Origin of the sequence: Pantoea sp. Fr+CA_20, from assembly GCF_024520835.1 — a bacterium.
Lineage (GTDB): Bacteria > Pseudomonadota > Gammaproteobacteria > Enterobacterales > Enterobacteriaceae > Pantoea > Pantoea allii.
This window is the reverse complement of the sequence record NZ_JALNPN010000007.1, coordinates 115,344-171,751: the sequence shown is the minus strand read 5'-3', so window position 1 is coordinate 171,751 and position 56,408 is coordinate 115,344. Positions and strand designations below refer to the sequence as shown.

At 53.6% G+C, this 56,408-nt stretch carries 56 protein-coding genes, 1 other RNA gene and 1 other annotated feature (2 of these 58 cut by a window edge); of the genes, 25 read left to right on the top strand and 32 right to left on the bottom strand.

Going from position 1 to position 56,408, the window contains the following annotated elements; genetic code table 11:
* The 5 genes from tesA to NR177_RS11715 all read left to right on the top strand — a co-directional run.
* A protein-coding gene (gene tesA, locus NR177_RS11735; RefSeq protein WP_172823889.1) for a multifunctional acyl-CoA thioesterase I/protease I/lysophospholipase L1 crosses the window boundary here: on the top strand, positions 1–401 show its 3' portion. It extends 223 nt beyond the left edge of the window; 401 of the gene's 624 nt are visible here — the last part of the coding sequence; its start codon lies off the left edge, out of view; its stop codon occupies positions 399–401.
* Between the two features lie 20 nt (positions 402–421).
* The gene (locus NR177_RS11730) at positions 422–1,195 is read left to right on the top strand and encodes an SDR family oxidoreductase (protein ID WP_256852945.1); all 774 of its coding nucleotides are present in this window, start codon (positions 422–424) and stop codon (positions 1,193–1,195) included.
* Between the two features lie 79 nt (positions 1,196–1,274).
* Positions 1,275–2,132: a co-chaperone YbbN gene (locus tag NR177_RS11725; protein WP_063878690.1), complete on the top strand. Its 858-nt coding sequence runs from the start codon at positions 1,275–1,277 to the stop codon at positions 2,130–2,132.
* Positions 2,133–2,190: 58 nt separating this feature from the next.
* A complete protein-coding gene (locus NR177_RS11720; protein WP_063878689.1) occupies positions 2,191–3,105 on the top strand; it encodes an SPFH domain-containing protein in 915 nt (304 codons plus the stop codon).
* Complete coding sequence (locus NR177_RS11715) at positions 3,105–3,563, top strand: NfeD family protein (RefSeq protein ID WP_096011979.1); 459 nt, start codon at positions 3,105–3,107, stop codon at positions 3,561–3,563. The genes NR177_RS11720 and NR177_RS11715 overlap by 1 nt, the downstream gene beginning before the upstream one ends.
* Here the strand turns inward: NR177_RS11715 and cueR are convergent.
* Positions 3,539–3,955, bottom strand: coding sequence for a Cu(I)-responsive transcriptional regulator (gene cueR, locus NR177_RS11710; protein WP_063878687.1), 417 nt, complete (start codon positions 3,953–3,955; stop codon positions 3,539–3,541). The two genes, NR177_RS11715 and cueR, sit on opposite strands and share 25 nt — an antisense overlap.
* A gap of 96 nt (positions 3,956–4,051) precedes the next feature.
* On the opposite strand from cueR, the gene copA reads away from it, so the two are divergent.
* From copA to ybaK, 3 genes are all read left to right on the top strand, one after another.
* Positions 4,052–6,562 carry a copper-exporting P-type ATPase CopA gene (gene copA / locus NR177_RS11705; RefSeq protein ID WP_256852944.1) on the top strand — a complete coding sequence of 837 codons (2,511 nt, stop codon included), beginning with the start codon at positions 4,052–4,054 and terminating at the stop codon, positions 6,560–6,562.
* A gap of 75 nt (positions 6,563–6,637) precedes the next feature.
* Entirely contained in the window at positions 6,638–7,441 is an 804-nt protein-coding gene (locus NR177_RS11700; protein ID WP_256852943.1) for a TraB/GumN family protein, read from the top strand.
* Between the two features lie 181 nt (positions 7,442–7,622).
* Positions 7,623–8,102, top strand: coding sequence for a Cys-tRNA(Pro)/Cys-tRNA(Cys) deacylase YbaK (ybaK, locus tag NR177_RS11695; protein WP_063878684.1), 480 nt, complete (start codon positions 7,623–7,625; stop codon positions 8,100–8,102).
* Here the strand turns inward: ybaK and NR177_RS11690 are convergent.
* Positions 8,099–8,968, bottom strand: a complete 870-nt coding sequence (locus NR177_RS11690) for a LysR family transcriptional regulator (RefSeq protein ID WP_063878683.1) — start codon at positions 8,966–8,968, stop codon at positions 8,099–8,101. The two genes, ybaK and NR177_RS11690, sit on opposite strands and share 4 nt — an antisense overlap.
* An 87-nt stretch (positions 8,969–9,055) precedes the next feature.
* Between NR177_RS11690 and NR177_RS11685 the strand changes: the two genes are divergently transcribed.
* Positions 9,056–9,487, top strand: coding sequence for a multidrug/biocide efflux PACE transporter (locus NR177_RS11685; protein ID WP_063878682.1), 432 nt, complete (start codon positions 9,056–9,058; stop codon positions 9,485–9,487).
* A 33-nt stretch (positions 9,488–9,520) separates the two neighbouring features.
* On the opposite strand, the gene ushA is transcribed toward NR177_RS11685, so the two are convergent.
* Positions 9,521–11,242 (bottom strand): bifunctional UDP-sugar hydrolase/5'-nucleotidase UshA, encoded by a 1,722-nt coding sequence (ushA, locus tag NR177_RS11680; protein ID WP_306278024.1) that lies wholly within the window; start codon positions 11,240–11,242, stop codon positions 9,521–9,523.
* Positions 11,243–12,031: 789 nt separating this feature from the next.
* On the opposite strand from ushA, the gene ybaL reads away from it, so the two are divergent.
* Entirely contained in the window at positions 12,032–13,726 is a 1,695-nt protein-coding gene (ybaL, locus tag NR177_RS11675; protein WP_256852941.1) for a YbaL family putative K(+) efflux transporter, read from the top strand.
* Between the two features lie 66 nt (positions 13,727–13,792).
* On the opposite strand, the gene NR177_RS11670 is transcribed toward ybaL, so the two are convergent.
* The 9 genes from NR177_RS11670 to NR177_RS11630 all read right to left on the bottom strand — a co-directional run bounded on the left by NR177_RS11670 (position 13,793) and on the right by NR177_RS11630 (position 22,576).
* The gene (locus NR177_RS11670) at positions 13,793–15,094 is read right to left on the bottom strand and encodes an inosine/guanosine kinase (protein WP_256852940.1); all 1,302 of its coding nucleotides are present in this window, start codon (positions 15,092–15,094) and stop codon (positions 13,793–13,795) included.
* A gap of 57 nt (positions 15,095–15,151) precedes the next feature.
* Positions 15,152–15,301 carry a hypothetical protein gene (locus tag NR177_RS11665; RefSeq protein WP_181377128.1) on the bottom strand — a complete coding sequence of 50 codons (150 nt, stop codon included), beginning with the start codon at positions 15,299–15,301 and terminating at the stop codon, positions 15,152–15,154.
* Between the two features lie 165 nt (positions 15,302–15,466).
* Positions 15,467–16,111: an adenylate kinase gene (adk, locus tag NR177_RS11660; RefSeq protein WP_063878679.1), complete on the bottom strand. Its 645-nt coding sequence runs from the start codon at positions 16,109–16,111 to the stop codon at positions 15,467–15,469.
* A gap of 277 nt (positions 16,112–16,388) precedes the next feature.
* Entirely contained in the window at positions 16,389–18,263 is a 1,875-nt protein-coding gene (htpG, locus tag NR177_RS11655; protein WP_256852939.1) for a molecular chaperone HtpG, read from the bottom strand.
* A 98-nt stretch (positions 18,264–18,361) separates the two neighbouring features.
* Positions 18,362–18,967 carry a recombination mediator RecR gene (gene recR, locus NR177_RS11650; protein WP_063878677.1) on the bottom strand — a complete coding sequence of 202 codons (606 nt, stop codon included), beginning with the start codon at positions 18,965–18,967 and terminating at the stop codon, positions 18,362–18,364.
* Complete coding sequence (locus tag NR177_RS11645) at positions 18,967–19,296, bottom strand: YbaB/EbfC family nucleoid-associated protein (RefSeq protein WP_013024920.1); 330 nt, start codon at positions 19,294–19,296, stop codon at positions 18,967–18,969. Before NR177_RS11645 ends, recR begins: the two co-directional genes overlap by 1 nt.
* Before the next feature lie 56 nt (positions 19,297–19,352).
* Positions 19,353–21,326 (bottom strand): DNA polymerase III subunit gamma/tau, encoded by a 1,974-nt coding sequence (dnaX, locus tag NR177_RS11640; RefSeq protein ID WP_256852938.1) that lies wholly within the window; start codon positions 21,324–21,326, stop codon positions 19,353–19,355.
* Positions 19,953–20,014, bottom strand: a sequence feature (DnaX frameshifting element). It overlaps the preceding gene by 62 nt.
* Before the next feature lie 158 nt (positions 21,327–21,484).
* On the bottom strand, positions 21,485–22,036 hold the full coding sequence (gene apt, locus NR177_RS11635; protein ID WP_063878675.1) for an adenine phosphoribosyltransferase: 552 nt from the start codon (positions 22,034–22,036) through the stop codon (positions 21,485–21,487).
* Positions 22,037–22,186: 150 nt separating this feature from the next.
* Positions 22,187–22,576 carry a DUF454 family protein gene (locus tag NR177_RS11630; RefSeq protein ID WP_063878674.1) on the bottom strand — a complete coding sequence of 130 codons (390 nt, stop codon included), beginning with the start codon at positions 22,574–22,576 and terminating at the stop codon, positions 22,187–22,189.
* A gap of 57 nt (positions 22,577–22,633) precedes the next feature.
* Between NR177_RS11630 and priC the strand changes: the two genes are divergently transcribed.
* The gene (gene priC / locus NR177_RS11625; RefSeq protein WP_256852937.1) at positions 22,634–23,164 is read left to right on the top strand and encodes a primosomal replication protein PriC; all 531 of its coding nucleotides are present in this window, start codon (positions 22,634–22,636) and stop codon (positions 23,162–23,164) included.
* A 75-nt stretch (positions 23,165–23,239) separates the two neighbouring features.
* A complete protein-coding gene (rsmS, locus tag NR177_RS11620) occupies positions 23,240–23,395 on the top strand; it encodes a pleiotropic regulatory protein RsmS (protein WP_256852936.1) in 156 nt (51 codons plus the stop codon).
* Here the strand turns inward: rsmS and acrR are convergent.
* Complete coding sequence (gene acrR / locus NR177_RS11615) at positions 23,392–24,030, bottom strand: multidrug efflux transporter transcriptional repressor AcrR (protein ID WP_109717113.1); 639 nt, start codon at positions 24,028–24,030, stop codon at positions 23,392–23,394. The two genes, rsmS and acrR, sit on opposite strands and share 4 nt — an antisense overlap.
* Positions 24,031–24,172: 142 nt before the next feature.
* On the opposite strand from acrR, the gene NR177_RS11610 reads away from it, so the two are divergent.
* From NR177_RS11610 to ykgO, 4 genes are all read left to right on the top strand, one after another.
* Positions 24,173–25,378 carry an efflux RND transporter periplasmic adaptor subunit gene (locus NR177_RS11610; RefSeq protein ID WP_145393747.1) on the top strand — a complete coding sequence of 402 codons (1,206 nt, stop codon included), beginning with the start codon at positions 24,173–24,175 and terminating at the stop codon, positions 25,376–25,378.
* A gap of 16 nt (positions 25,379–25,394) precedes the next feature.
* Positions 25,395–28,547 (top strand): multidrug efflux RND transporter permease subunit AcrB, encoded by a 3,153-nt coding sequence (locus NR177_RS11605; RefSeq protein ID WP_096011989.1) that lies wholly within the window; start codon positions 25,395–25,397, stop codon positions 28,545–28,547.
* A 310-nt stretch (positions 28,548–28,857) separates the two neighbouring features.
* Positions 28,858–29,112, top strand: a complete 255-nt coding sequence (locus NR177_RS11600; protein ID WP_256852935.1) for a type B 50S ribosomal protein L31 — start codon at positions 28,858–28,860, stop codon at positions 29,110–29,112.
* A gap of 11 nt (positions 29,113–29,123) precedes the next feature.
* The gene (gene ykgO, locus NR177_RS11595; protein ID WP_063878669.1) at positions 29,124–29,264 is read left to right on the top strand and encodes a type B 50S ribosomal protein L36; all 141 of its coding nucleotides are present in this window, start codon (positions 29,124–29,126) and stop codon (positions 29,262–29,264) included.
* A gap of 57 nt (positions 29,265–29,321) precedes the next feature.
* Here ykgO and NR177_RS11590 read toward each other — a convergent pair whose 3' ends face one another.
* From NR177_RS11590 to NR177_RS11580, 3 genes are read right to left on the bottom strand one after another with little or no spacing between them, the layout of a single operon-like run.
* A complete protein-coding gene (locus NR177_RS11590; protein WP_109717111.1) occupies positions 29,322–30,200 on the bottom strand; it encodes a metal ABC transporter substrate-binding protein in 879 nt (292 codons plus the stop codon).
* 12 nt (positions 30,201–30,212) lie between these two features.
* Positions 30,213–31,052 (bottom strand): metal ABC transporter permease, encoded by an 840-nt coding sequence (locus NR177_RS11585; protein ID WP_063878667.1) that lies wholly within the window; start codon positions 31,050–31,052, stop codon positions 30,213–30,215.
* The gene (locus tag NR177_RS11580; protein ID WP_096011991.1) at positions 31,049–31,717 is read right to left on the bottom strand and encodes a metal ABC transporter ATP-binding protein; all 669 of its coding nucleotides are present in this window, start codon (positions 31,715–31,717) and stop codon (positions 31,049–31,051) included. The genes NR177_RS11585 and NR177_RS11580 overlap by 4 nt, the downstream gene beginning before the upstream one ends.
* Before the next feature lie 353 nt (positions 31,718–32,070).
* Between NR177_RS11580 and NR177_RS11575 the strand changes: the two genes are divergently transcribed.
* The 3 genes from NR177_RS11575 to NR177_RS11565 all read left to right on the top strand — a co-directional run bounded on the left by NR177_RS11575 (position 32,071) and on the right by NR177_RS11565 (position 33,188).
* Positions 32,071–32,424, top strand: coding sequence for a hypothetical protein (locus tag NR177_RS11575; protein WP_256852934.1), 354 nt, complete (start codon positions 32,071–32,073; stop codon positions 32,422–32,424).
* A 146-nt stretch (positions 32,425–32,570) separates the two neighbouring features.
* A complete protein-coding gene (gene tomB, locus NR177_RS11570; RefSeq protein WP_063878665.1) occupies positions 32,571–32,948 on the top strand; it encodes an Hha toxicity modulator TomB in 378 nt (125 codons plus the stop codon).
* A 24-nt stretch (positions 32,949–32,972) separates the two neighbouring features.
* Positions 32,973–33,188, top strand: a complete 216-nt coding sequence (locus NR177_RS11565) for an HHA domain-containing protein (protein WP_063878664.1) — start codon at positions 32,973–32,975, stop codon at positions 33,186–33,188.
* Between the two features lie 139 nt (positions 33,189–33,327).
* Here the strand turns inward: NR177_RS11565 and ffs are convergent.
* An RNA gene (gene ffs, locus NR177_RS11560) (signal recognition particle sRNA small type) lies at positions 33,328–33,424 on the bottom strand.
* Between the two features lie 163 nt (positions 33,425–33,587).
* Between ffs and NR177_RS11555 the strand changes: the two genes are divergently transcribed.
* The gene (locus NR177_RS11555) at positions 33,588–33,899 is read left to right on the top strand and encodes an MGMT family protein (protein WP_256852933.1); all 312 of its coding nucleotides are present in this window, start codon (positions 33,588–33,590) and stop codon (positions 33,897–33,899) included.
* 48 nt (positions 33,900–33,947) lie between these two features.
* Here the strand turns inward: NR177_RS11555 and NR177_RS11550 are convergent, their stop codons facing one another.
* On the bottom strand, positions 33,948–34,505 hold the full coding sequence (locus tag NR177_RS11550; protein ID WP_063878662.1) for a YbaY family lipoprotein: 558 nt from the start codon (positions 34,503–34,505) through the stop codon (positions 33,948–33,950).
* Between the two features lie 191 nt (positions 34,506–34,696).
* Between NR177_RS11550 and tesB the strand changes: the two genes are divergently transcribed.
* On the top strand, positions 34,697–35,560 hold the full coding sequence (tesB, locus tag NR177_RS11545; RefSeq protein WP_256852932.1) for an acyl-CoA thioesterase II: 864 nt from the start codon (positions 34,697–34,699) through the stop codon (positions 35,558–35,560).
* A 53-nt stretch (positions 35,561–35,613) separates the two neighbouring features.
* Here the strand turns inward: tesB and amtB are convergent, their stop codons facing one another.
* The 5 genes from amtB to NR177_RS11520 form a co-directional block, all read right to left on the bottom strand.
* Entirely contained in the window at positions 35,614–36,903 is a 1,290-nt protein-coding gene (gene amtB / locus NR177_RS11540; protein WP_063878660.1) for an ammonium transporter AmtB, read from the bottom strand.
* 34 nt (positions 36,904–36,937) lie between these two features.
* On the bottom strand, positions 36,938–37,276 hold the full coding sequence (glnK, locus tag NR177_RS11535; RefSeq protein WP_013024898.1) for a P-II family nitrogen regulator: 339 nt from the start codon (positions 37,274–37,276) through the stop codon (positions 36,938–36,940).
* 257 nt (positions 37,277–37,533) lie between these two features.
* Entirely contained in the window at positions 37,534–39,309 is a 1,776-nt protein-coding gene (locus NR177_RS11530) for a SmdB family multidrug efflux ABC transporter permease/ATP-binding protein (protein ID WP_145393742.1), read from the bottom strand.
* A complete protein-coding gene (locus tag NR177_RS11525; RefSeq protein ID WP_256852931.1) occupies positions 39,302–41,071 on the bottom strand; it encodes a SmdA family multidrug ABC transporter permease/ATP-binding protein in 1,770 nt (589 codons plus the stop codon). Before NR177_RS11525 ends, NR177_RS11530 begins: the two co-directional genes overlap by 8 nt.
* Positions 41,072–41,095: 24 nt before the next feature.
* On the bottom strand, positions 41,096–41,557 hold the full coding sequence (locus NR177_RS11520) for an Lrp/AsnC family transcriptional regulator (protein WP_015700832.1): 462 nt from the start codon (positions 41,555–41,557) through the stop codon (positions 41,096–41,098).
* Positions 41,558–41,674: 117 nt separating this feature from the next.
* Here NR177_RS11520 and NR177_RS11515 point away from each other — a divergent pair, with 117 nt between their 5' ends.
* Together NR177_RS11515 and queC are read left to right on the top strand one after the other, a co-directional pair.
* Positions 41,675–42,709 carry a PLP-dependent cysteine synthase family protein gene (locus NR177_RS11515; RefSeq protein ID WP_063878657.1) on the top strand — a complete coding sequence of 345 codons (1,035 nt, stop codon included), beginning with the start codon at positions 41,675–41,677 and terminating at the stop codon, positions 42,707–42,709.
* A 396-nt stretch (positions 42,710–43,105) separates the two neighbouring features.
* A complete protein-coding gene (gene queC / locus NR177_RS11510; protein ID WP_256852930.1) occupies positions 43,106–43,801 on the top strand; it encodes a 7-cyano-7-deazaguanine synthase QueC in 696 nt (231 codons plus the stop codon).
* 46 nt (positions 43,802–43,847) lie between these two features.
* Here queC and NR177_RS11505 read toward each other — a convergent pair whose 3' ends face one another.
* The 9 genes from NR177_RS11505 to bolA all read right to left on the bottom strand — a co-directional run bounded on the left by NR177_RS11505 (position 43,848) and on the right by bolA (position 54,231).
* The gene (locus tag NR177_RS11505; protein ID WP_063878655.1) at positions 43,848–44,246 is read right to left on the bottom strand and encodes a thioesterase family protein; all 399 of its coding nucleotides are present in this window, start codon (positions 44,244–44,246) and stop codon (positions 43,848–43,850) included.
* Between the two features lie 98 nt (positions 44,247–44,344).
* On the bottom strand, positions 44,345–44,668 hold the full coding sequence (locus NR177_RS11500; protein WP_063878654.1) for a helix-hairpin-helix domain-containing protein: 324 nt from the start codon (positions 44,666–44,668) through the stop codon (positions 44,345–44,347).
* Between the two features lie 139 nt (positions 44,669–44,807).
* On the bottom strand, positions 44,808–46,676 hold the full coding sequence (ppiD, locus tag NR177_RS11495) for a peptidylprolyl isomerase (RefSeq protein ID WP_256852929.1): 1,869 nt from the start codon (positions 46,674–46,676) through the stop codon (positions 44,808–44,810).
* Positions 46,677–46,925: 249 nt separating this feature from the next.
* The gene (gene hupB / locus NR177_RS11490) at positions 46,926–47,198 is read right to left on the bottom strand and encodes a nucleoid-associated protein HU-beta (RefSeq protein WP_014606441.1); all 273 of its coding nucleotides are present in this window, start codon (positions 47,196–47,198) and stop codon (positions 46,926–46,928) included.
* A 215-nt stretch (positions 47,199–47,413) separates the two neighbouring features.
* Positions 47,414–49,768 carry an endopeptidase La gene (gene lon, locus NR177_RS11485; protein ID WP_063878652.1) on the bottom strand — a complete coding sequence of 785 codons (2,355 nt, stop codon included), beginning with the start codon at positions 49,766–49,768 and terminating at the stop codon, positions 47,414–47,416.
* A 186-nt stretch (positions 49,769–49,954) separates the two neighbouring features.
* Entirely contained in the window at positions 49,955–51,226 is a 1,272-nt protein-coding gene (clpX, locus tag NR177_RS11480; protein WP_063878651.1) for an ATP-dependent protease ATP-binding subunit ClpX, read from the bottom strand.
* A gap of 132 nt (positions 51,227–51,358) precedes the next feature.
* A complete protein-coding gene (gene clpP, locus NR177_RS11475) occupies positions 51,359–51,982 on the bottom strand; it encodes an ATP-dependent Clp endopeptidase proteolytic subunit ClpP (RefSeq protein ID WP_096011996.1) in 624 nt (207 codons plus the stop codon).
* Between the two features lie 335 nt (positions 51,983–52,317).
* Positions 52,318–53,622: a trigger factor gene (gene tig / locus NR177_RS11470; RefSeq protein ID WP_256852928.1), complete on the bottom strand. Its 1,305-nt coding sequence runs from the start codon at positions 53,620–53,622 to the stop codon at positions 52,318–52,320.
* Positions 53,623–53,916: 294 nt separating this feature from the next.
* Positions 53,917–54,231, bottom strand: a complete 315-nt coding sequence (bolA, locus tag NR177_RS11465) for a transcriptional regulator BolA (protein ID WP_063878648.1) — start codon at positions 54,229–54,231, stop codon at positions 53,917–53,919.
* 265 nt (positions 54,232–54,496) lie between these two features.
* On the opposite strand from bolA, the gene NR177_RS11460 reads away from it, so the two are divergent.
* Positions 54,497–55,075, top strand: coding sequence for a lipoprotein (locus tag NR177_RS11460; RefSeq protein ID WP_063878647.1), 579 nt, complete (start codon positions 54,497–54,499; stop codon positions 55,073–55,075).
* A 46-nt stretch (positions 55,076–55,121) separates the two neighbouring features.
* Positions 55,122–56,408, top strand: partial view of a muropeptide MFS transporter AmpG gene (gene ampG, locus NR177_RS11455; protein WP_256852927.1) — the 5' portion only. It continues 201 nt past the right edge of the window; the window shows 1,287 of its 1,488 coding nt (coding positions 1–1,287); it begins with the start codon at positions 55,122–55,124; its stop codon lies off the right edge, out of view.

Here is a 56,408-nt window from a genome sequence, read left to right as displayed (position 1 = left end):
CACAAGGACTGGCGCGCTTACCTGCCCTATTAAAACAGCATCAACCGCAGTGGGTGTTAATCGAATTGGGCGGTAACGACGGCTTACGTGGCTTTCCCCCGAAGGATATTGCACAAACATTAGGTACAGTTATTGAGCAGGTCAAAGCCGCCAGGGCTAAACCGATTCTGATGCAGATCCGTTTACCGGCTAACTATGGCCGTCGCTATACGGATGCGTTCAGCGCGATTTATCCGCAACTGGCGAAACAGCATGACATTCCTTTACTGCCCTTTTTTATGGAGCAGGTTTATTTAAAACCCGAATGGATGCAGCAGGATGGTATTCATCCCAATCCTGATGCCCAACCCTTTATCGCCGGACTGATGGCGAAAGAACTGACCCCATTAGTTAAGCAGTAGTTGTGCAAAAAAGGTAACACATGCAAAAAACCATTTTGATCACGGGCTGTTCGAGCGGTATTGGCCTGGTGGCGGCTAATGATCTGCTGGCGCGCGGTTATCACGTCATTGCGGCCTGCCGTAAAGCTGAAGATGTGGCGCGAATGAAAAGCCTGGGCTTTACCGGGCTGCTGTTGGATCTGGACGATCCTGACAGCGTTGACCGCGCCGCCGATGAGGTTTTGGCGCTCACCGATAACCGGCTGTTTGCCCTGTTCAACAACGCCGGCTTTGGTACCTATGGTCCGTTAAACACCATTACGCGTCAGCAATTCGAACAGCAGTTTTCCAGTAATGTGTTTGGCACCCATCAGCTTACTGTGCGGCTGCTCCCTGCTTTAAAGGCGTTTGGCAATGCCCGCATCATTAATACCAGTTCGGTGCTGGGCTTGATTTCCACGCCGGGGCGTGGCGTTTATGCTGCCAGTAAATACGCGTTGGAAGCCTGGAGCGATGCATTACGCATGGAACTGCACACCAGTGGCGTGCGCGTCAGCCTGATTGAACCGGGTCCAATCCAGAGCCGCTTCACGGATAATGTGACGCAGGGCGAGCAGGATAATCCGGTGCTGAATCCCGGTCTGGCGGCGCGATTTACGCTGCCGCCTGAAGCCATTTTACCTAAGCTGCGCCATGCGCTCGAAAGCAAACATCCACGTTTACGTTATCCGGTGACGCTGGTCGCACACGCGATGGGCCTGTTGAAACGCCTGCTGCCAGGCTGGATACTGGATCGCATAATTCGCAGTCAGTAAAGGTATTGCGCGAATACAACTTGAAGCAGGGGCGGTCGGCCCCATATTCTTTAAACATTTTCTGCAAAGAGACTTAGTCATGTCACCACACGCTTCGATTATCGACATTAACGAATCCAACCTGCAACAGACCCTTGAGCAGTCAATGCAGATACCGGTGCTGTTCTACTTTTGGTCGGATCGCAGCCAACATTGCCAGGAACTGACGCCTGTGCTGGAACGGCTGGCTCAGGAATATGCGGGCCAGTTTATCCTTGCCAAACTGGACTGTGACAAAGAACAAAGGGTGGCGTCCCAATTTGGGTTGCGCTCCATTCCCACGGTTTACCTGTTCCAGAACGGCCAGCCTGTTGACGGTTTCCAGGGACCACAGCCGGAAGACGCCGTGCGCGCACTGCTGGAAAAAGTGCTGCCGCGCGAAGAAGAGTTAAAAGCCCAGCAGGCCATGGCGCTGATGCAGGAAGGCAAACCGCTGGACGCATTACCTCTGCTAAAAGAGGCCTGGCAGCTTAGCAACAAAGACAGCGAAATCGGTTTTTTGCTGGCAGAGGTGCTGATTACTCTTAACCGCAGTGATGAGGCTGAAACGGTACTCAACGCCGTGCCGTTGCAGGATCAGGACACCCGTTATCAGAGCCTGATCGCCCAGATCGATTTACTGAAACAGGCGGCAGACACACCCGAAATTCAGCAACTGCAATCCCAACTGGAAACTGACCCGGAAAACGCCGAACTGGCGACCAAACTGTCGCTGCAACTGCATCAGGTCGGTCGTAATGAAGAAGCACTGGAACTGCTGTTTAACGTCATTAAGCGTGATCTGAACGCCGCTGACGGCCAGGCGCGTAAAATGTTGCAGGAGATTCTGGCGGCATTAGGCACTGGCGATGCGCTTGCCGCACGCTATCGCCGTCAGCTTTATTCCCTGCTTTACTGATGTAAGCAGAAAACGGGCCGAACGATTTGGCCCGTTCATCTGACAACCTGGAGGTTATATGCTCACCGTCATTCCTGTACTTATCCTGGTCGCCCTGGTCACCGTCTGGTCCGGCGTGAAAATTGTTCCACAAGGCTATCAGTGGACAGTCGAACGCTTTGGCCGTTATACCCGCACGCTTCAGCCCGGCCTGAGCCTTGTTGTCCCCTTTATGGATCGCGTCGGCCATAAGATTAATATGATGGAACGGGTGCTGGATATTCCCTCTCAGGAGATCATCTCCAAAGACAATGCCAACGTCACTATTGATGCTGTCTGTTTTGTGCAGGCTATCGATCCGGCGCGGGCAGCCTATGAAGTCAGCAATCTGGAACTAGCGATCCTTAACCTCACTATGACCAATATGCGTACCGTGCTGGGCAGCATGGAGCTGGATGAAATGCTGTCTCAACGTGACAGTATCAATACCCGCTTACTGCATATCGTTGACGAAGCCACCAATCCGTGGGGCGTGAAGATCACCCGAATCGAAATTCGTGATGTCCGCCCACCACAGGAACTGATTGGTGCCATGAACGCGCAGATGAAGGCGGAGCGGACCAAACGTGCCGATATTCTGACGGCGGAAGGCGTGCGTCAGGCCGAAATTTTACGCGCAGAAGGTGAAAAGCAGGCACAGATACTGAAAGCCGAAGGAGAGCGGACCTCCGCCTTCCTGCAAGCTGAAGCGCGCGAACGCCAGGCTGAAGCAGAGGCTCGCGCCACGAAGATGGTGTCAGAAGCCATTGCCGCTGGCGATATTCAGGCGGTGAATTATTTTGTGGCGCAGAAATACACGGATGCGCTGCAAAAAATTGGTGAATCCAGCAACAGTAAAGTCGTCATGATGCCGCTGGAAGCCAGCAGCCTGCTGGGTGCGATTGGTGGTATCAGTGAGCTGTTAAAAGAAACCCGCAACGAGTCGAAACGCTGATGGTGAGCGAGATCGTCGCACATCCGCACTGGTTCTGGCTGACGCTGGGCGGGTTATTACTGGCGGCAGAAATGCTCGGCACGAACGGCTATTTGCTCTGGAGCGGGCTGGCCGCCATGCTGGTCGGCATCACGGAATGGTTTTTGCCACTGAGCTGGACCGGACAGGGCTGTCTGTTTGCCGTGCTGACGCTGGCCAGTGTATTTATCTGGCATCGCGTGATGCGTTACCGTGAGCGCAACCAGCAGCCAAACTCACTTAATCAGCGCGGCAACCAGATGATCGGCCTGCAGCTAACCCTGGACAGCGCGTTGCAAAATGGCATTGGTCATGTTCGCATCGGCGACAGCAGTTGGCGTGTTCAGGCAGACCAGAACTTGCCGGCCGGCGCGCTGGTCGAGGTCGTCGCAGTGGAAGGGATCACCCTGCGCATTCAGTCACGCTTGCCGCCAACCTGACTGCAGCAGCCTGCCAGGTTATTAATGATGGGGCAGTCCGCGCTGTCGTTGCCCGGGCATGCCGCCGCCAGCGCCAGCAGCCGAGCGCGCATGGCGTGCAACTCTTCAATATGTGCAGCAATTTCATCGGCTTTTTGCAACGTGCGGGCTTTCACATCCGCGCTGTGGCGATCGGGATCGTTAAACAGCCCGACCAGCTCGCGGCACTCATCCAGGGTAAAACCCACCTGGCGTGCCTGCCGCAATAAATTCAGTTCATCAAGATGGTGCGAATTATAATGCCGGTAGCCGTTATCGCCGCGTAATGGTGGCGTTACCACGCCCTTTTCTTCATAGAAACGGATGGCCTTGCTGGTTAATCCGGTCTTTTTCGCCACGGCACTAATGTTCATAATTGGTTCCTTGACCTTCCCCTTGATGGAAGGTTTAACCTTAGCACCAATCCCATTTGAATGCGCAATCATGCACATCCGACAAAGGAGTCAACCATGTCAAACACGATTGTTCTGGCGCTGGACGGATTGTCCTGCGGCCACTGCGTAAAACGCGTCAAGGAAGCGCTCGAAGGGCGCGACGATGTCGAGCAGGCTGAGGTTACACAGCAGGAAGCCAGCGTGTCAGGCTATGCAGAGGCGACAGCCCTGATCGCCACCGTTGAACAGGCGGGCTACCATGCAACATTAAAAGCTGCGGGCACCCGCCCAAAGCCTGAGCCGTTGACAGCAGCAGAGCCGCCGCCGGAGGCGCTGACAACGGAGTCCCCTTCTCTTCCGGCAACCGAAAACCTGGCCGCTCACGTGCTGCTCATCGAGGGGATGAGCTGTGCCAGCTGCGTCAGCCGGGTAGAGAAAGCCCTTGAGCAGGTCAGTGGCGTGCAGCAGGCCCGGGTGAATCTGGCCGAGCGCAGTGCGCTGGTGATGGGTAACGTTGAACCCCATCAGCTGGTCGCCGCCGTGGATGCAGCCGGCTACGGGGCTGAAGTGGTCGACGACGAACAGCAACGCCGCGAGAAGCAGCAGCGCAGCGCCCGACGTGCCATGCAACGCTTTAGCTGGCAGGCAGGTATCGCACTGTTGTTTGGCGTGCCGCTGATGATCTGGGGCATGCTGGGCGACAATATGATGCTCACTGCGGATAATCACACCACCTGGCGGGTGCTCGGCATCGTAACGCTGCTGGTGATGGTGGCCGCAGGCGGTCACTTCTATCGCAGCGCCTGGCGCAGCCTGGTTAACCGCAGCGCAACGATGGATACCTTAGTGGCACTGGGCACGGCCGCCGCCTGGATTTACTCCTTCAGCGTGGTGATCTGGCCTGATTTTTTCCCGCAGCAGGCGCGCCATCTCTACTTTGAAGCCAGCGTGATGATTCTCGGCCTGATCAATCTGGGTCATGCGCTTGAGCAACGTGCACGTCAGCGCTCATCCCGAGCCCTGGAGCGCCTGCTCGATCTGACACCGGATCAGGCCAGAGTGATAACAGACCAGGGGGAAACCCTGATGCCGGTCAGTGCGGTACAACCCGGTATGACTCTGCGGCTGGTGGCGGGCGATCGCGTACCCGTCGATGGCGAAGTGCAGGAGGGCGAGGCCTGGTGCGACGAGGCAATGCTCACCGGTGAGGCGGTGCCGCAAAGTAAAACGCAGGGCGATAGCCTGTTTGCCGGCACGCTGGTGCAGGACGGAACGGTGCGCTTTATTGCCCGCGCAACCGGCGGCAACACCACGCTGGCGCGCATTATTCAGTTAGTGCGTAAGGCCCAAAGCAGTAAGCCGGATGTGGGCCGTCTGGCCGATCGTATCTCTGCCGTGTTCGTGCCGGTGGTCGTGCTTATCGCTCTGCTCAGCGCCGCGATCTGGTATATCGCGGGGCCAGCGCCACAAATGGCCTATGCTCTGGTCGTGGCGACCACGGTACTGATTATTGCCTGTCCCTGTGCGCTGGGCCTGGCCACGCCGATGTCGATCATCGCCGGTACCGGACGCGCCGCCGAATATGGTGTGCTGGTGCGCGATGCGGATGCACTGCAGCGCGCCAGCCATATTGATACGCTGGTGTTTGATAAAACCGGAACGCTGACAAGCGGCACGCCGCAGGTCACCGACGTGGTGAACTGGAACGGCAGTACGCGTCAATCGGTGCTGTCTGCGGCGGCAGCGCTGGAGCAGATGTCGGGTCATCCGCTGGCGAAAGCAATCCTTGCAGAAACAGGGGAGACTGTTCGAGCCGATATTGCACAATTTCGTACAATACGCGGCAAAGGCGTAAGCGGCATACTCAACAACAGGACGCTATTACTGGGCAATGTCAGCCTGCTGAATGCGCACGGCGTGGATTGCCAACCGGCTCTGGCAGAGATTGACAGACTCACCCGGCAAGGCGCGACGCCGGTATTGCTGGCAGAAGACGGGCAGCTTACGGGACTGATTGGCTTGCGTGATACGCTGCGGCCCGAGGCAAAAGCGGCCTTGCAGAGGCTGCATCATGCGGGCTACCGACTGATTATGTTGACCGGGGATCATGAAAATACGGCCCAGGTTATTGCTCATGAGGCCGGTATTGATGAGGTGATTGCTGGCGTGCTGCCCGAAGGCAAAGCCGATGCGATTAGCCAGTTGCAACAGCAAGGGCAACGCGTCGCGATGGTGGGCGATGGCATTAATGATGCCCCGGCGCTGGCGCAGGCTGATGTCGGTATTGCGATGGGCGGCGGCAGCGACGTAGCTGTGGAAACCGCAGCAATTACCCTGATGCGAGCCGATGTGCATGGCGTAGTCGATGCCTTGAAAATTGCCTCCGCCACTCTGGGCAATATCCGGCAGAACCTGTTTGGTGCGTTTATCTATAACATTATCGGCATTCCCTTGGCAGCGGGCGTGCTCTTTCCCTTTACTGGCCTGCTGCTCAGCCCGGTGTTTGCCGGGGCAGCGATGGCGCTGTCGTCCATCACCGTAGTGAGTAATGCTAACCGCCTGCTGCGCTATAAGCCCCGCGTTTAGCAATAACTGCCCTGCTCTGTCTTTCGTGACGCGATCCCGCTAGCATGGTTTCTTTAACACAGTGAAGGACAGGGAATGACAGCGCGCCTTTTGCAACGTTTACGTAACTGGATTAACCCGCTTTTCCCTACCAGTTATCGTTGGCCAGCCGTAGATATTCAGTCTGGCGAATGCCGGTTTCATCTGGTGGGAAGCATTCATATGGGCACTCGTGACATGCAGCCCCTGCCGGTCCGGCTGCTACAGCAGTTACAAAAAGCCGACGCGCTGGTTGTTGAGGCGGATATTACTCAGGGAGGATCGCCGTTTGAAAACACGGAGGAACGTCCGCCACTGACCGCCAGAATGGATGATGAGGCGCTGGCGAAGCTTGAAACACTGTGTAATGAAACCGGTTTATCCCTGAGCCGGTTCGATACGTTACCGGCCTGGCAAATTGCCCTGATGTTACAGGCGCAGCAGGCGCAGCGGCTGGGTTTGCGTCCTGATTACGGCATTGATTATCAGCTACTGCAGGCGGCGCGGGCGATGGATAAACCCGTGATTGAACTGGAAGGTGCGCAGGCACAAATCACCCTGCTGAAATCATTACCTGACGACGGCATGGCGCTGCTGGCAGATACGCTGACCCATTGGCACACTAACGCGCGCATGTTGCAAACGATGGTGAGTTGGTGGCTGGAAAGCCCGCCGCGCGAGCCGCAAATTGCTCTGCCTGCGACCTTCAGTCAGACACTGAACGACACGCTGATTAGCCAGCGTAACAGCCAGTGGTGCGATTATTTACGCACTCTGCCTGCTGGTCAGTACGTGGTAGCGGTCGGAGCACTGCATTTATACGGCGAGAACAACCTGCCGGGCTTGATGCGCGCGGAATAAAACGCAGAAAAAAAGAGAGCCGACAGTCATATCGGCTCTTCAAAGAGGAATGTGTTAATGATTTTAGTTGTCGCCAACAACAGGATTGCTGGCGCGAGGCAATTCTCGCCTAAAGCACATTATTTCGCCACATTTATTGTTCAATAATACGTAATAAGATTTTTCCGAATAAGAGAATACTATGACGCCTGCGGTAAAACTGCTGGAAAAACAAAAAGTCAGCTTCACTTTGCATCCTTATGAACATGACAGCAACGAAACCAGTTTTGGTGACGAAGCGGTCCGTAAGCTAAATCTGGATGCCCGGCAGGTGTACAAAACCTTGCTGGTGGCGCTGAATGGCGAGGCTAAGCACCTTGCTGTGGCGGTTACGCCTGTCGCCACCCAGCTCGATCTCAAGAAGGTGGCAAAGGCGTTCAATGCCAAAAAAGCCGAGATGGCCGATCCCATGCTGGCGCAGCGCATCACCGGTTATCTGGTGGGCGGCATCAGTCCGCTGGGGCAAAAAAAGCGGTTGCCAACGGTGATCGACAGCTCGGCTAACGACTTTGCCACGCTGTTTATTTCAGGCGGTAAGCGCGGGCTGGATATTGAATTGAGCCCACAGGATCTCTCCCGGCTGTTGGATGCCCCGTTAGCGGATATCGCCCGGCGCGATTAAGCCGGTGGCAGCGCACAGAGTTGATCGATCATCCAGCGCCCAGCGGGACCGGGCGGATTGCGGCGTGACCACACCACTTCGACGGCAATGCGCTGCGGCCATCCCGCTATTGGCAGTTCCCGCAGTACACCGTGCCCGCACTGTTTCACCAGCCAGCGGGGTAAAATACTCCAGCCAAAACCCTGTTCCGCCATTTCCAGCAGCACATAATAGGTTTGCGCAGACCAGGCGCGCCCTTTCGGCGCACTCTCACGTTTCGCTGTCCAGGTATTAAGACGAAGATGACGAAGCGGTTCAAGCTGACTTTCGTTTACCGAGGATTGTTGGGCCACGGGATGATCCCGATGCAGGTAAATACCTAACTCGGCATCGACCTGTAGCCGGGCGACCGCGATGTCGGCAGGAAGCGTCGGCTGGGCACGTATCACTCCAATGTGGGCCCGTCCCTCTTGCAACAGCTCCAGGACATCCGCATCTTCCGCCGCGATCCCTTCCAGCTCCACATCCGGGTAGTGCGCCTCAAACTGCTTCAGTAAACGCTGGTGGTAGTCGGTTTGCCAAAAGTCTGACACCGCCACGCTCAGCCGCGGCTCAACGCCTTCAGACAGCCGCGTTGCCAGCGCGTCCAGTCGCTCACTGGCGGCAAGAATTTGCTGCACCTGAGGCAACACGCGTTGCCCCTGCTCGGTGAGCTGTGGCTGGCGACCGCGCCGGTCAAAGAGGGCAAAACCCAGATCTTCTTCCAGATTGACCACGGCCACACTGATGGTGGACTGGCTTTTTTTCAGTGCACGAGCGGCGGCAGAAAACGATCCGCTGGCCACGGTCTGTACAAAAGCTTCCAGAGATTCCGGTGAATAACGCATGTAAACCATCGCTTTTATCGATAGATGATCATTTTATCTTAGCATTTTGACGTGGGAGAATGCGCAACCTGAACAAAGGAGATCGAAATGCAAACCCGTTCAATCACAGAACGCATCGCACATGCCACCCTGTTTGAAGGCCTGGCCATCGTCACTATCGCCCCGCTGGCGGCATGGATTATGGATAAACCCCTGTTTCAAATGGGTGCGCTGGCGATCATGTTGTCTACGGTGGCGATGCTGTGGAATATGATTTACAACAGCGTGTTTGATCGGTTTTACCCGGCCGGGCAGAAACGCAGCGCCCTGCTTCGTATCCTGCACGCGCTGGGTTTTGAGGGCGGTTTTATCCTGATAGGTTTGCCATTGGCCGCCTGGATGCTGGAGATTTCGCTGTGGCAGGCCTTTTTGATCGAAGTGGCGTTTTTTCTGTTCTTTCTGCCCTACACCTTTGTCTACAACCTGGTCTGGGACAAGCTGCGTCCGCACTGGTTAGCCCGCAAATCCTGCCGCGCCTGATAAACAGCAGGGAGGCCGCCTCCCTGCTCGTGCTTAATGCTGCGTCGCGCTTTCACTGTTCCAGTGTCGGATCCATGTCAGCACCATTTTGGGATAGCGCCGAAGCGGCGTCGCTTCTTTCGCGCCGTTCTGCGGCGTTGCCGCGGGCGCAGCCTGATAGATAACACTTTCATGCGGCTGGTAGTCGTTGACGTTCACCGGAGAATGCGTGCTCACCCAGTCTCGCAACACCTGGGCATCTGGCTTGCCGCTGTTAACATAACCCGGATGCGTATCAATTCGCGGATAGCCATCACCGCCTGCGGCATTAAAACTGTTCGTCGCCATACGGTAGGTTTTTTCATCCGCCAACGGCTGGCCGTTGATGCTCACCTGACTGACTGCATTGCCGTTAGCGATGAGGCTGACATTGGCTAACTGGGCGAAGCCGCCTGAATCGGGTTTGATATTTGCCACCACCGCCAGATAGCGTCTGATTTCTGCGCCCCTCATCGTCACGGAAACCACATGATTGCCGAAAGGTTGTACCTGTAACAGATCGCGCCAGGTTACCGGGCCTGATTTAAGCGAAGTGCGGATACCGCCGCCGCTCATCACAGCAAAGTCAGCCTGCGTCGCCGCCATCTGTGCACGCAATATCAACTGCCCGATAGCGCTTTGTGTAAAGCGCACTGTCTCTTTTTCGCCGGGGAAATCCCCTTTCATGCTGCCGACATTCACCAATAGTTTGGCATCAGCTCGCTTTTGAAAAGGCGTCAGTAATTTCATCATTGCGGTGTTATTGGGGATCGCTTGCTGCCAGGTAAGCCAGGACTCACTGCCATCATGGTTTTTGATTTTGTGCTTGAGGTTAACCGGTATGAGTTGATAGGCCTCCAGGGTTAATTCCCCATTGCGATAGATAAAATCGCCGCGGCCCACGTATTTGCCCCATTTTTCCGCCTGCATAATCCATACGCCGTTCTGACGGTCAGGCTGACAGGGTTGGCCTGGCAGGTAGTCTTTACGACTGACATTCTCTTTTTCCATACATACCGCATCATGAGAGTGCCCGCCGACGATCACATCAAGTGTGCCTTTCGGCAGACTGCGCGCCAGCGTCACGTCACCTATACCGTTACTGCCGTGCTTACCATCGTCGTAATGACCAAGATGAGTTAATGCCACGATAACGTCTGGCTTGTCGCTGGCACGCAGCTCGGCCACGGCCTTTTCTGCTTCGGTAACGGGATCGCGGAATTCGATGTCGGTTAGCTGTGCAGGGTTCGTCAATTTGGCGGTATCTGGCGTGATCAACCCGAGCACAGCGATTTTCAACCCCATGCGCTGAAAGACAGCCCAGGGTTTAAACAGGCGTTTACCAGTGCTTTTTTGGTAGACGTTAGCTGCCAGGAAAGGGAATTTAGCCCATTTTTCCTGTTTACGCAGGACGGCGAGCGGTTTATCAAACTCGTGATTACCCAATGTCATGGCATCATAGCCAATCAGGTTCATACCGCGGATATCCGGTTCAGCATCCAGTTCATCCGATTCAGGCACGCCGCTGTTAACATCGCCCGCAGACAAAATTAGCGCGCCACCGCCTTTGGCCTGGATGGCGTAACGTTGCGTATCCATCAGCGTTTTTTGCGCAGCCAGCCCATATTCGCCCTGCTCATTAAACCAAAAATGACCATGCTGATCGTTGGTGTGCAGAATGCTGAAACGGTAGCTCCGGTCAGGCTGGGCGGCCTGGGTTAATATGGATGACAGCATCACCAGTAGTGCCAGACCTGCTCTTGCCCATCGAGATAACACCACAGCCCTTCTCCTTTAATGATTGTCCGTTTAATCCTGCGGGAAACAGGCCCTTTCTGTATCCGCATCTTAACCGCGGTGGCCCAGAGTCCATAAGGCGTTGTCTGTTCCAGTATGGCCGGTAATGTGGCCTGACAGGCAACCCCAGTGGTTCGATTTTAGCTGCCGCGCACTCTAACACCGCAAATACAGGACGCGCGTATGTTGCCGTACCGTTATTCTGTTGTTTATTAAATAACCAACAGGGTTAACAGCTTCATCGTTATGTTGATGAAGTTAACATCATAATGATTTTCCGCATTGATGCGTACGTCGTAAAAATAAACATACCCGAGATCTTCACCGCGCGGTTCCGTTATGCCATCACAATAGATTGTTTTAGCATCACTTCCACGACAGGCAGCTATACGTCAGGTCGGTGCGTAATCTGCCCCTCCGACCCAGGCGGCTAAATGGCTTCAGCAAATCCCGATCTGGTTGCGGTTAGTGACTGTTGTCAGCGCATTAGCGCGTCATCGACGTCACCTCTGTGTCATTTAAGGGGAGTAAAATTTTAATGTTGTGCTCTCGGCTCAGCGCTGAATCAGTCGATAAGCGGGATAAGTGATAAAAACAGCCTTTCGATTGCATTTTTCTTGTATTTGCATATTTTTTTCTGTTAATCCCACAAATTATTCAGCGATCCTTTCCGATATGCATTAAACTCATTTGTTACAACCGGATACATTTACATCCAAGGAGACTGGCATGCATCACACCACACCGTTGATTACGACTATCGTCGGGGCTCTGGTCCTGGCTTTTCTCCTTGGCATGCTGGCAAACCGATTACGAATTTCACCCTTGGTGGGTTATTTAGTCGCCGGCGTACTGGCGGGGCCTTTTACGCCGGGGTTCGTGGCAGATACCAATCTGGCACCCGAACTGGCGGAACTTGGCGTTATCCTGCTGATGTTCGGCGTCGGTCTGCACTTCTCACTGAAGGACCTGATGTCGGTAAAGCGGATAGCCATTCCCGGTGCTATCGCGCAGATCGCCGTGGCGACCTTGCTGGGAATGCTGATGTCGTGGGCGATGGGCTGGTCATGGATGACGGGGTTAGTGTTCGGTTTGTGTCTTTCTACCGCCAGTACCGTGGTGTTGCTGCGCGCACTGGAAGAACGCCAGCTTATTGAAAGCCAGCGCGGCCAAATCGCGATTGGCTGGTTGATTGTTGAAGACCTGGTAATGGTGCTCACGCTGGTCCTGTTACCCGCCATTGCCGGCATGATGGAGCAGGGAAATGCCAGCGCCAGCCTGGTGATATGGGATCTGGTCTGGACCATCGGTAAGGTTGCCGCCTTTATGGTGTTAATGATGGTGGTGGGCCGCCGTGCTGTGCCCTGGATTCTGGCGAAAAGTGCCGCCACCGGCTCGCGTGAGCTGTTTACGCTGGCCGTATTAGCCCTGGCGCTGGGGATTGCGTTTGGTGCCGTCGAGTTCTTTGATGTTTCCTTTGCCCTGGGCGCTTTCTTTGCCGGTATGGTGCTGAATGAGTCCGAGTTAAGCCAGCGCGCTGCCCGTGACACGCTGCCGCTTCGTGATGCCTTTGCGGTGCTGTTCTTTGTCTCTGTCGGGATGCTGTTTGATCCGATGATTCTGGTAAAAGAGCCGCTGGCGGTGCTGGGTGCGCTGGTGATTGTCGTCATAGGGAAATCTGCGGCAGCCTGGCTGCTGGTATCGCTGCTGGGCCATTCGCGCCGAACCGCAATGACCATCTCGGTCAGCCTGGCGCAAATTGGTGAGTTTGCCTTTATTCTCGCCGGGCTTGGCATCTCGCTCGGCCTGCTGGATGAAGAAGGGCGTAGCCTGGTGCTGGCCGCCGCGATCCTCTCGATTATGATCAACCCGGTCCTGTTTACGTTGCTGGGCCGTTACCTGTCCCGTAACGAAACGATGGAGCAACAGACGCTGGAAGAGGCGCTGGAAGAAGAGCAGCAAATTCCCGTTGATGTCTGTCAGCATGCGGTGATTGTCGGCTATGGCCGCGTAGGCAACCTGCTGTGTGAACAACTGACGGCGCTCAATATCCCGGTAGTCGTGGTTGAAAGTTCGATTCCACGCGTGAAAGCGTTACGCGATCAGGGTGTCCGGGCGGTGCTGGCCAATGCTGCCCGTGCCGACACCATGGCGTTAGCCCGCGTAGACTGTGCGTCCTGGCTGCTGATCACGATTCCCAACGGTTACGAGGTGGGAGAAATCGTCACCGCCGCCCGCCAGAAAAAAGCGGACATCAACATCATTGTGCATGCACATTACGACGATGAGGTGGAGTACATTCTGGAACGCGGCGCAAACTATGTGGTGATGGGCGAGCGCGAGATTGCCGCCAGCATTATTCAGAAACTGCAGGACGACATCGCGCAGGAGCAGCACAAGCTGGCCAGTGAAGGCCACTGCTAAGCGCCGCAGCCTGACTCACGCCCCGTATCACATTGCGTCGATGCGGGGCGGTTTATCTCTCCGGACCTAACGATCCCAGTAAGACTCTTCCAGACTGTCTTCCCGCTCGGGTAAACCGCGCGTCAGTCGGGGCGAGTGCTGATTCAGCACCTGATAACTGACCCGATTCGCATATTTACAGACCTGAGCCAGCGACGAATAGGTCAGATAAGCGCGCGCATGTTTACTGGAATTGGGCACATTACGGCGATGATAGTTATTTGCCGTAATATCGTGCAGTAACGCCGCAAGCGCGCCATCCCCTGCCCCGTTGGTATTCATTATCTTCTCCGGCCCGCCCATATAAGGGGCGATATGAGAGAAAATGCGTAACGGCTGCTGGCAATCCTGTTTGCGCATCGCGCGGCTAAATTCGTACAGGTTGAATTCGGCAATCGCGCCCGGCAAGAGCGGATGATTCGTTTTGCGCTTAAACGCGTCTTCGGTATAACCGGCCATATACAACCCGGTCGGTCCTGCGGTACACAACACCAGATCAACCCATTCCAGTGCGATATCCGACGCCAGCAGAGGATCGGCTTCGCCCGTCAGCGCCAGGGCTTCTTCTTCATTCATCGCCACAATAGAAACATGATCGCGCAGAAAATCGCGCCAGAACTGTGGCTTGTCGCCAATCACATGTTTGGTGCCCAGCGTCAGTACCACGGGCACGTTATGGCGCTTCGCGTATTCAATCGCTTTTAACGTTGCCTCTGGCATGGGCTCACCTGCTTCACAGCGGATGAGATAGGAGGTCAAGACCAGGGCAGAAGCGCCTGCGATAACGTCTTCCGGGACGTTTTCCGCCTTAAGCTGGTTCATTTGCCCCGGGCTGATGGCAAAGGTACGATCGCCCTGATCGCCAATCAGCGTAAAGCAGCGACCTATCGCGCCGTCTACGCCCTGCAGATAGTTAAGGTCCATTCGGCTGGAGGTATTACAGAGATAACGGTAGGCATAACCGCCAATCTGGATATTGTTACACATCACGCCCAGCAGTACGGAACGGTCATCCGCGAGCACCGAGAAATTATGCAGCGTATTACCAATCGTGCCGCCCGCGAACTGATGGGTCACCAGTTCGTCACGCATGAGTTCAGCATACAGCGCTTCCGCAACGGCATCGTCAATCACCAGCGAATGACCGGCGCTCAGGCCGTAGCGAACAAGAAAAGCATCATCGACTTTAGCTTCGATATCGACCAGCGTCTGATCGATGCCGACCACCCAACTGCCATCTTCACTATCAAACGGGGAGGACTGCAACAGCGGATCGCGGGCGCTAACGGGGAAGTAGTGTTTGGATTTACGTTTGCCGGGAAATTTCATGGTAACTGCCGTGAGGAAAAACAGGCAGAGAAGCATATCACATTCTCTGCCATGACTTTAACGGCGCGCGTTGACCCATTGCATCATCATCTCAATGTGTTCTTCAGCGGCATTCAGCACAGAGATATCTGCACGTTTGTGTCCAATGCCGTGCACCACGTTTTCACTGCGCATCTCTGTCAGGGTTGCCAGACTGCCTGCTGACAAGCAGGACGCATTCTGGCACTAAATTGACCCGTCGCAGCCGGGCTTATCTTGCTGATTAAGGTTTCTTGATGAGGGGAGGCGAGAAAACGAAGGGAATGGTCACGGAGAGGCAGGAGAGAAAAGCGATAACGGCAAAAGGGGCCAGCGAACCCGGCCCCAATAAGCTTAGCCGAGAATCTTAGCCAGCTCTGCACTCACGTCGGCCACATTACGTGTACCGTCAATTTTGTGATACTCGGTGTTGCCCGCTTCCGCTTCTTTACTGTAGTAAGCAATCAGCGGCGCAGTCAGATGATGGTATTCCACCAGACGTTTGCGGACCGTTTCTTCCTGATCGTCTTTACGAGTGGTCAGCTCATCACCGGTCACGTCATCTTTGCCTTCCACTTTCGGTGGATTGAATTTGACATGGTAAACACGGCCTGACGGCGCGTGAACACGGCGGCCCACAATACGCTCAACAATCAGTTCATCCGGTACGGCGAACTCCAGCACATAATCCACTTTAATACCGGCTTCTTTCATTGCGTCAGCCTGAGGAATGGTGCGTGGGAAACCATCAAGCAGGAAACCGTTTTTGCAATCTTCCTGCGTGATGCGCTCTTTAACTAGCGCAATGACCAGCTCATCAGTAACCAACTTGCCGGCATCCATGATGGCTTTCGCCTGGTTGCCAAGTTCGGTGCCAGCTTTAACCGCTGCACGCAGCATGTCGCCAGTGGAGATCTGCGGAATGCCGTATTTCTCCATGATGAATTGGGCTTGAGTCCCCTTACCTGCGCCCGGAGCTCCGAGCAGAATAATACGCATTGCGTAAATCCCCTTGCGAATCGCATTGATGAATCTGAGAAGCGGAAGAACATACCATTATGACCCGCCCATCACAAGAAAACGGCGGGTCAGGAAAAACTAGTGTACTGGCTTTAGCGCGCGATAGCAGTGCGTCAGGTCAGTCAAAGGCCATTTTCGGACTGGTGGCCGAAGCTGAAGGGATTTCGTGGCGTTTGCGCAACAAAACCGCTCACCGACAGCCGGCCAGCGTCGCAGAAAGAAAAAAACCGGTGAGGTTATCACCGGTTTTATCGTTTTACGCCGTCAGTAACTGGTTCATACGGCGGATAAACTGGTTAGGATCGTCCAGCGTACCGCGCTCTGCCAGCAGTGCCTGATCCAGTAACAGCTCAATCCACTCACCAAAGCCAGTTTCATCCTGCGTCTCCGCCACGCGTTTCACCAACGGGTGATCGGGATTGATTTCAAAGATGTATTTCACTTCTGGCACGTCCTGACCTGCTGCGGCGAACAGTTTAGCCATTTGGGTGGTCATTTCGTTCGCATCCGTGGTCACAATCGCTGGCGTATCGGTCAGACGATGCGTGAGGCGCACGTCTTTAATTCGCTCACCCAGCAAGGTCTTCACGCGCTCAACAAACGGCTCCAGAGCTTTTTCGGCTTCTTTCTGCTCTTCCGTCTCTTCGTCAGCCAGTTTATCCAGCGTATCATCAGCTTTGCTGACAGACTGGAAGGTTTTTCCGTCGAACTCGGTCAGGTAGCTCATCATCCACTCGTCAATACGATCGGACAGCAACAGAACTTCGATACCTTTCTTACGGAACAGCTCCAGATGCGGGCTGCTGTTAGCGGCGGCATAGCTGTCGGCCGTGATGTAGTAGATCTTCTCCTGCCCTTCTACCATGCGGCTGACGTAGTCTTCCAGCGAGACAGTTTGCGCCGCGCCTTCGCTTTGGGTACTGGCAAAGCGCAGCAGTTTGGCAATCGCTTCTTTGTTTGCGTGATCTTCCGCCGGACCTTCTTTCAACACCAGACCGAATTCTTTCCAGAACGTCTGGTATTTCTCGCTATCGTCTTTCGCCAGTTTATCCAGCATCTGAAGAACACGTTTGGTCAGCGCGCCACGCAGGCTCTGGGTTACGCGGCTGTCCTGCAGGATTTCACGCGATACGTTAAGTGGCAGATCGTTTGAATCAATCAGGCCACGCACGAAGCGCAGGTAATTCGGCATAAACTGCTCAGCGTCATCCATGATAAACACGCGCTGCACGTACAGCTTCAGGCCGTGTTTATGATCGCGGTTCCACATGTCAAAGGGCGCGCGAGCCGGGATGTAAAGCAGGCTGGTGTACTCCTGTTTACCTTCTACGCGGTTGTGGCTCCAGATAGCCGGGTCGCTAAAATCGTGGGCGATGTGTTTATAAAACTCGTTGTACTCTTCATCGCTGATGTCTGATTTGTTGCGGGTCCACAGTGCCTGGGCTTTATTGATTTTCTCCCAGGTGGTGGTGCCGGTTTCTTCATCTTTGCTTTCGATTTCTACCGGCAGGGCGATGTGATCGGAGTATTTTCCAATAATATTGCGGACGCGCCAGCTGTCGAGGAACTCATCTTCGCCTTCGCGCAGGTGCAGGGTAATCTCAGTACCGCGCTCGGCTTTGCTGATATCGGCAATGGTGTAATCCCCTTCGCCAGCCGATTCCCAGAAAACGGCTTCGTCTTCTGCCGCGCCCGCCGCACGGGTGCGCACAGAGACTTTATCTGCGACGATAAATGCAGAGTAGAAACCCACACCAAACTGACCAATCAGTTGGCTGTCTTTTGCCTGGTCTGAACCCAGAGATTCCAGGAAGGATTTGGTGCCTGACTTAGCAATGGTTCCCAGGTTTTCAATCACTTCATCACGACGCATGCCGATACCGTTATCGCTGAGCGTAATGGTCCGGTTGTCCTTATCCACAGAGAGACGCACACGCAGGTCGCCATCGCCTTCATACAGGCTGGCATCAGACAGCGCGCGGAAACGCAGTTTATCTGCCGCATCCGAAGCATTGGAAATCAGCTCACGCAGGAAAATCTCTTTGTTTGAATAGAGAGAATGGATCATCAGGTGCAGAAGTTGTTTTACCTCTGACTGAAAGCCACGAGTCTCTTGTCCTTTCATGGTCATTGCTACCTCAACAGAATCAGATTTAACGAACGTTGAGGAGGATGTGGGGATAAATGAGAGGTTTTCAAGCCGGTGTCTTTCACAACACCGGCAAGCGTTTAAAATTTAATCTTTTGCCGACCGGCCAGCGAGTGGGACAGCGTGGTGCCATCCACCATTTCCAGTTCACCGCCCATTGGAACCCCATGCGCAATACGGGTAGCATCAACGCCATACTGACCGCACAATTCAGCGATGTAATTCGCGGTGGCTTCGCCTTCCACGGTAGGATTGGTGGCCAGAATCACTTCATGAAGCGTTTCTTTTTCCAGCCGTTGTTCCAGTCGGTCAAGACCGATATCGCCCGGACCAATGCCGTCAAGCGGCGAAAGATGGCCCATTAACACGAAATAACGGCCGGCAAATTGCCCGGTTTGCTCAATAGCATGGATGTCGGCCGGGCTTTCCACCACGCAGATTTGACCATTTTGCTGACGCCGTGGATTGGCGCAAATGGTACAGATTTCCTGCTCGGTGAAGGTGCGGCAATCGGCACAGTGGCCGATTTCCGACATGGCCCGGGTCAGTGCCTGCGCCAGCCGCATTCCGCCACTCCGATCGCGCTGTAGCAGTTGAAACGCCATGCGTTGTGCCGACTTAGGCCCAACGCCGGGTAAACAGCGCAATGACTCCATTAATGACTCTAGCAGTGGGCTGGTTTGCATCAGAACGGCATCTTGAAGCCTGGTGGCAGCTGCATACCTGAAGAGACAGAGGCCATTTTCTCTTTCTGCACTTCATCAATGCGGCGAGCGGCGTCGTTGAACGCGGCGGCAATCAGGTCTTCCAGCATATCTTTGTCGTCCTCAAGCAGGCTCGGATCGACTTCTACCCGGCGGCAGTTATGGGCACCGTTGATCGTGACCTTAACCATGCCAGCACCTGATTCACCCGTGACTTCCAGGGCGGCAATTTCTTCCTGAACCTGGGCCATTTTGTCTTGCATCTGCTGGGCCTGTTTCATCAGGTTGCCCAATCCGCCTTTACCAAACATAGTTTTCTCTCTCTGCTGAGGCTACAACGCGGTTTATTCAGACCGTTGCAGCGTGTTCAAACGGGTCGAATGCTTTCCTCATCCAAATCGGCATCAAAAAAGCGACGAAGGGTTTGAATGTGGGTGTCACTCAAGATTGACTGACGCGCCTGCGCCAGCTTCTCTTCATAAATGGCCTGACGCCACTCCAGTGGAGTCAATACCGTAGAATTATCGTCTTCAATTACCGACAGTTCAACCTGATGCCCTGCTGCCTGACTCAATGCGGCGCTCAGGGCCTGCTGCGCCGACGCAGAATTCAGGTGGCGCTGGCTGGAGCGTAAATGCAGGCAAATGCCGTTATCCGTGGTTTCTTTCCATGCATTCAGTGCCAGTTGCTGAACCAGCTTAGGCAGCGGTAAACCTGCGACTTCTGCCGCCCATTCATCTCGCTGCTGGGCTTCCTCCGCCAACCGCGCGGCCAGCTCAGGATTTTTCTCATGCTCAAGCGCAGAACGCAAGGCTTTTGGCGTCGCGACCGGCTCGACGACGACCTCGGTCACCGGCGCTTGCGCTTTCCAGCGGTATGCCTCTTTTTTTACCGGTGCCGCAGGCGCGCTGTCCCGCACGCGCTGCTGGCTACGTTCGGTAACAGAGGCCAGTCGTTCCAGCGCGGAGTTGGCCGGCCGCGCACCTGGCGCTGCCGGCTCACTCTTTTTTGCTTTGTTTGCTCCCTGGCGCAGCAACTGAGTGCGCGCCTGCAGGAGCTGGCTGGTGGAACTGGATAGTGAGGGATCGGGCGACGCAGGCGGCACAGCCTGCTGAGTGACAGCCGGTTCCGGTGCTGCCATTTGCGGCTGCGCGGCGGGCGTTTTCTCTGTAGGTTGAGCCGCCACAGTCTGCACTGGTGCCGGGGCAGACTGCGCGGTCAGCGTAGGACGCGCAACCGGTTCGGCGATTGCCGCCTTAGGATGAAACGCCAGTGCACGCAACAGCGTCATCTCGATGCCCATGCGCCGATCGGGCGCGAGTGGTAAATCTTTGCGCCCCATAAGCAGGGTTTGGTAATACAGTTGAAGATCGGCCGGTGGCACGGCACGCGCCAGTTCACGCAGGCGCAGCGCATTACTCTCTTCGTCGTCATTGAGCGACGCAGGCAGTAGCTGCACCATAGCAATGCGGTGCAGCAGGCGCAGCATCTCAACCAACAATGCTTCCCACTCAACGCCGCGTGATGCCGCTTGGGCCAACAGCGCCATCATGTGCTCTCCGTTGCCTTCGACCACCGCTTCAAGCAGACCCAGCGGCTGTTCATCGTCAAGCGTACCCAGCATCGTACCCACGGTGGCGCTGGTCACGCTGCCCTCGCCCATCGCAATCGCCTGATCGGTGAGGCTTAACGCATCACGCATACTGCCATCGGCGGCTCTGGCAAGCAGTTGCAGGGCACGCGGCTCACGCGAGATCTGCTCCTGCTCTAAAACATGATCCAACTGCTGGCGAATCTGATCGACGTCGAGCGCTTTGAGATGAAACTGGAGACAGCGCGACAGAATCGTCACCGGCAGCTTCTGGGGATCGGTGGTCGCCAGCAAAAACTTAACGTGTGAAGGCGGTTCTTCCAGGGTTTTCAGCAGCGCATTAAAGCTGTGGCGCGACAGCATGTGCACTTCATCGATCAGGTAGACCTTGAAGCGGCCACGCGCTGGCGCGTACTGCACGTTGTCGAGCAGATCGCGCGTGTCTTCAACTTTGGTGCGCGAGGCGGCATCAATTTCAATTAAATCGACAAAACGCCCCTGCTCAATCTCGCGACAGTTATCGCACTGGCCGCACGGCGTGGCGGTAATGCCCGTTTCGCAGTTAAGGCCTTTCGCCAGCAGACGGGCAATGGTCGTTTTCCCTACGCCCCGCGTGCCGGAGAAGAGATAAGCATGATGGATGCGTCCCAGAGACAATCCATTCGCCAGCGCCGTCAGAACGTGTTCCTGACCGACAACATCAGCAAACGCCTGTGGACGCCATTTTCGGGCAAGTACCTGATAGCTCATGTGGTTTCGACGAATTTGGATGGAAATGTGAGCGCAGACGCACTGCAACCCCTGTATATGATTGCAGTAGTCTACCAGCTACGCTTTCACCTATCACTCGTTATCTTGAACAGGGAAAGATGAACGGCCTCAGCAGATTGTGAGGCCATAAGCGAGGCTTAGTGGCCGGGGAAATTGACCAGGCTGTAGCTGTCAACGCCCAGCGCCTTGAGACGTGCTTCACCTGCCAGATCGAACAGGTTGATAATAAATGCCGCATCTTTAACTTCACCGCCGGCACGACGAATCAGTTTGATGGTCGCTTCGAGCGTCCCGCCGGTGGCGAGAAGGTCGTCTACCACCAGCACCACATCGCCTGGCTGGATAGCATCTTTGTGCAATTCCAGCCGATCGGTGCCGTACTCCAGCTCGTAAGCTTCGCTGTAGGTTTCACGTGGCAGTTTGCCCGGCTTGCGTACCGGTACAAAACCCAGTTCCAGCCCCAAAGCAACCGGTGCCCCGAACAGGAAACCGCGCGCTTCCGTGCCCACCACTTTGGTGATGCCTTTATTACGGTACCGTTCCACCAGCAGTGAGATAGACGCCGCATAGGCGACAGGATCTTCCAACAGGCTGGTGACGTCACGGAAAAGAATACCCGGCTTCGGGTAATCAGGAATACTTTTGATACTGTTTTTAATCAGTTCAAGCTGCTGCGCAGTGTCGGTCATAATCTTAAGCCTGGTAAAAAAATTCTGTTCTGTTTTGCGCAGCTTCAATAGCGCCAATACCGGGGTAAAGGCTCAGCGGAGATACATCAATAATGGGAAGCTACGCACGAAGAGGCCCAAATCTAAGCAAATGGCCGGCTAATTGCAACTTTATCGCGGTGGTAAGGGTTCATCCGCTGTTTCTGCCACCACCGGAATACGCCACATAAACAGCAATAGCAGACACAACATAATAAGTAGCATGATACGTACCCACCACAGCGGCACCAGCCAGAGCGAAACCGCAAAGGTCACCACAATCAGAAGCATCGCCCGGCTTTTTGCACCAGGCGGCATGCCACGGTGTTGTTGCCAGTGCCGGATATAACGGCCAAAAGGGGATGACCAGAGCAGCCAGTGATGAAAACGGGGAGAAGAACGCGCAAAACACCAGGCCGCCAATAGCATAAATGGCGTGGTAGGTAATAAAGGTAATACAATGCCCAGTATGCCAAGCACAATCGCCAGCCAGCCAAGGGTTAATAACACAATGCGTTGCATAAAGGTCGCTCAGCGCGTTTCCAGTCCCATAACCTTAGCATACCTGAGTGCCGGGCGATGAGTAACGCCACGGCATCACAACGACTGCTTAACTGTATTGTGGCCCTGCGCCAGGATATCGTGCGCCAGCCAGATGGGCGCTGCCGTTCACCCCGCTTTGACAGCCAGCTCTTTACCACTAAAGGCACCCGGCTGGCGGATTATTTGCAGGAGATAGAACAAAATTACCAGCGCCTTTGCCAGCACAGCGGTGACGTCGATCGCAGCCAGTGGCTGGCAAGCCATTTGGTGGATCAGATTGCCGCGCTACAACGCGAAGCCAGCACACAGCAGTTGCGCAGCCGACAGGAACGCGTTCAGCCCTCATCGCGGCAGTTAAAATATCAGGAATACTGCGAATATGCGCGTCGACTGCAGGAGATGATTGATCAGCGTGAACAGCGAATGGCGCAGGCAGAAACGCTGGCGGTCCAGCAGCAGTTGAAGAAAGACCTGGAGGTGCTGGAAGGTCGGATGGCACGCTGTAAACAGGCTATTCGTTCAGTGGAATGGGCGATGTCGTTATCAAACAGCCCCTTTAGCAGTTAATGCGCTATCTTTGCTGGACGGTATTCCCAGATGGCACGCTTATCTGGCCCATGATACAACTGCTCTGGAGGAAAGATGTCCCTGGATACGGCACCTGAAGAGGTCAAGCTGGCAGTGGATTTGATTCAGCTTTTTGAAGAGAATCAGTTCTCTGTAGAAACCGTGCTGTCGGCATTAGCCATTGTTCAGCGCGATTATGAAAGGAAGCGTGACGCGCAGCGTAAAGATTAAGCTTTTTTTGCCAGCGTCGGACTTAAGCGCAGCATATCAATCAGCGCATCAACCAGCTCAGGCGCATCGGCAACCAGATCAAATTTATCGGGCGTAAACAGCCAGCTCTCCATCATGCCATTCACATAGCTGCGCATAATCAATGCAGCCTGACGTGTCTGGAAAGTTTCTGGAAGTTGTCCGGCATCAATGCACTGGCGCAGAACATCTTCAATCTCATTGTAGCGCTCCAGTAACAGGCTTTGCTGAATGCTTTTTACCGCCGCCATTTCACCCACAAACTCGCATTTGTGGAAGATGATTTCCATCAACGCCCGGCGCTGTGGATCTCGGGCGGTCGCCTGGAAAATATACACGAGCATCGCCCGCAAAATGGAGAGTGGATCACCGGGGTATTTTGTTTGATACTCAAGTTTCACGTCATCCAGCCCTGCATCACTGCGAAGCCATATTTCGTTCAACAGGTCGGCTTTGTTTTTGAAATGCCAGTAGATTGCTCCCCGGGTTACGCTGGCTGCGGATGCGATATCCGCCAGGGAAGTGGCTGAAACCCCCTCTTTTGAAAACAGGGCAAGTGCAGCGTCAAGAATTTGATGCCGGGTTTCAAGTGCTTGCGCTTTGGTTTTTCGTGCCATAGGGGACTTTTTTTACAATCGAGTAAGTTTACATACATTTGTGAATGTATGTACCATAGCACGACCTACACTCTTACGCAGCAATGGGTTCCTGGCTTTGTGATCCATTGATCATTTGATATCGGACTCTAGAGGTTTATTTATGACTAAATTCAGAGGGTTAACGCCTCTGGCGGCCGTCCTGATGCTATCAGGCAGCTTTGTGTTAACAGGATGTGACGGAAATAAATCCGACCAGGCCGCTCAACAGCAACAGCCGCCAGAAGTGGGTGTTGTTACGGTTAAAAGCGAACCGTTAAAAATTTCTACTGAACTGCCTGGCCGCACGTCTGCTTATCGCATCGCTGAAGTCCGCCCGCAGGTTTCCGGTATTATTCTGAAGCGTAACTTTATTGAAGGCGGTGAGATTAAAGCCGGTGAATCGCTGTATCAGATCGATCCCGCTACCTATCAGGCGTCCTATGACAGTGCAAAAGCCGATTTAGCCAAGGCAGAAGCGAATGCGCGCATTGCTCAGCTTACGGTGAATCGCTACAAGCCGCTGCTTGGCACTAAATATATCAGCCAGCAGGATTATGATACGGCTGTCGCTACCGCCGCGCAGAACAATGCTGCGGTTCAGTCAGCCAAAGCCAATGTGGAAACAGCACGCATCAATCTTGCTTACACCAAAGTGACCTCGCCAATCAGCGGCCGTATCGGTAAGTCTTCCGTTACAGAGGGCGCACTGGTGCAAAGTGGACAGACTACGGCGCTGGCGACCGTACAGCAGCTTGATCCGATGTATGTCGATGTTACCCAGTCCAGTGAAGATTTCCTGCGGTTACGCTCGGAACTGGAATCGGGTCAGCTCAAGCAGAACGACGGTAAAGCGAAGGTCACCCTGCTGATGCAAAACGGCAAGGACTATTCTCAGCCCGGTACGCTGGAGTTTTCTGACGTCACCGTTGATCAAACCACTGGCTCAATTACCCTGCGCGCCATTTTCCCGAATCCTGACAAATCACTCCTGCCAGGCATGTTTGTGCGTGCCCGTCTGGATGAAGGCACCAATCCGAATGCCTTGTTAGTGCCACAGCAGGCGGTTAGCCGCACGCCAACGGGCGATGCGTCCGTGATGGTCGTGGGTGCGGATAACAAGGTTGAAGCGCGTAAGATCAAAGCTGCCCAGGCTATTGGGGACAAATGGCTGGTCACCGAAGGGCTTAAAGCGGGCGAGCGCGTGATCTTTACCGGTCTGCAGCGCGCGAAACCGGGTGCACAGGTTACGCCTAAAGAAGCCACAGATGATGCCAAAGCCGCGAGCGGTGATCCGTCCAAAGCGCAGTCTGCTAAAACATCGTCATAACAGGAGCCGTTGATACATGGCTAAGTTCTTTATCGATCGCCCCATCTTTGCGTGGGTCCTTGCTATTATCGTGATGCTAGCGGGCGCGTTATCGATTCTCAAATTACCGATTGAGCAATATCCCAATGTTGCGCCACCGGCAATTGAGATTCAGGCCAACTACCCCGGTGCTGACGCCAAAACGCTGCAAGACTCGGTGACGCAGGTCATCGAACAAAATATGAATGGTATTGATGGCCTGATGTATATGTCATCAAGCAGTGACTCATCAGGTGCACTGACACTGACGATTTCGTTTGAGTCAGGTACCGATGCAGATATCGCCCAGGTCCAGGTGCAGAACAAACTGCAGCTGGCCATGCCGTTGCTGCCTCAGGAAGTGCAACAACAGGGGATTCAGGTTAAAAAATCCTCCAGTAGCTTCCTGATGGTCGCCGGTTTTATCAGCGATGACGGCAGCATGACGCAGAACGATATTTCTGACTATGTGGCCTCCAATATCAAAGATCCTATCAGCCGTACGCCTGGCGTAGGTGATACTCAGGTATTTGGTGCGCAGTATGCGATGCGTATCTGGATGGACCCCAACAAGCTTAATAACTACCAGTTAACCCCTGTTGACGTTATTAATGCGCTGAAAACTCAGAATGCCCAGGTGGCTGCCGGTCAGTTAGGCGGCACGCCACCAGTACCGGGACAGCAGTTAAACGCCTCCATCATTGCGCAAACCCGTCTGACCTCCACCAAAGAGTTCGGCAACATTCTGCTGAAAGTGAACAGTGATGGTTCTCAGGTTCGCCTGCGCGATGTGGCGCAGATTGAACTGGGGGGTGAAAACTACGAGATCATCGCGCGTTATAATGGCAAACCGGCTTCCGGTATTGGTATCAAACTGGCCACCGGCGCGAATGCCCTTAATACGGCAGATGCGGTGAAGGCGGAGCTGGCAAAACTGCAGCCCACGTTCCCGGCAGGCATGAAGGTTGTTTATCCTTATGACACCACACCTTTCGTAAAAATCTCTATTTTCGAAGTGGTGAAGACGCTGATGGAAGCCATTCTGTTAGTGTTCCTGGTGATGTATCTGTTCCTGCAAAACTTCCGTGCCACACTGATTCCGACAATCGCCGTCCCTGTTGTATTGCTGGGTACCTTTGCGATTATCAGCGCCTTTGGCTACTCGATAAACACCCTGACGATGTTCGGGATGGTGCTTGCCATCGGCTTGCTGGTGGATGATGCCATCGTGGTGGTCGAGAACGTCGAGCGCGTCATGGTGGAGGAAGGGCTACCACCCAAAGAAGCCACGAAGCGGTCGATGGGACAGATTCAGGGCGCGCTGGTCGGTATTGCCCTGGTGCTGTCAGCGGTATTTATTCCGATGGCCTTCTTTGGTGGCTCAACCGGTGTCATTTACCGTCAGTTCTCTATCACCATTGTGTCCGCGATGGCGCTGTCGGTGCTGGTCGCATTGATTCTGACGCCGGCACTGTGCGCCACCATGCTCAAACCGGTGAAAAAAGGCGACCATGGTAAAACCACCGGTTTCTTTGGTTGGTTTAACCGTCTATTCGACAAGAGCACGCATCACTATGTCGATAGCGTGGGCCATATCGTTCGCGGCACCGGTCGTTATCTGCTGCTTTACCTGCTGATTGTGGTGGGAATGGCGTTTCTGTTCCTGCGCCTGCCCTCCTCCTTCCTGCCGGAAGAAGATCAGGGCCTGTTACTGGCTCAGGCACAGCTCCCTGCGGGTGCGACCCAGGAACGTACGCAGAAGGTACTGGATCAGGTTTCTGACTACTTCCTGACAAAAGAAAAGGACTCGGTGAAATCGGTCTTTACCGTTGCCGGGTTTGGTTTTGCGGGTCGTGGACAGAACACCGGTATCGCCTTTGTCAGCCTGAAGCCCTGGGATGAGCGTACCAGCAGCAACATGAAAGTTCCGGCTATCCAGGGACGTGCCATGCAGGCTCTGGGCCAAATCAAAGACGGTATGGTGTTTGCGTTTAACCTGCCAGCGATTATTGAATTAGGTAACGCCACGGGCTTTGACTTTGAGCTAATCGATCAGGCAAACCTTGGTCATGAAAAACTGACGCAGGCGCGTAACCAGCTGTTAGGCATGATTGCCCAGCATCCGGATACGTTGGTCGGTGTCCGTCCAAATGGTCTGGAAGATACCCCGCAGTTCAAACTGGATATTGACCAGGAGAAAGCGCAGGCATTGGGCGTGTCACTCAGTGACATTAACACCACGCTCGGCGCGTCCTGGGGCGGCTCTTACGTCAATGACTTTATTGACCGTGGTCGTGTGAAGAAGGTCTACGTGATGGGTAAAGCCGACGCACGTATGCTGCCGGACGACATTAATAAGTGGTTCGTTCGTAACAGCAACGGCGAGATGGTGCCCTTCTCCGCCTTCTCCTCCGCTCACTGGCAGTATGGTTCACCGCGTCTGGAACGCTATAACGGTTTGCCAGCCATGGAAATTCTGGGTCAGCCTACACCGGGCAAGAGTTCAGGTGAAGCCATGAACATGATGGAAGAGCTGGCCTCTAAGCTGCCAACGGGCATCGGTTATGACTGGACGGGAATGTCCTATCAGGAACGTCTGTCAGGCAACCAGGCACCGGCTCTGTATGCCATTTCGCTGATTGTGGTATTCCTGTGTCTTGCCGCACTCTATGAGAGCTGGTCAATTCCGTTCTCCGTCATGCTGGTCGTGCCGCTTGGCGTGGTCGGTGCGTTACTCTTCACCACCTTACGTGGCCTGAGTAATGACGTTTACTTTGTCGTGGGGTTACTGACAACCGTTGGCCTCTCGGCGAAGAACGCCATCCTGATCGTGGAATTCGCGAAGGATCTGATGGAGAAAGAAGGTAAGGGTCTGGTGGAAGCGACGCTTGAAGCCTGTCGTATGCGTCTGCGTCCTATCCTGATGACCTCGCTGGCCTTTATTCTTGGCGTACTGCCTCTGGCCATCAGCACCGGTGCAGGTTCAGGTGCGCAGAATGCGGTCGGTACCGGCGTAATGGGCGGTATGGTTACCGCTACCGCGCTGGCTATCTTCTTTGTACCGGTATTCTTTGTTGTGGTGCGCCGTCGCTTCGGTAAGAACAAAGCGGACATCGAAAAGGATCATCCTGTCGATAACCACACGCATTAATCTGTAAACATAAAGGCCGCGTCAGCGGCCTTTTTTAATCCCTTCACTGTTTACCGCCACGCTGACTTCCCTCGCCACAGATTGATCTCTGCCAGCCTTCACGTGCTTTAGCTTGCGCCTCTGACCTTCGTCGAAACATCGCCGGTATCAACCTGCCTTTACGCTTTTCGGTTTGCTTGCGTTGGCTTGTCACCTGCATGCGATTTTCTCCCTGCCTCGATGCTGTTTGCCCCTGGTTTTTCGAGGGTTGCATTCGGATCAGGTGCAGCGCATAATATTGTTATAGTATAACATTACATTGGTGACAATTATGAAAACAGGTATTCATCCCTCGTATCGTGCCGTGGTGTTCCATGACACCGCTGCTGACGTGTATTTCAAAATCGGTTCAACCATTAAGACTGACCGCACCGTTGAGTTTGAAGGCGAAACCCTGCCTTACATTACACTCGACGTCTCGTCGGCATCCCATGTGTTTTATACCGGTAAACAGAAAGACTTTGCTAAAGAAGGCAGTACCGCGCGCTTTAACCAGCGCTTCGGCCGTTTTCTGGGCCGTCGATAAGAGAGGACATCATGCAGGTATTGAGTTCGCTGCGTTCCGCCAAGAACCGGCATCGGGATTGTAAAGTGGTACGCCGTAAAGGCCGCATCTATGTCATCTGCAAAACGAATCCGCGCTTTAAAGCCGTGCAGGGAAGAAAGAAAAAACGTTGATGTGTCGTGAACCTTAGCCGGAATGTCGCTCACCCGCCATTCCGGCTTTTTTTATGCTCAGTGCATGCTTTTGAGCATGACCTCAACATTGTGTTTAAACGCCGCTTCATAGGTGGGCGCAGGGCCGGAAGCCGTCGACAGCGCTTCAGGATACAGCTCCCCCCCAGGTTTAGCACCGGTGGCGCTGGCAATCTGTTTTACCAGGCGAGGATCGGTCTGGTTTTCCATAAAGTAGGTTTTAATATGTTGCTGCTTAAGCTGGGTGATCAGGCTGGCCACATCGCTGGCGCTGGCTTCCGCTTCCGTTGAGAAACCGACAGGTGCCAGGAAGGTAACGCCATAGCGTTGCCCGAAGTACCCAAAAGCATCATGACTGGTCAGCACTTTACGTTTTTGTTGTGGAATTGCCGCGAAAGACGTTTTGGCCCAGCTGTCCAGTTTCTGTAGCTGCTGAATATAATTTTCGCCGCGCTTACGGATATCATCAGCATCCTGCGGGTCAGCCTTAATCAACGCCTCCATCACGTTTTTGGCATAAATCGTGCCGTTGTACATGCTGTTCCACGCATGGGGATCGGTGATGGTTTTGCCATCCTCTTCCATCGTCCGTGTTTCAATGCCCGTTGAGGCCACCACAGGTTGCCCTTTATAGCCCGACGCACTCACCAGACGATTCATCCAGCCTTCCAGCCCCAAACCACTGACAAAGACAACGTCGGCTTTTGCCAGTGCTTCGCTGTCTTGTGGCGTGGGTTCAAACGTGTGGGGATCACCATTCGGCCCTACCAGGCTTTTTACGTGAACGTGATCGCCCCCAATTTGTTTCACGATATCGGCCAGCACGGTAAAACTGGCTACCGCATCTACCGTTTTTGCCATTGATAATGGACTAATGACTAACGCCCCGATTGCCAGACTAATGGGTAATATCTTCATAGCTACCTCTGATTAATGGCGGCGCAGAATGCCACCGCACGGCCCTGTTAAGATGGAGAGAAAAAACAGCATCGCGGCACTCAATACCACCGCCGGGCCTGCCGGCAGTGAAAAGTGCCAGGAAAGTACCAGCCCCGCGAACGCAGACAGCACGGCCATCAACATGGCTGAGCCCAGCATGACGACGAGGTGACGACTCCAGAAGCGTGCGCTGGCGGCGGGCAACATCATCAGCCCGACCGACATCAATGTGCCCAGCACCTGAAAACCCGCGACCAGGTTAAGCACCACCAGCGTCAGGAAAATACCGTGCACCAGCGGCGCACTCCATTTGCCCTGCGCGCGCAGAAAATCTGAATCGAATGCATCAATGACCAGAGGACGGTAGATGACGGCCAGCATCAGCAGCGTAAACGCGGCGATGCCGCCGACCACCGCCAGGGCAGGATTATCCACCGCCAGCAGCGATCCAAACAGAACGTGCAGCAGATCGACGCTGGAGCCACGCAGTGAAACCAGCGTGACGCCCAGCGCCAGCGAGCCGAGGTAAAATCCGGCAAAGCTGGCATCTTCTTTAAGCGGCGTATAACGACTGACGGCCCCCGACAGCAGCGCCACCGCCAGGCCTGCAATCAGTCCGCCAACGCCCATCGCCACCAGGGATAAACCCGAGATTAAATAGCCGATGGCGGCACCGGGCAGCACGGCATGGGATAAAGCATCCCCGATTAAGCTCATCCGGCGCAGAGACAGGAAGACGCCCAGCGGCGTGGCACTGAACGCCAGCGCGACACAGGCCACCAGCGCCCGTCGCATAAAGCTGAACTCAATGAAAGGTTGAATAATTGTCACGGCGCGACGCTCCGTAACGGAGCGGTGTCGACCATGCTACGTCGATGAGAACCATCATCCATAGACAGAACATCCGTGAAGTAGCGCTCCACCAGGGGATGGTCATGCAGCACCACCATGAGCGTGGTACCGGCCTGCTGCTGCTGCTGCAAAATAGACATCAGCAACGTTACCGTCTTGCTGTCAATGCCGTTAAAGGGTTCATCAAGCAACCACAGGCGACTGCGTTGCAGCATGAGCCGAGCAAACAGCACGCGCTGCAGCTGCCCACCAGATAAGGTGGAAGGTTGAGCATCGGCATAGTCGCTCATCTGCACCGCATCCAGCGCGTCACTGATCTCTTTGCGTAATGCCCGGTTGATACCACCAAACCATCCACAGCGCGGCCAGCAGCCTATCGAAACCAGTTCATAGACGGTCAGCGGGAAACGTGTTTCCAGCTCACTGCGCTGAGGTAGCCACCCGACTTCGCGACGTGGGACATGCAGCTCACACTGTCCTTTCACCGGCGGCAATAAGCCGGCAATGGTTTTAATCAGCGTGGATTTTCCGCTCCCGTTAGCCCCCATCAGAGCGGTCATGCTGCCCTGAGCCAGCTCCGTCGTCACAACGGGCGTCACCGATTGCCCCTGATAGCCCACCTGCAAATTTCTGAACGCTATCACGGCTGCATTCCCCACCACATCGCTATTGCCAGAACAGCGATTAACATGAGTGCTACGACTAACCGCCCACCGAGTGACATTAACAGCCCACTTTGATTCATCACTGCACCAGGAAAAATGTTATAACATAACAACCATGATATCCGATGTTGTGGTGCCAGAGGCACAGCAATGTGTTTCAAAAAATAAATCAGCGCACAAATTGCCTGTAAAGCCACGTTTGATAAGCAGTAACGAATCAATCACTTGCTTAAAACTGGCACTACTAATCTCTTATTACAGGCGCACTGCTACTTGCAAACCGCCAGAAGAACATCAATGATGGGTTTACAGGCGTTATTTATGAGCAGGCCATGTCAGTAAGAATTGAATGCAATGTCGCGCAGGATGAAACGGATTGCGCAAAATTAGCCACAATTATTGGGCGGAATATTCTCAAAATAACAGATTCTCTGGTTGGCGATTTACAATGGTATTCAGCTAATGCCATGTTAGTGCCAGACAGTTTAAAAGTTATTGCTGTTGAGATGACGGGGTCGAATAGATTTAAGTTACTTTACGTTTTTCAGTGGAATGTATTTAATCCCTGCCTGGATTTAAATGAAACCATTACGCAGAATGAACAAGTCAGCTTTCATATCAGCCCTGCTGCGCTTGTGTTTGAGCCGATCGAGAATCAGCGCCCCTCACCTGGCGATGAATTGTAATATTTAGTAATGGAGGTGAGCAGAACTAATGATTTTACACTATTCTTAACTCAGTCCGTTATTTACAAACCCGACAACCACTTCTTTGCCACTTCACCTAATCTTGCCGCATTGCGGTAACTTTGCTTGCTACGGAGGGGAAAAAGATGGACGAATACTCACCGAAACGGCATGATATTGCCCAGCTTAAATACTTGTGTGAGAGTTTGTTTGACGCAAGCATGGCGACATTAACTGACAGTCATCATGGCTGGGTTAATGATCCTACTGCCGAAAGCAATTTACAGCTAAACGATCTGATTGAGCATATCGCCTCTTTCACCATGAATTACAAAATTAAGCATGTTGAAGACGAAGCACTGATTACCCAAATCGATGAATATCTTGATGATACCTTTATGCTGTTCAGCAACTATAGTGTAAATACTCAGGACCTTCAGCGCTGGCAACGCTCAGCGAAACGTTTATTTAATCTGTTTACTGAAGAGTGCGCTTTTCTTCAACAGCCAAGCCATTCATTATAGTACTGACGTGAGAACGGTTTATTTATGAACAAAACCCTAACTAAAACTGATTATTTGATGCGACTGAGGCGCTGTCGTTCAATTGACACGCTGGAAAGAGTGATTGAAAAAAATAAGTACGAATTACCCGATGACGAATTAGCAGTATTCTACTCAGCAGCCGACCATCGTCTGGCGGAACTGACGATGAACAAGCTTTATGACAAAGTACCGGTCTCAGTCTGGAAATTTGTACGCTAAGTTATTTTTGCTTTACGTTTAATCTGATTTCACCAGCCAGTATCTGTATAACTCGCCTGCCGGCAATGGAACGGCCCAGGCGAGCTTCGGCTGTTTATCATCTGAAGAAAGGGATGTGACAGAGATGAAATGGTGGAGGCCCTGCCAGCTACATCCCGGCACACACGTCACCTGCTGCGGCTGCTTCCTTCCGGACCTGACCGAGTTCACAAGCTAGCATTGCGGGAGAACCAACAGGGCCTCCATTGACTAGCCCTCATTTCGAGAGCGGAGGCATTATCGGGGAAGCCTCCGGCAATTGCAAGCCTGGTGGGGATGACCGTTGGTTTCTTGTACGATCGCCGATAATTAACCTGCATTGTGATAAAATCATCGTCTTTTTTTGGGCAGGGTAAGCCGATGGACAGCACTGACAGCTTCAAACAGCGAATCTGGCAAATTGTCGCCGCGATTCCACCCGGTAAAGTCACCACCTATGGTGACGTCGCATTGTTGGCCGGCTCGCCCAGAGCAGCACGTCAGGTCGGTGGCGTACTCAGTCGCTTACCCGAGGGCAGCACGCTTCCCTGGCATCGGGTGATTAACCGTCATGGCACGATTTCGTTGCAGGGTGACCGTTTATTCCGTCAGCGAGACGCGCTGGAAGCAGAAGGCATTGAAGTGAGTGACGGCGGTGAGATTGATTTAGAAAAATATCGCTGGCGGTTTTAATGCATCAGGGCGACAACGAGGTCGCCCTGAACATATCGCCCTAAGGCATTACATGGTCGTCGGCGCAGGCACGGCGGCTGACGGGGTAACCTGAGTCGGTGAGGTGGACGGCACGCTGGTCGCTGCACCAGGTTGTGTCGCCATCGCCATTGATGGTACCGGCACTAACACCAGATCGGCTTTCGTTCCGCCCTGATTAATGACCGGTTTAACCTCTTCAGTGATAAAGGCCATTTTGCCGTCAACGGTAATCGCGGCGCTCAACAGGATACGTGCATTTGGCTGAATATCCGCTGGGTTGAAAGGCAGCACAAAGTGGAACGGTGCCTGCTTCCCATCCGTACGCACGACGCGCTGTGCCAGCACTTTTGACGGTGCGTCAGACACCGACGCATCGGACAGCGTCACAGTCAGCGCCGCATTCGGTGGAAGCGCGATACGCTGGCGGATATAGACCGATCCGCTGACGTTAGGCTGAGCAATCGTTGCTGTTTGTCCTGCTACCGCCGAACCCAACGTCGGGGTTGGCACCGGTTTGCCTTTGTGTGCACAACCTGCGAGAGCCATTGCCATCGCTACGCCACTTAACACATGCCAGAATTTCATTGATGTCGTCTCCTTTTGATCAAAATGATTTTTAGCAGTGAATCTTCATTACAGCGTTTCACTCGCCGTATGCCTTAATGTTGGCACAAAATCAGAAGTTTGCCTGGTTGGATGAAAGACAGAAAGTCTGATTGACGGAAACTGGTCGGATCTTTCACACTGAGGTAAATACTGATAATCAGGAAAGCGCCATGAGTCAGGCACTCGAAAATTTGCTTACTTTAATCCATCTGGAAAAAATCGAAGAAGGTCTGTTTCGCGGCCAGAGCGAAGATCTGGGACTGCGTCAGGTCTTTGGTGGTCAGGTCGTGGGACAGGCACTCTTTGCGGCCAAACAGACCGTCCCCGACGATCGCATTATCCATTCCTTCCACAGCTATTTTCTCCGCCCTGGCGACAGCCAGAAGCCCATTATTTACGATGTGGAAAGCCTGCGCGATGGTAAAAGCTTTAGCGCCCGTCGGGTTAGCGCCATTCAAAACGGCCAGCCGATTTTTTATATGACGGCCTCCTTCCAGGCACCGGAGAACGGGTTTGAACATCAAAAGCCGATGCCGCAGGTAAAAGGGCCCGATAACTTACCTAATGAACAGCAGATGGCGCAAAAAATGGCCCATATGCTGCCAGAAAAACTGCGTGAAAAATTTATTGCCGAACGGCCGCTGGAAATTCGCCCGGTGCAGATCCACAACCCGCTGAGAGGTCATGTTGATAAACCACAGCGTCAGGTATGGATTCGGGCCAACGGAACGCTGCCAGACGATTTGCGCATCCATCAGTATCTGCTGGGCTATGCCTCCGATCTCAACTTTTTACCGGTGGCGCTACAGCCACATGGTAAAGGTTTTCTGGAAGCCGATATGCAGGTAGCGACGATAGATCACTCTATGTGGTTTCATCGTTCGCTGAACTTCAATGACTGGCTATTGTATAGCGTGGAGAGTACTTCCGCGTCAGGTGCGCGAGGCTTTGTACGTGGCGAATTTTATAACCGGCAAGGCGAACTGGTGGCGTCAACGGTGCAGGAAGGGGTGATGCGCCAGCGTCACGAATAGCAAAAAGGGGCGAAATCGCCCCTTTGTTTTATCGGTATCGCTGTAGAGATAACTTATTGGTTGTAAGCGTTCTCGCCATGGCTGTTGACGTCCAGGCCTTCGCGCTCATGCTCTTCTGGTACACGCAGACCCACAATCATATCCGCCAGTTTGAAGCCAATGAAGGCCACCACACCGGACCAGACAATGGTGACACCCACGCTCAGCAACTGAATCGAAACCTGATGACCCATGGTGACGCCTGGGGCATAACCTACGCCGCCCAGCGAGGAAGACGCGAATACACCTGTCAGGATACAACCGATGATGCCACAGACGCCGTGAACACCGAATACGTCGCAAGGGTCGTCAACCCGCAGCCATCTTTTCAGCGTTGTCACGCCCCAGATGCCAGCCAGACCACCCACTAAACCGATAATTAACGCGCCACCGACACCGACATAACCACAGGCTGGAGTGATGGCGACCAGGCCAGCAATGAAGCCAGAACAGGCACCTAACAGCGAAGGTTTGCCGCGCATCGCCCACTCACCAAAGGTCCATGCCAGCACGGCACCCGCAGTGGCAACAACGGTATTCAGGAAGGCCAGTGCAGCAATTTCGTTAGCGGCAGACGCCGACCCTGCGTTAAAACCAAACCAGCCGACATACAGAATCGCCGTACCGGTGAACACCATCGGCAAGTTATGCGGTTTAAACGCCTCTTTACCAAAACCGGCACGTTTACCCACCAGGTAAGCACCGACCAGGCCTGCAACCGCAGCGTTAATGTGCACCACCGTGCCGCCTGCAAAGTCCAGTGCGCCATCCTGAGCCAGCAAACCGCCCGCCCATACCATATGTGCGATAGGCACATAGGCCAGCGTGAGCCACACCAGGACAAAAATCAGTACCGCGGAGAAGCGAATACGTTCAGCAATAGCACCGACAACCAGCCCTACGGTAATACAGGCAAACGAGGCCTGGAATGCCACGTGGATATATTGATAAAAGCTGCCCATCACCGCTGTCAGAGCAATGTTTTTCAGCATCACCCAGTTAAAGCTACCAAAGAAGGCGTTACCTTCACTGAAAGCCAGTGAGTAGCCATAAATGACCCACAGCACGCACACCAGCGAAAAGGTCACAGCCACCTGGGTCAGCATAGAAAGGACGTTTTTACCGCGGATCAGGCCACCGTAAAACAGCGCAATCCCAGGAATTGACATAAACAGCACCAGCGCGGTGCAAATCATCATAAAGGCGTTATCGGCTTTGTCTGCAACGGCAGGTGCAGCAGCCATTGCAAGCGACGGTAACAGTGCCAGGCTGGTGAGGCCCAACTTGGTCAGCATTTTATTCATTTTTTTTCCATCCCATCACATTACTGAGTCTTGTTTACAGTGCGGCTTCGTCGGTTTCGCCGGTACGTATGCGAATCACGCGCTGCAGTTCAGCAACGAAAATCTTACCGTCGCCAATTTTTCCGGTGTAAGCCGATTTACTGATTACGTCCACCACTTCGTCCAGTTGGTCATCGGCAATGGCGATATCAATTTTTACTTTAGGCAGAAAGTTCACGCTGTATTCCGCACCACGGTACAGTTCGGCGTGCCCTTTCTGACGCCCAAAACCTTTCACTTCGGAGACGGTCAGTCCCTGAATACCAATTGAGGATAATGCCTCTCGCACATCTTCAAGCTTGAACGGCTTAATTACGACGGTAACCAGCTTCATAGCCTCTCCTTAAGGGTTTGAAATAAGTAAGTCTCATGGACACGCAGAGACTTAAGCAAAGCCTGTGCCAGATGTAATTAAAGGATGAAATCAGTTATCAGGCCGCGACGGAATAAGGCTCAGTTAATGCTGAATATGTGGACAGGAAAGGTAAGAAGGACAGATAAGCGAAGCGGATGCACACCTTTGGTGCGCTCAGGCTCAAAGACGTGCATCCAAACGGATCAAGGGAGAAAATATGTGCAAAAAAGGTGCAATCAGACGGCGCTGACTAACGGCGCGGCCAATTCCAGCTCTTCACCTGCCTGTTGCAGCTGGTACATTTGCCAATAGCGCCCCTGTAATGCCAGGAGTTGCTGATGCGTCCCCTGCTCCACCACGTTACCGCGGTGCAGCACCAGAATGTTGTCAGCTTCGGTGATGGTCGAGAGGCGATGAGCGATCACCACCAGCGTCGTATGCTGGCGCAGGGTGCGCAGAGTGTGCTGAATCGCCTGCTCTGTACCGGAGTCGATATTGGCAGTGGCTTCATCAAGAATCAGAATCTTCGGCAACTGCACCAGCACACGCGCCAGCGCCAGTAACTGCTTTTGCCCCACGGACAGGTTATTCCCCTGCTCGCCCAGTCGGGTGTGAATGCCGTCGGGCAAGGCGCGGGCCAGCGGTGCCAGTTGCACCTGCTCCAACGCTGTCCACACCGCGTCTTCACTGATATCCCGGCCCAGACGCACGTTGGCCAGCAGCGAATCGGCCAGCACCACCGGGTCCTGCTGCACCATAGCGATATCGCGTCGTAGCGCGTGGTGGGAATACTCGCCCAGCGGGCGATCGTCAAGCCTGACCTCGCCGCGCGTCACCGGGTAGTAACCCATTAACAGGTTCGCCAGCGTGCTTTTACCGCTACCGGTATGACCGACCAGGGCAACAAAACCGCGTGAGGGGACATCCAGACTAATATTGCTCAGCACGTCGCGATTATCGCGATAGGCAAAACTGAGGTTATTCAGCGTAATCCGCCCGGACGTCATCGGCTGGTCACTGTCACCATAATGCTGTTGCGGAGCATCCATCAGTTCAAAAATACGTTCGCCCGCCACGACCGCCTGCTGCAACATAGACTGCTGCGTCGTGAGTTCGATCAGCGGCTCGTTAAGCCGTCCCAGATAGGTGATAAATGCGTACAGTACGCCGACTTCGAAAACACCCGGCATCGAAAAACTGAACAACAGCAGTAAGCCACACAGCACCAGTGCCGAAAACAGGCTTAAGAGTGGCCGCAGCAGGAAACCATCAAGCCGCAGCGTTTGCATGCGCGCCAGATAGTGAGAGCGGCTGGCCTCACCCATGCGTTCGCCAAAGCGCGCCTGCTGGCGAAACTGCTGTATCACGCTCATCCCACTGATCACTTCGTTAAAGCCGTTATTGATATCGGCCAGATAGCTGCGAACGCGCCGGGCTATCGGCGTGCTGAAGCGCTGATAAATCAGCATCACGATAAGCACCATAGGGAAAATCAACATGGCCACCAGCGCCATGCGCCAGTCCAGACTGAACATGGCCACCATCATTGCGCCTACCAGTGCCGCACTGCGCAGAACGGTTGCCACAACGGTCACATACAGATCCCTCACGACTTCGGTGTCGTTGGTCACCCGGGAAATCAGTTGTCCAACCGGCTGGGTATCAAACGCGGCAAGGGGCTGACGCAGGGCCGCGTCCATGGCATCGGTGCGTAAACGCTGTACCACGCCAATAGCGGCCTGGTTAAACAGCAGCGCCTGGCCGTAATGCAGCGCAGCGGCCAGCAGTTGCAACAGAATAAAACTTACCACCAGGCCCGCCACAATGCCCCAGGGCATGTGATGCTTCGCCACCAGATTATCGATGAAATAACTCACCAGTACGGGACCGGTGACTTCGGCAGCGGCGGCCACCCACAGCATTAACACCGCCAGCGACAGGGATTTGCGCCAGGGTTTACCGTAACTCAGCAGGCGTTTGAGTGTTGGCCACATCGGTTGTGACTTAGTCATGTGGCACTCCTTTTTCAGTTTCATCATCATCCAGCGCGGCTTCCAGTTGCTGATAGCGGTACATATCCCGATACCAGCCCGCGTTGTTGCTCAGGGCGGCATGGTCGCCGCGTTGCGCTACGGTTCCCTGATGTAACACCAGAATCTCACTGGCTTCAGTCAGTGCGGATAAGCGATGGGCGCTAATGATCAACGTTTTGCCTTTCCCCCACTGGCGCAGATTATGCAGAATGTCATGCTCGGTGCGCCCGTCAACCGCCGACAGTGCATCGTCCAGAACCAGGATCTCTGCATTGAGCAGCAGGGCACGCGCGATTGAGATACGCTGCTTTTGGCCGCCCGACAACATGACACCGCGCTCCCCGACTTCGGTTTCGTACCCTTGCGGCAGGCGTAAGATATCGTCATGGACGCAGGCCATTTTTGCCGCCTGCTCGATATCCTCCTGACGGGCATCGGGCTTGCCCAGCGCGATGTTATTGGCCACGCTGTCGGAAAACAAAAACGGCGTCTGGCTGACCACCGCCAGGCGGCTGCGCCAGCTGTCCAGACGCAGTTGCGGCAGCGGAATCGCATGATAGCGAATATCCCCTTGCTGAATATCGAAGTGGCGCTGAATCAAACTCAGCAAGGTGGTTTTACCACTGCCGGTCGGGCCACACAGGCCCAGCATATCGCCAGGCTTAAGCTGAAACTCAACGTGGCTCAGGATCGCGCCCGAGCTGGCGGGATAGCGAAACTCATGAATGGCAACCTGCAGCGTTCCTGCCCGCTCGGGCAACGTTTTATCGCCGTCTTCAACCACCGGTGCCTCAGAGAGTAACGCACGAATCCGGCTCCAGGCAGCACTGCCACGTTCAACAATGTTGAACATCCATGCCAGCGCCAGCATCGGCCAGATCATCAAACCAAGATACATCACAAAGCTGGTGAGCTGCCCGAGCGTCATTTGCTCATGCCACACCAGCCAGCTTCCGCCGCCAATCGCCAGCAGGTTGGCAAAGCCAATCGCGATATAAATGGTGGGATCAAAACGCGCATCTACCCGCGCAACACGCAGGTTTTTCGCGCCGGTGTCGCGGGCAATATCGGCAAACTGCTCTGACTGATGCTGCTCCAGGCCAAACGCCTTGATCATTCGGATACTGGTCAGGCTCTCTTGCGTCTGGTCGTTCAGGCTGGAAAAGGCTGCCTGCGCCAGTTTGAAACGGTTATGCAACTGCTCGCCATAGCGGTGAATCACCAGCGCCATAAACGGCATGGGTATCAGCGACACCAGCGTCAACTGCCAGCTGATTTGGGTACTCATGGCAATCAACACCACACATCCCATCACCAGGGAATCCACCAGCGTCAGCACGCCTTCACCGGCGGCAAAGACCACACGATCGACATCGTTGGTGGCGCGGGCAATAAGATCGCCGGTACGGTGACGCAAATAAAAGGCTGGCTGCTGACGGCTGAGCTGACGATAAAAATCTTCACGCAGCTCAACGGCCAGCTGGTAGGACGCCCCAAACAACAGCACGCGCCAGACATAGCGCAGCAGATAAACCACCACGGCCGTCAGCAACATAATGCCAATCCACATCATTATGTGGCGGGCGCTCATGTTCTGATGGGTGACACCGTCAACAATCACGCCCACAACCCAGGGCGGCAGTAATTGCAGTACGGCAATAACGATCAGTAAGGTCACGGCGCCAAGGTAGCGTCGCCACTCACGAATAAAATACCAACTTAACTGGCTGAATAATCGCACAAGGCTGCTCTCAATCTCTGGTACTCAAGGGCCAACAGGCAGGGCTGTCGTGTATTTAATCTCTTCCATCGCAAAGCTGGAGGTCACATCGATCAGGCCTGTTACACCATTAACTAAACGCTTATAAAAGGCATCATAACTTTTCATGTCGGCAACCTGAATACGCAGTAAATAATCGTACTCACCGGCCATACGGTAAAAGCCCATCACTTCCGGCATGCTCTGCACCACCGAGACGAACTCCTGATACCAGGCCTTACTGTGCTGGGTGGTTTTGACGAACATAAACGCCGTCAGGGAAAGGCCAAGTTTTTCATTGTCCAGTAGTGCAACCCGCCCGCGAATAATGCCATCTTCTTCCAGCTTTTTCAGGCGCTTCCAGCAGGGCGTGGTAGTGAGATTCACCGCGTCCGCCAGCACCTGGAGAGAGGTAGTGCAGTCCTGCTGCAACATAGCCAGCAATTTAAGGTCAATTTTATCTGGCATATGGGCCTCCGGTAGAATTATTTTCTCCATTACCGCCATTTTAACGCAAAACCTGCAAGCTCTTTTTCCTGCACGTGCCTTAAGATAGTGACTTTCACCCGAGCGGAAATGAACCCTATGTCAACATGCTGGATACGCCACGCGATTAACGAAATAAACGCTGACTTTCAACGCTCAGCGGACACGCACTTAATTCGCTTCAGTTTGCCGGATTTTCCGGGCATTGGGTTCTATCTGAAAGATGAAAGTACGCATCCCAGCGGAAGCCTGAAACATCGCCTGGCGCGTTCCCTGTTTCTTTACGCGCTTGCCAATGGTTGGATCAAACAAGGCACGCCTGTTATTGAAGCCTCTTCTGGCAGTACCGCCGTCTCTGAAGCCTATTTTGCTCGCCTGTTGGGCTTACCCTTTATTGCCGTGATGCCAGCCAGCACTGCAAAGCGGAAAATTGAGCAGATTACCTTCTACGGCGGTCAGTGCCATTTTGTCAGCGATCCCTGTCAGCTCTATGCCGAATCCGAGCGTCTGGCCCGGGAACTGAACGGCCACTTTATGGATCAGTTTACCTATGCTGAACGGGCAACCGACTGGCGCGGCAACAACAATATTGCCGAAAGTATTTTCCGCCAGATGGCGAACGAGCCTTTTCCTGTTCCTCATACGTTAATTATGAGCGCGGGCACCGGCGGTACGTCAGCCACATTGGGGCGCTATATCCGCTATCAGGGATGCGATACGCGCTTACTGGTGGTCGATCCGCAGCATTCGGTTTTTTATGACTACTGGCAAAATCGTGATGCCACTCTGACCAGCAATCGCGGCAGCATGATTGAAGGTATTGGTCGCCCACGCGTTGAACCCTCCTTTATGCCTGATGTGATTGATGAAATGATCAAAGTGCCCGATGGCGCGACAATTGCCGCCATGCTGAAGCTGGAAACCCTGTTGGGACGTAAACCGGGCCCCTCTACCGGCACGAATTTTTGGGGCATGATGCAGGTAGCAAAACGCTTACGCGATAACAACGAGCAAGGCTCGCTGGTGACGCTCCTGTGCGACAGTGGCGAACGTTATCTTGATACCTACTATCAACCCGAATGGGTGGCTCAGCATATTGGCGAGATTGCGCCATGGCAGCATGAGCTGGCCTGAGGTGGCGATCAAGCCTGTCTTCTGGCGTGCGGGTTGGATAACAGCGGCCTGAGCAACCACGGTGCCAGGATTCGCAGCTCGTCCTGTCTGACAGGCTCAGCGATGACGAGTCCATCCTGTTGACGCTGCCGGCCTCAATCTGTTTAGCGCCCATTCCACTGACGTCACCTGACGCCCTCACCTGCCCCTTTCCGCTGACGCGGTTAGGCTTCTCGCCAGCCCCACGGTACTAATCTGAGCGCGTGCTGTACCCGTTACCCGGGGACCGCCGCGCTGCGGAAACCGTTGAGGACCAGCGTTCATTGGTATTCTCCTGATAGTGACCGCCGCTTGCAGCTGTTCAGCAACGCCCTGAGGTATTACCATAAGCACCAATTTTTGTTATTAGGACGAGCCATGAAACGCGCCGTTGTGGTATTTAGCGGTGGACAAGACTCCACCACCTGCCTGGTTCAGGCTTTACAGCTTTACGATGAAGTACACTGCGTGACCTTCGATTATGGTCAACGTCACCGTGAAGAGATTGAGGTAGCGCGTGAGCTTGCGTTAAAACTAGGCGCCCGGGCGCATAAAGTGCTGGATGTGACCATGCTGAATGCGCTGGCCGTCAGTAGCCTGACGCGAGACAACATCCCGGTTCCTGCTTATGACCCGCAGGCAACGGGCCTGCCAAGCACATTTGTACCGGGCCGAAATATTCTGTTCCTGACTCTGGCCTCCGTTTACGCCTATCAGGTTGAGGCTGAGGCGGTGATCACCGGCGTTTGTGAAACGGACTTCTCCGGTTATCCCGACTGTCGCGATGAGTTTGTTAAAGCGCTTAACCACGCCGTCACGCTTGGCATGGCGCGCGATATCCGCTTTGAAACCCCGCTGATGTGGCTCGATAAGGCCGAAACCTGGGCGCTGGCCGATTACTGGCAGCAGCTCACGCTAATCCGTGAAGAGACGCTCACCTGCTATAACGGCGTGAAAGGTGACGGCTGTGGCGAATGTGCCGCCTGTCATCTGCGCGCAAAAGGTCTGAAGGCTTATCTGCAGGATAGTCCCGGCATCATGTCAGCCATGAAGGCAAAAACCGGTTTACAGTAAAGACGTGAGCGGCGGCTAACGATTGCCGCCGCGTTGATCCTGTCAGTCAGGTTATTAATTTTTCCAGCCGCTGCCGCACTTCGCCTTCAAGCGGAACGGCTTTTTGTGAACGAAGATCGATACACACGAAAGTCAGTGCCGCATCCGCAACCACCGTATCCCCACCGGCTAAAAGAATACGTTGAGACATAATGCCGCTTTTTCCATTGAGCTGCGTCATCTCGCTGCTGATCTCCAGGACATCGCCCAGCACCGCCGGGCGACGATAGTTGATGTTGATGTTAACCACCACAAAGGCCAGTTTTTGCTCAAGCAGCCAGTTAAAAGCGTCTGCTTCCTCCAGCCATTGCCAGCGCGCTTCTTCTAAAAACTCCAGATAACGAGCATTATTAACATGCTGATAAACATCCAGATGATAACCGCGCACTTTTATCGTGGTCTGCATTCCTGTTCTCCTGCTGCTAAAGATTAACTGGTTGGACCTGTTCACTTTAGCAGAGTCCGGCCAGGCCAGCAGGTTAAGCATCAGAGTTGCGCCTTACCTCACAATTTCAGACGCGACGCATTTCTCTCGACCAGAGCATTACCAAAGCCGGGCACATCTTTAAGTTGATCGATGGCCGTGAACGGGCCGTATTCTTCACGATAGCTGACGATGGACTGCGCCTTTTTCAGACCCACACCGTTCATCACCGACGAGAGCTGTTCTGCCGTCGCGTCGTTGATACTGACCTGCTCCTGATGCGGCAGGGAAACCTGAGCGGCCTGCGTTTCACTTGGGGTTTCTGCCGCTGACAGTGGCATTTGATACAGTGCGCCACACAGGGCGAGGGAAAGATAAAAGGCCTGTAAGTTGGTTTTAGCCATGCTGTGTTTCTCCTTGTGTTAAACAGCAGGCTCAGGTTGTCATGTCGGTAAAATGGACTCAAAGCGCAAACGACAGAAATGGAAAAGGCCGCATAAGCGGCCTTTAGTCGTTTCAGTGATTACCTGAATTTTGCGAGGATTACTGCATCTGGGCAGCAGCACCGTATTTAATTTTGGCCTCTTTGCGCAGATTTTGCAGCAATGCTTCAAAGGCAAGTTGCGCATTGTTCTGCGTGACACCTTTGACCATTTCATCAATCTGAGCCTGAGGCATGCTACCGGTGCTGACTTTATTAACCGCCACCAGTACCACATTGCCCTGCATATCTTCGCTTACGCCCCAGGACGGTTTGTTATCCGCAGGCTGTGGCAGGTTAAACGCCGCCTGCGCCACCGGGTCCTGAGAATTACGATCAACCGTTTTGCTGGCGCTCAGCGTCAGGCCTGCGGCTTTTAGCACATCCTGTTTTCCGGCTTTCAGGTCGGCTAACAGTTTATCGGCCTGGGCTTTTGCCTGCTGCGTCGCTTTATCGTGTTTCAACGTATCGATAATCTGTGCTTTAACCTTCTCCAGCGGCTCTACCGCTTCAGGTTTATGCTCGCTGATACGCAACACAAAAGCGCGATCGCCATCGACACTGATGATGTCAGAGTTATTCCCCGGCGCGCCATTTTGACCAACAAGACCGCCGTTAAAAATAGCCTGCTTCACCGCGTCGAAGTCGAGATCTTTCGGCACGTCATCACGGTTAAACCAGCCTGTTTCTGTGGCTTTAATGCCTGACGCCTGCTCAGCACCGGCCAGCGACTCATTGTCATTGCTGGCTGCTTCGCTCACCTTCTGCTGCAGTTTATAGAAAGCGTCCAGCGCTTTTTCCTGCTCAACTTTATCCGCCACTTCGCTGCGCACATCAGCCAGCGGCTTGATCTGCTCAGGCTTGATATCGTCAAGGCGCACAATCAGGAAACCAACGGAAGACTTAATCACACCTGACAGTTGGCCTTTCTCTTTCAGCCCTGCATTTTTCAGCTCATCCGGCGTGGTTGACGGCTCCAGCCAGCCCATGTCCCCACCTTTACGGGCAGAAATCGGGTCGATGGATTTGGTCTTCGCCAGCTCGGCAAAATCAGCACCGCTCTTCAGCTGAGCCAAAATCGCATTGGCATCGGCTTCCGTTTTGGTCTGAATCACGCTGTAACGATCGCGCTGTGGCTGCGTGTAGTCCGCTTTATTTTTATCATACCAGGCCTGAATATCCGCATCGCTGGCATTTTCCTGCATACCGGCGGCATCCAGTTTGATATAGCTGACCCGGAACTGCTCAGGGGCCATAAAGCTGTTTTTATGCTGCTGATAGTACTGGCTGGTTTCGTCATCGTTGACGGTTTGCTTTGCCGCCAGCGCATTCACGTCGATCGTCGCGGTCTGAATATCACGCTTCTGTGCCACCAAATCCACCAGCTTGCTGGTTTCATTTTTAAGCATAAAGTCGGTGTTCGCGATGGCGTTAATCAACTGCTGGGTGGCCAGTTGTTTACGCAGCGCTTCCGCGTACTGGTCAGCGTTGAAGCCCATATCGGTAATCATCGCGTTATATTTGGCGTTATCAAACTTACCGTTGGTCTGGAAAGCGGCCTGATTGAAAATAGCCTGCTTGACCTGATCGTCACTGATAGCGATGTGCAGATCTTTAATGTAGGTGTCCAGTAAAGCCTGATCGATCAGCTGAGACAGTGCCTGCTGGCGCATCTGCTGCATGTAACCGTCATTACCTGCCAGTTGTGAGAACTGATCACCCAACATCTGCTGCTGACGGTTCCGTTCGCTGTTAAATGCCCGATCTAACTGCGCCCGGCTGATCTCCTGACCGTTAACTTTGGCCGCATAATCATTGTTGCCGCCAATCAGATAGTTGCCAACGCCGGTCAGCACAAAGGAGAGAATGATCAACCCCAAAATAATCTTGAGCACGACATGGTTCGACGCCGCGCGTAAATTGTCCATCATGGTATGACAACACTCCGCTGTAGTGTGAATGTAAAGCCCTGTCGCAATAACGCCATCTTCCCGGCGCATTACTCAGCTGCAAATCTGGCTGGCAGCAATAATCCTGTTGAGACAAGCCTCGCGACCTTTACTGCCTCTCTGGATATAAAAAAGGCACATCTCATCGATGTGCCCGTATGTTACATGAGAACGCGTTAACCGTCCTCTAATCCACTCAAGAAAATGTGTTAATGAGTGGTGGCGTTGTCATTAGTTGACAGCGTCTTTCAGTGCTTTACCTGCACGGAAACCCGGTACTTTACCTGCCGGGATAGTAATCTCTTTACCGGTTTGCGGATTACGGCCTGTGCGCGCTGCACGCTCACGTACTGAGAAAGTGCCGAAACCCACCAGCGCCACTTCATCTCCGCCTTTCAGCGCATCAGAAACAGAGCCCATAAATGCATCTAACACACGTCCTGCTGCTGCTTTAGAAATGTCGGCATCGGCAGCAATTTTATCGATCAGTTGTGACTTATTCACTCTATTCATCCCCTCTTTATTATTTCACATCGTACCCACGCTTCCTGTCGGGTACGAACGCGCAGCAAGTTATATCAAGCCTTATTAGCTGAAACAACGGTAATCCTCTTATAACGTCAGTCCAGCAGCAACCTAAATTAACGGCACAAAAAAAAGCTGGCAAGCACCAATTGGTGTTGCCAGCTCTGCTTTTTAACGGTTTATGCCATTAATCACTATTTTGCGGTAGCAACCTGCATGCCGTAAGGCGCATTTTCCAGTGCCAGATTCAGCACTTCTTCAATGCGCTTGACCGGATGGATTTCCAGATCGGCAATCACGTTCTGTGGAATTTCTTCCAGATCGCGTTTGTTCTCGTCCGGGATCAGAACCACTTTGATGCCACCACGGTGTGCTGCCAGCAGCTTCTCTTTCAGCCCGCCGATAGGTAACACCTGACCGCGTAAGGTGATCTCACCCGTCATCGCCACATCAGAGCGCACCGGGTTACCGGTCAGACAGGACACCAGTGCAGTACACATCGCAATACCGGCACTTGGACCATCTTTTGGCGTTGCCCCTTCCGGTACGTGCACATGGATATCACGTTTTTCATAGAAATCACCGTTGATACCCAGTTTTTCTGCACGTGCGCGTACCACGGTCAAGGCTGCCTGAATGGATTCCTGCATCACTTCACCCAGCGATCCGGTATAGGTCAGTTTCCCTTTACCAGGCACACAGGCGGTTTCGATAGTCAGCAAATCACCGCCAACTTCCGTCCAGGCCAGACCGGTAACCTGACCAACACGGTTTTCGCTGTCGGCGCGGCCATAGTCAAAGCGCTGAACCCCAAGGAAATCCTTCAGGTTTTCACCATTAATGGTGATGTGCTTTTTGGTTTTATCCATCAGCAGCGTTTTCACTGCTTTACGGCACAACTTGGACAGTTCACGTTCCAGGCTACGCACACCGGCTTCTCGCGTATAGTAACGAATGATACCGACGATCGCGCTGTCATCGACGCTGATCTCTGACGCTTTCAATGCGTTGCGCTCAATCTGCTTAGGCAGCAAATGCTGTTTCGCAATGTTGAGCTTCTCATCTTCGGTATAACCCGACAGACGGATCACTTCCATACGATCCAGCAGCGGTGCCGGGATGTTCATGGAGTTAGAGGTCGCCACAAACATCACATCGGAGAGATCGTAATCCACTTCCAGATAGTGATCGTTAAACGCAATGTTCTGCTCTGGGTCCAGCACTTCCAGCAGGGCTGATGCCGGATCGCCGCGCATGTCTGATGACATTTTGTCAATTTCATCTAACAGGAACAGGGGGTTTTTCACGCCCACTTTCGCCATTTTCTGAATCAACTTGCCCGGCATTGAACCGATATAGGTACGGCGATGACCACGGATTTCCGCTTCGTCACGGACGCCACCCAATGCCATACGAACGTACTTACGCCCGGTGGCTTTCGCAATGGACTGACCCAGCGAGGTTTTACCGACGCCCGGTGGCCCCACCAGACAAAGGATAGGTCCTTTGATTTTGCTGACGCGACTTTGCACCGCAAGATATTCAAGGATGCGGTCTTTAACGCGTTCCAGACCGTAGTGGTCAATGTCCAGGGTTTCCTGAGCCTTGCGCAGATCTTTCTTCACTTTGCTGCGCGCGTTCCATGGAACCTGCACCATCCAGTCGATATAGCCACGCACCACCGTCGCTTCCGCAGACATCGGTGACATCATTTTCAGTTTCTGCAGTTCAGCTTCCGCTTTTTCACGCGCTTCCTGCGGCATTTTGGCCGCATCGATTTTGCGTTTTAATGCTTCGTACTCATCAGGCGTATCATCCATCTCGCCCAACTCTTTCTGAATGGCCTTCATCTGCTCATTCAGATAGTACTCACGCTGGCTCTTTTCCATCTGCTTTTTAACGCGGTTGCGAATGCGTTTTTCAACCTGCAGCAGATCGATTTCAGATTCCATCATCGCCATCAGATATTCCAGACGTTCGTTCACGTCTGACATCTCCAGCACTGACTGTTTATCTGCGAGTTTCAATGGCATATGCGCCGCAACCGTATCCGCCAGGCGTGCCGCATCGTCAATATTATTCAGTGAGGTTAAGACCTCAGGTGGGATCTTTTTATTCAGTTTGATGTAGCCTTCAAACTGATTGATCGCCGTGCGCACCAGCACTTCCTGCTCGCGCTCTTCGATCTCTGGTGAGACCAGATATTCAGCCTGGGCCACAAAGTGGTCGCCGTTGTCAGCAAGCGTAGTGATGTTGGCACGCTGCAAGCCTTCAACCAGCACTTTCACCGTACCGTCTGGCAGTTTTAACATCTGCAGGACGGAGGCAATTGTACCCACTGAAAAAAGATCGTTTATGCCAGGTTCATCCGTTGAAGCCTCTTTCTGTGCGACCAGCATGATCTTTTTATCATGATCCATTGCGGCTTCGAGGCACCGAATTGATTTTTCCCGGCCAACAAACAACGGAATTACCATGTGCGGATAAACTACCACGTCGCGCAAAGGCAAGACGGGGATTTCAATGCGTTCAGAACGCTCAGGATTCATAGAGCTCTCTCTTAGTTTAGTGTCCGCCAGGTGATGGGTACCGCATCAGGCAGGTATGCGGTCAAACCCACAGGTGTCTGAGTATATGGGGATGATTGTCAGACATTCAATGTCACAACGGTGAGAAATGCAAAAGGGGAAAGATTTTCCCCTTTTTAGATGGCACAATGTGGACGATTTGTTTATTTATTCGCCAGAAGCCTGAGCTTCATGCTTGCCATAAATCAGCATAGGTTCGGACTGACCTTCAATAACTGACTCATCAATCACCACTTTCTCGACGTCGTCCATAGAGGGCAGATCGTACATCGTTTCCAGTAGCGCACCTTCCACTATCGAACGCAGACCACGCGCACCGGTTTTACGTGACATCGCCTTTTTCGCAATCGCCGTCAGGGCTTCATCACGGAATTCCAGATCCACGCCTTCCAGGTTAAACAGCGCCTGATACTGCTTGGTCAGTGCATTTTTTGGCTCACGCAGGATCTGAATCAGCGCCTCTTCACTCAGTTCATTGAGCGTTGCGACGACAGGCAGACGACCAATGAACTCGGGGATCAGACCAAATTTGATCAAATCTTCCGGCTCACACTGCGCCAGCAGCTCGCCTTCCGTTGCTTTTTGCGATTTGCCTTTTACCGTTGCACCAAATCCGATGCCTGAACCGGTTTCAACACGCTGGGAAATCACCTTGTCCAGACCGGCAAACGCACCACCACAGATAAACAGAATCTTCGAGGTATCGACCTGCAAAAACTCCTGCTGCGGATGTTTACGGCCGCCCTGCGGAGGAACCGCAGCCACTGTCCCTTCAATCAGCTTCAGTAACGCCTGCTGTACCCCTTCGCCCGACACATCACGGGTGATAGAAGGATTGTCTGACTTACGTGAAATTTTGTCGATTTCATCGATGTAGACAATACCACGCTGTGCTTTCTGCACATCGTAGTCACATTTTTGCAGCAGTTTCTGGATGATGTTTTCAACGTCTTCACCTACATAACCGGCTTCGGTTAACGTGGTGGCATCCGCCATGGTGAAAGGCACATCCAGTAAACGGGCAAGGGTTTCAGCCAGCAGCGTTTTACCGCTACCTGTAGGACCGATGAGCAGGATATTACTTTTGCCCAGTTCGATTCCGTTGCTGGTATCCCCGTTGCGCAGACGTTTGTAGTGGTTATACACCGCCACGGCCAGGACTTTCTTGGCCCTTTCCTGACCAATAACGTAATCGTCGAGGTGATGGCGAATCTCATGCGGCGTAGGCAGTGCACTACGTTCGCGATGCGGGGCAACCTCTTTAATCTCTTCGCGAATAATGTCGTTACACAGATCAACGCACTCATCGCAGATATACACTGACGGCCCGGCAATCAGCTTACGCACTTCATGCTGGCTTTTGCCGCAAAAAGAGCAGTACAGCAACTTTCCTGAACCGTCTTTGCGCTTATCTGTCATCAGTTAACCTCTTCTTGTTCTCAGGCCGTACCAGGGGTACAGCACTGGCCGTGGGTACACGGCCGATGTTCATTCAACCCATTATAACCCTGTCCTGTTAACTATAGACCAGAGACAAGGCGAAGTTAGGGCTTATTGGCGATGGGTCAGGATTGAATCGACCAATCCATACTCTACCGCTTCGCTGGCGGAGAGGAAACGGTCACGCTCGGTATCACGCTCAATTTCTTCCAGTGACTTGCCGGTGTGCTCCGCCATGAGTTCATTCATACGCTGCTTCACTTTCAGGATTTCGCGCGCATGGATTTCAATGTCACTCGCCTGTCCCTGATAGCCACCCAGCGGTTGGTGAATCATTACGCGTGAGTTTGGCAGACAGAAACGCTTGCCCTTAGTCCCGGCCGTCAACAGGAAAGCCCCCATTGAACAGGCCTGGCCCATACAAATTGTACTGACGTCCGGCTTGATAAACTTCATGGTGTCATAAATTGACATCCCTGCCGTAATCACGCCACCCGGCGAGTTGATATAAAGGTAAATATCTTTTTCCGGATTCTCTGCTTCCAGAAACAGCATCTGGGCCACAATCAGGTTCGCCATGTGATCTTCTACCTGACCGGTAAGGAAGATTACGCGCTCTTTAAGCAGACGGGAATAGATGTCGTATGAACGCTCGCCGCGCGAGGTTTGCTCGACCACCATTGGCACCAACGCATTGTGCGGTGCAGTAAACTCACGATCGCCACTGTATGACATTACCGTCTCCTGGATAAATTTCATTGGCAACATTCTGTACCGATTTTACGTAAGACGAGCGTCAAAAACTATGCTCTGCCTCTTACCGACAACTCAAGGACGGTTAATCAGTCAGCCGAACTGTTTTTTGCATACTCCCTGTATCTTGGGATGCTGCTCAGTTGTTTCAAGCATAACAACCTTTTCATCAATCGCTAACCCGGAAAAAGCGATGCGTGAACAATTTGCCCAAAAATTAACCAAATAGCGGCAAACCGGCAGACAGCGAGCCTGATACAGAAAAAAGCCCGCGACTTTTCAGGCGCGGGCTTCAGCACAACCGGTTAAACGGACGATTAGGCCTGAGCGGTCTGATTCATCAGTTCCTGGAAGTTAGTTTCTTTCTCAGAAACTTTGGCTTTTGCCAGCACGGCTTCAACAGCCTGCTCTTCCAGCGCGACATTGCGCATGTTGTTCATCAGCTCGTTATTTTTGCTGTAGAACTCGATCACTTCCTGCGGATCTTCATACGCAGAAGCCATCTCTTCGATCAGCACTTTCACGCGATCTTCGTCAGCTTTCAGCTCGTGGGCGCGAATCACTTCGCCCAGCAGCAGGCCGACAACAACGCGACGTTTCGCCTGCTCTTCGAACAGTTCACGTGGCAGTTCCAGCGCCTGCTTCTCATCACCACCGAAGCGCTGTGCAGCCTGACGACGCAGAACGTCGACTTCGCTGTCGATCAGTGCAGAAGGCACGTCGATTGGGTTAGCGTCAACCAGACCGTCGATAGCCTGCGTTTTCACGCGGTTACGAATAGCGCCTTTCAGCTCGCGTTCCATGTTTTTACGCACTTCGGCACGCAGACCGTCAACTGAGCCATCTTCTACGCCGAAACGTTTGATGAAGTCTTCAGTCAGTTCTGGCAGTTCGCGCGTTTCAACTTTCTTCAACACGATTTCGAACTTAGCGTCTTTCCCTTTCAGGTTTTCAGCATGGTAGTCATCAGGGAATTTCACATCGATAGTGAAGGTTTCACCTGCTTTATGACCCACAACACCTTCTTCAAAACCTGGGATCATACGGCCCTGGCCCATTGCCAGAACGAAATCTGAGGCTTTACCGCCTTCAAACTCTTCGCCGTCAACTGAACCGGTAAAATCGACAGTCGCGCGGTCTTCTGCGCCCGCAGCGGCGTCGGTTTCAATCCAGTTAGCCTGCTGCTTACGCAGGGTTTCCAGCATGGTATCAACGTCAGCGTCAGTGACCTGAACCTGTGGCTTCTCGACTTCGATGTTTTCCAGGCCTTTCAGCTCAACTTCTGGATACACTTCGAATTCTACCGCATAGGTAAAGTCCTGACCTTCAGTGTATTCGCCTGGCACGTAGTTAGGTGCGCCAGCCGGATTGATTTTCTCTTTGATGATGGCGTCAACAAAGTTACGCGTCATCAGATCGCCCAGCACGTCCTGGCGCACAGACGCACCGTAGCGCTGTGCCACGATGTTCATTGGCACTTTGCCTTTACGGAAACCATCGATACGGACTTTCTTCGCCACATCCACCAGTTCTTTTTTAACAGCGCTTTCGATGCTGTCAGAAGCGACAGTAATCGTAATGCGACGGCCCAGGCCCTGAGTGGTTTCTACAGAAACTTGCATCTTGTTACCTCAAAAAATCACGTGCTCGGTCAACTTCAGACACCACACATTGGTTAATGCGCCGTATCTAACAACCGGGACGGCTTCCGTGAAGAGAACCTGATCCCTGTTACCAGAAGCGTCCCGAAGACATTCCGGAAAAATAGACGCAGCATTATAGCGGCATCGCTGAGATGAGTCGAGGATGCTAAGTCACCACTTTTTAGGGAGTTTGCTGCTTTTTTGAGCCGCAGATCGCGTTTAGCCACAATTAAACGCCAAAAACGGCCCGCAGGCCGTTTAAAAATGGTGCACTCAGGCTAGCGTTCCGGCACCGCGGCAGTTGGGTGACGCCAGGACCGTATCCTGCAATCCTTCCCACTCTTTAAGCGTGTACGTATGCAGCGCTAAGGCATGAACGCTTCCCGCCAGTTCTGCACTGAGTTCGCTGTAAATCGCCCGATGACGCGCCAGGAAACGCTGGCCGGTAAAACTGTCACTGACGATCACAACTTTAAAGTGGCTTTCCGAACCCGCAGGCACATTGTGTCGGTAGCTTTCATCGTGGACCTCCAGATGAGCCGGCGCAAAAGCCAGCCGCAGCTTTTCTTCTATCTGTTCTCGAATCATGGTTTTACCCTCAATGGCGAGCGCGGTGCCCCATCTGTTTAAATATTAGTCGGTTTTCTGCCACACTACGCGATGGCGGGCAGAATATTATCATTCCCGCGGTTTCTGCGCGCGCGCCTTATCGGCTCGTCGTTTTACGCAACACAACGCGGACGAAACACCGTTGCGTGACTTTACCTCGCGCTGGGGGCTTTATTCACTGCACCGCTTTGCTATGATGGCCGCAGTTTTTGCACACCAACCCATTACATTAACGAGAAAGCGTATGTTGAAAAAACTGTTATTCCCACTGCTGGCTGCTTTTATCCTGGCCGGCTGTGCTTCCAGCAACAACACACTGACGATTCAACCTAAAATTCAGCTGCCGCAACGCGATCCCAGCCTGATGGGCGTCACCGTAAGTATCAACGGTGCTGACCAACGCCGCGATCAGGCGCTGGCAAAAGTGAATCGCGACGGACAACTGGTCAGCCTCACACCGTCCCGCGACCTGCGCTTCTTACTGCAGGAAGTGCTGGAAAAACAGATGACGGCACGCGGCTATATGGTCGGCCCCAATGGCGCAGTCGATCTGCAAATCATTGTTAATAATCTGTATGCCGACGTGACCCAGGGTGACGTGCGTTACAGCATTACGACCAAGGCAGATATCTCTATTGTTGCCACCGCGAAAAACGGCAACAAGCAGATTAAAAACTACCGTCAGACCTACAGCGTAGAAGGTGCCTTCAGCGCCAGTAACCAGAAAATCACCAATGCGGTGAACTCAACGCTGAGCGATGTGATTGCCGATATGGCGCAGGACACCAGCGTCAACGAATTTATTAAACAAAACTCTCACTAATTTTGCCCCTCGCCCGGCATGATGCCGGGCGCTTTTCAAGGTCAGTATGAATCACTATTTCCGCGTCTTCCGTCAAAAAAATGCCGCTGTGTTGCTCCTTCTGGGATTCGCGTCAGGTTTGCCCCTGGCATTAACGAGCGGGACCTTACAGGCGTGGATGACCGTTGATAATATTGATCTGAAAACCATCGGTTTCTTTTCCCTCGTGGGCCAGGCTTACGTGTTTAAGTTTCTCTGGTCACCGATGATGGATCGCTACACACCGCCGTTTCTGGGCCGTCGTAAAGGGTGGTTATTGATCACCCAGCTAGCGCTGGTCGCCAGCATCATCGCGATGGGATTTATGCAGCCCAGCCGGGATTTGACCCTGATGGCGGCACTGGCGGTGTTGATTGCGTTCTGTTCCGCGTCTCAGGATATTGTGTTTGACGCCTGGAAGACGGACGTTTTGCCACCTGAGCAACGCGGAAGCGGCGCGGCTATCACGGTGTTAGGCTACCGACTGGCTATGTTGATATCGGGTGGACTCGCCCTGTGGCTGGCCGATCGCTATCTGGGCTGGCGGGCAACTTACTGGCTGATGGCGCTGTTGCTGGTTCCCTGCATCGTCGCAACCTTTATCGCTAACGAGCCGGATAACCGACAGTCCGCGCCTCAGTCGCTTCGTCAGGCGGTGGTCGATCCCCTACGGGACTTTTTTAACCGTAATAATGCCTGGCTGCTGATAACGCTGATCATCCTTTACAAGCTCGGCGATGCGTTTGCCGCCTCGCTCACTACCACTTTTTTGATTCGCGGCGTGGGCTTTAATCCGGGCGATGTCGGGTTGGTTAATAAGACGCTCGGCCTGCTGGCGACTATTATCGGGGCGCTGTATGGCGGCGTGCTGATGCAACGCCTGAGCCTGTTTCGCGCGCTGATGATTTTTGGCCTGCTACAGGCGGTATCTAATTTTGGCTACTGGCTGCTGGCAGTCACCGACAAGCATCTGTGGAGCATGGCAGGCGCAGTATTTATCGAAAACTTGTGTGGCGGTATGGGCACGGCTGCGTTTGTCGCGCTACTGATGACGCTGTGCAACAAGTCCTTTTCGGCAACGCAGTTCGCGCTGCTGTCGGCCCTGTCGGCGGTAGGTCGGGTTTACGTTGGCCCTACGGCGGGCTTCTTAGTTGAACTGTGGGGCTGGCCGACCTTCTATGCGTTTACGGTACTGGCTGGCTTACCGGGTCTGGTGCTGTTAGCATTTTGCCGTGGCACGCTGGATTTCACACAAACAATCGGGCAGTTTTTGCCGCGTACCCGTTTCGCAGCGGGCTACCGCTGGACAAACCGG

What these genes read in the sequence shown, in the direction of transcription:
- NR177_RS11505 (WP_063878655.1), bottom strand. Translation starts at nt 44,246, where the DNA reads ATGCAGACCACGATAAAAGTGCGCGGTTATCATCTGGATGTTTATCAG.
- NR177_RS11730 (WP_256852945.1), top strand. Translation starts at nt 422, where the DNA reads ATGCAAAAAACCATTTTGATCACGGGCTGTTCGAGCGGTATTGGCCTG.
- NR177_RS11715 (WP_096011979.1), top strand. Translation starts at nt 3,105, where the DNA reads ATGGTGAGCGAGATCGTCGCACATCCGCACTGGTTCTGGCTGACGCTG.
- NR177_RS11645 (WP_013024920.1), bottom strand. Translation starts at nt 19,296, where the DNA reads ATGTTTGGTAAAGGCGGATTGGGCAACCTGATGAAACAGGCCCAGCAG.
- NR177_RS11670 (WP_256852940.1), bottom strand. Translation starts at nt 15,094, where the DNA reads ATGAAATTTCCCGGCAAACGTAAATCCAAACACTACTTCCCCGTTAGC.
- recR (WP_063878677.1), bottom strand. Translation starts at nt 18,967, where the DNA reads ATGCAAACCAGCCCACTGCTAGAGTCATTAATGGAGTCATTGCGCTGT.
- adk (WP_063878679.1), bottom strand. Translation starts at nt 16,111, where the DNA reads ATGCGTATTATTCTGCTCGGAGCTCCGGGCGCAGGTAAGGGGACTCAA.
- clpX (WP_063878651.1), bottom strand. Translation starts at nt 51,226, where the DNA reads ATGACAGATAAGCGCAAAGACGGTTCAGGAAAGTTGCTGTACTGCTCT.
- NR177_RS11630 (WP_063878674.1), bottom strand. Translation starts at nt 22,576, where the DNA reads ATGCAACGCATTGTGTTATTAACCCTTGGCTGGCTGGCGATTGTGCTT.
- apt (WP_063878675.1), bottom strand. Translation starts at nt 22,036, where the DNA reads ATGACCGACACTGCGCAGCAGCTTGAACTGATTAAAAACAGTATCAAA.
- rsmS (WP_256852936.1), top strand. Translation starts at nt 23,240, where the DNA reads ATGTCCCTGGATACGGCACCTGAAGAGGTCAAGCTGGCAGTGGATTTG.
- bolA (WP_063878648.1), bottom strand. Translation starts at nt 54,231, where the DNA reads ATGATTCGAGAACAGATAGAAGAAAAGCTGCGGCTGGCTTTTGCGCCG.
- NR177_RS11590 (WP_109717111.1), bottom strand. Translation starts at nt 30,200, where the DNA reads ATGAAGATATTACCCATTAGTCTGGCAATCGGGGCGTTAGTCATTAGT.
- NR177_RS11605 (WP_096011989.1), top strand. Translation starts at nt 25,395, where the DNA reads ATGGCTAAGTTCTTTATCGATCGCCCCATCTTTGCGTGGGTCCTTGCT.
- htpG (WP_256852939.1), bottom strand. Translation starts at nt 18,263, where the DNA reads ATGACCATGAAAGGACAAGAGACTCGTGGCTTTCAGTCAGAGGTAAAA.
- queC (WP_256852930.1), top strand. Translation starts at nt 43,106, where the DNA reads ATGAAACGCGCCGTTGTGGTATTTAGCGGTGGACAAGACTCCACCACC.
- NR177_RS11565 (WP_063878664.1), top strand. Translation starts at nt 32,973, where the DNA reads ATGAACAAAACCCTAACTAAAACTGATTATTTGATGCGACTGAGGCGC.
- NR177_RS11460 (WP_063878647.1), top strand. Translation starts at nt 54,497, where the DNA reads ATGTTGAAAAAACTGTTATTCCCACTGCTGGCTGCTTTTATCCTGGCC.
- ybaK (WP_063878684.1), top strand. Translation starts at nt 7,623, where the DNA reads ATGACGCCTGCGGTAAAACTGCTGGAAAAACAAAAAGTCAGCTTCACT.
- NR177_RS11610 (WP_145393747.1), top strand. Translation starts at nt 24,173, where the DNA reads ATGACTAAATTCAGAGGGTTAACGCCTCTGGCGGCCGTCCTGATGCTA.
- NR177_RS11500 (WP_063878654.1), bottom strand. Translation starts at nt 44,668, where the DNA reads ATGGCTAAAACCAACTTACAGGCCTTTTATCTTTCCCTCGCCCTGTGT.
- tesB (WP_256852932.1), top strand. Translation starts at nt 34,697, where the DNA reads ATGAGTCAGGCACTCGAAAATTTGCTTACTTTAATCCATCTGGAAAAA.
- NR177_RS11700 (WP_256852943.1), top strand. Translation starts at nt 6,638, where the DNA reads ATGACAGCGCGCCTTTTGCAACGTTTACGTAACTGGATTAACCCGCTT.
- clpP (WP_096011996.1), bottom strand. Translation starts at nt 51,982, where the DNA reads ATGTCATACAGTGGCGATCGTGAGTTTACTGCACCGCACAATGCGTTG.
- NR177_RS11550 (WP_063878662.1), bottom strand. Translation starts at nt 34,505, where the DNA reads ATGAAATTCTGGCATGTGTTAAGTGGCGTAGCGATGGCAATGGCTCTC.
- NR177_RS11575 (WP_256852934.1), top strand. Translation starts at nt 32,071, where the DNA reads ATGTCAGTAAGAATTGAATGCAATGTCGCGCAGGATGAAACGGATTGC.
- ushA (WP_306278024.1), bottom strand. Translation starts at nt 11,242, where the DNA reads ATGCTGTCATCCATATTAACCCAGGCCGCCCAGCCTGACCGGAGCTAC.
- acrR (WP_109717113.1), bottom strand. Translation starts at nt 24,030, where the DNA reads ATGGCACGAAAAACCAAAGCGCAAGCACTTGAAACCCGGCATCAAATT.
- NR177_RS11690 (WP_063878683.1), bottom strand. Translation starts at nt 8,968, where the DNA reads ATGCGTTATTCACCGGAATCTCTGGAAGCTTTTGTACAGACCGTGGCC.
- ppiD (WP_256852929.1), bottom strand. Translation starts at nt 46,676, where the DNA reads ATGATGGACAATTTACGCGCGGCGTCGAACCATGTCGTGCTCAAGATT.
- NR177_RS11600 (WP_256852935.1), top strand. Translation starts at nt 28,858, where the DNA reads ATGAAAACAGGTATTCATCCCTCGTATCGTGCCGTGGTGTTCCATGAC.
- NR177_RS11520 (WP_015700832.1), bottom strand. Translation starts at nt 41,557, where the DNA reads ATGCCAGATAAAATTGACCTTAAATTGCTGGCTATGTTGCAGCAGGAC.
- NR177_RS11515 (WP_063878657.1), top strand. Translation starts at nt 41,675, where the DNA reads ATGTCAACATGCTGGATACGCCACGCGATTAACGAAATAAACGCTGAC.
- priC (WP_256852937.1), top strand. Translation starts at nt 22,634, where the DNA reads ATGAGTAACGCCACGGCATCACAACGACTGCTTAACTGTATTGTGGCC.
- NR177_RS11530 (WP_145393742.1), bottom strand. Translation starts at nt 39,309, where the DNA reads ATGACTAAGTCACAACCGATGTGGCCAACACTCAAACGCCTGCTGAGT.
- ybaL (WP_256852941.1), top strand. Translation starts at nt 12,032, where the DNA reads ATGCATCACACCACACCGTTGATTACGACTATCGTCGGGGCTCTGGTC.
- NR177_RS11725 (WP_063878690.1), top strand. Translation starts at nt 1,275, where the DNA reads ATGTCACCACACGCTTCGATTATCGACATTAACGAATCCAACCTGCAA.
- ykgO (WP_063878669.1), top strand. Translation starts at nt 29,124, where the DNA reads ATGCAGGTATTGAGTTCGCTGCGTTCCGCCAAGAACCGGCATCGGGAT.
- NR177_RS11685 (WP_063878682.1), top strand. Translation starts at nt 9,056, where the DNA reads ATGCAAACCCGTTCAATCACAGAACGCATCGCACATGCCACCCTGTTT.
- tomB (WP_063878665.1), top strand. Translation starts at nt 32,571, where the DNA reads ATGGACGAATACTCACCGAAACGGCATGATATTGCCCAGCTTAAATAC.
- tig (WP_256852928.1), bottom strand. Translation starts at nt 53,622, where the DNA reads ATGCAAGTTTCTGTAGAAACCACTCAGGGCCTGGGCCGTCGCATTACG.
- copA (WP_256852944.1), top strand. Translation starts at nt 4,052, where the DNA reads ATGTCAAACACGATTGTTCTGGCGCTGGACGGATTGTCCTGCGGCCAC.
- NR177_RS11720 (WP_063878689.1), top strand. Translation starts at nt 2,191, where the DNA reads ATGCTCACCGTCATTCCTGTACTTATCCTGGTCGCCCTGGTCACCGTC.
- lon (WP_063878652.1), bottom strand. Translation starts at nt 49,768, where the DNA reads ATGAATCCTGAGCGTTCTGAACGCATTGAAATCCCCGTCTTGCCTTTG.
- cueR (WP_063878687.1), bottom strand. Translation starts at nt 3,955, where the DNA reads ATGAACATTAGTGCCGTGGCGAAAAAGACCGGATTAACCAGCAAGGCC.
- NR177_RS11555 (WP_256852933.1), top strand. Translation starts at nt 33,588, where the DNA reads ATGGACAGCACTGACAGCTTCAAACAGCGAATCTGGCAAATTGTCGCC.
- dnaX (WP_256852938.1), bottom strand. Translation starts at nt 21,326, where the DNA reads ATGAGCTATCAGGTACTTGCCCGAAAATGGCGTCCACAGGCGTTTGCT.
- glnK (WP_013024898.1), bottom strand. Translation starts at nt 37,276, where the DNA reads ATGAAGCTGGTTACCGTCGTAATTAAGCCGTTCAAGCTTGAAGATGTG.
- amtB (WP_063878660.1), bottom strand. Translation starts at nt 36,903, where the DNA reads ATGAATAAAATGCTGACCAAGTTGGGCCTCACCAGCCTGGCACTGTTA.